This is a genomic window from Hominiventricola sp., from assembly GCF_057604405.1.
This window is the reverse complement of record NZ_DBLYVB010000004.1, coordinates 115,344-173,014: the sequence shown is the minus strand read 5'-3', so window position 1 is coordinate 173,014 and position 57,671 is coordinate 115,344. Positions and strand designations below refer to the sequence as shown.

At 47.0% G+C, this 57,671-nt stretch carries 48 protein-coding genes (2 of these 48 cut by a window edge); 46 read left to right on the top strand and 2 right to left on the bottom strand.

Features of this window, described 5'->3' with window-relative positions:
• The 37 genes from ACZMB2_RS04710 to ACZMB2_RS04530 form a co-directional block, all read left to right on the top strand.
• A protein-coding gene (locus tag ACZMB2_RS04710) for a SpaA isopeptide-forming pilin-related protein (RefSeq protein ID WP_487595755.1) crosses the window boundary here: on the top strand, positions 1 to 1,867 show its 3' end. Its footprint begins 2,564 nt before the window's first position; only the last 1,867 of its 4,431 coding nucleotides appear in the window; the start codon falls outside the window, past its left edge; it ends in the stop codon at positions 1,865 to 1,867.
• A 75-nt stretch (positions 1,868 to 1,942) separates the two neighbouring features.
• Positions 1,943 to 4,663: an MSCRAMM family protein gene (locus ACZMB2_RS04705; RefSeq protein WP_487595754.1), complete on the top strand. Its 2,721-nt coding sequence runs from the start codon at positions 1,943 to 1,945 to the stop codon at positions 4,661 to 4,663.
• Positions 4,664 to 4,701: 38 nt separating this feature from the next.
• Entirely contained in the window at positions 4,702 to 5,547 is an 846-nt protein-coding gene (locus ACZMB2_RS04700) for a TrmH family RNA methyltransferase (RefSeq protein ID WP_487595753.1), read from the top strand.
• A 59-nt stretch (positions 5,548 to 5,606) separates the two neighbouring features.
• On the top strand, positions 5,607 to 6,668 hold the full coding sequence (gene trpS / locus ACZMB2_RS04695) for a tryptophan--tRNA ligase (RefSeq protein WP_487595752.1): 1,062 nt from the start codon (positions 5,607 to 5,609) through the stop codon (positions 6,666 to 6,668).
• A 9-nt stretch (positions 6,669 to 6,677) separates the two neighbouring features.
• Positions 6,678 to 8,651: an SUV3 family DEAD/DEAH box RNA helicase gene (locus ACZMB2_RS04690; protein WP_487595751.1), complete on the top strand. Its 1,974-nt coding sequence runs from the start codon at positions 6,678 to 6,680 to the stop codon at positions 8,649 to 8,651.
• A gap of 11 nt (positions 8,652 to 8,662) precedes the next feature.
• Positions 8,663 to 10,354 carry a single-stranded-DNA-specific exonuclease RecJ gene (gene recJ, locus ACZMB2_RS04685; protein WP_487595750.1) on the top strand — a complete coding sequence of 564 codons (1,692 nt, stop codon included), beginning with the start codon at positions 8,663 to 8,665 and terminating at the stop codon, positions 10,352 to 10,354.
• Positions 10,355 to 10,460: 106 nt separating this feature from the next.
• Positions 10,461 to 10,985, top strand: coding sequence for an adenine phosphoribosyltransferase (locus ACZMB2_RS04680; RefSeq protein WP_487595749.1), 525 nt, complete (start codon positions 10,461 to 10,463; stop codon positions 10,983 to 10,985).
• 57 nt (positions 10,986 to 11,042) lie between these two features.
• Positions 11,043 to 13,340 (top strand): RelA/SpoT family protein, encoded by a 2,298-nt coding sequence (locus tag ACZMB2_RS04675; protein ID WP_487595748.1) that lies wholly within the window; start codon positions 11,043 to 11,045, stop codon positions 13,338 to 13,340.
• A gap of 10 nt (positions 13,341 to 13,350) precedes the next feature.
• Complete coding sequence (locus ACZMB2_RS04670; protein WP_487595747.1) at positions 13,351 to 13,983, top strand: MBL fold metallo-hydrolase; 633 nt, start codon at positions 13,351 to 13,353, stop codon at positions 13,981 to 13,983.
• Positions 13,984 to 13,998: 15 nt separating this feature from the next.
• A complete protein-coding gene (gene hemZ / locus ACZMB2_RS04665) occupies positions 13,999 to 15,474 on the top strand; it encodes a coproporphyrinogen dehydrogenase HemZ (RefSeq protein ID WP_487595746.1) in 1,476 nt (491 codons plus the stop codon).
• A gap of 109 nt (positions 15,475 to 15,583) precedes the next feature.
• On the top strand, positions 15,584 to 16,834 hold the full coding sequence (gene hisS / locus ACZMB2_RS04660; RefSeq protein WP_487595745.1) for a histidine--tRNA ligase: 1,251 nt from the start codon (positions 15,584 to 15,586) through the stop codon (positions 16,832 to 16,834).
• Between the two features lie 30 nt (positions 16,835 to 16,864).
• Complete coding sequence (aspS, locus tag ACZMB2_RS04655; protein WP_487595744.1) at positions 16,865 to 18,637, top strand: aspartate--tRNA ligase; 1,773 nt, start codon at positions 16,865 to 16,867, stop codon at positions 18,635 to 18,637.
• 118 nt (positions 18,638 to 18,755) lie between these two features.
• Positions 18,756 to 19,562 (top strand): TFIIB-type zinc ribbon-containing protein, encoded by an 807-nt coding sequence (locus ACZMB2_RS04650; protein ID WP_487595743.1) that lies wholly within the window; start codon positions 18,756 to 18,758, stop codon positions 19,560 to 19,562.
• A complete protein-coding gene (locus tag ACZMB2_RS04645; RefSeq protein WP_487595742.1) occupies positions 19,552 to 20,328 on the top strand; it encodes a hypothetical protein in 777 nt (258 codons plus the stop codon). The genes ACZMB2_RS04650 and ACZMB2_RS04645 overlap by 11 nt, the downstream gene beginning before the upstream one ends.
• Complete coding sequence (locus ACZMB2_RS04640) at positions 20,318 to 20,722, top strand: hypothetical protein (protein ID WP_487595741.1); 405 nt, start codon at positions 20,318 to 20,320, stop codon at positions 20,720 to 20,722. Before ACZMB2_RS04645 ends, ACZMB2_RS04640 begins: the two co-directional genes overlap by 11 nt.
• Before the next feature lie 19 nt (positions 20,723 to 20,741).
• Positions 20,742 to 21,779: a zinc-dependent alcohol dehydrogenase gene (locus ACZMB2_RS04635; protein WP_487595740.1), complete on the top strand. Its 1,038-nt coding sequence runs from the start codon at positions 20,742 to 20,744 to the stop codon at positions 21,777 to 21,779.
• Between the two features lie 213 nt (positions 21,780 to 21,992).
• Entirely contained in the window at positions 21,993 to 23,372 is a 1,380-nt protein-coding gene (locus ACZMB2_RS04630; RefSeq protein ID WP_487595739.1) for an ABC transporter substrate-binding protein, read from the top strand.
• Between the two features lie 78 nt (positions 23,373 to 23,450).
• A complete protein-coding gene (locus tag ACZMB2_RS04625) occupies positions 23,451 to 24,302 on the top strand; it encodes a carbohydrate ABC transporter permease (protein ID WP_487595738.1) in 852 nt (283 codons plus the stop codon).
• A 1-nt stretch (position 24,303) separates the two neighbouring features.
• Positions 24,304 to 25,146, top strand: coding sequence for a carbohydrate ABC transporter permease (locus tag ACZMB2_RS04620; protein WP_118770786.1), 843 nt, complete (start codon positions 24,304 to 24,306; stop codon positions 25,144 to 25,146).
• 10 nt (positions 25,147 to 25,156) lie between these two features.
• Positions 25,157 to 26,173, top strand: a complete 1,017-nt coding sequence (locus tag ACZMB2_RS04615) for a LacI family DNA-binding transcriptional regulator (RefSeq protein ID WP_487595737.1) — start codon at positions 25,157 to 25,159, stop codon at positions 26,171 to 26,173.
• A 22-nt stretch (positions 26,174 to 26,195) separates the two neighbouring features.
• Positions 26,196 to 27,293 (top strand): ABC transporter ATP-binding protein, encoded by a 1,098-nt coding sequence (locus ACZMB2_RS04610; protein ID WP_487595736.1) that lies wholly within the window; start codon positions 26,196 to 26,198, stop codon positions 27,291 to 27,293.
• Between the two features lie 23 nt (positions 27,294 to 27,316).
• Positions 27,317 to 28,810 (top strand): 4-alpha-glucanotransferase, encoded by a 1,494-nt coding sequence (gene malQ, locus ACZMB2_RS04605; RefSeq protein WP_487595735.1) that lies wholly within the window; start codon positions 27,317 to 27,319, stop codon positions 28,808 to 28,810.
• A 146-nt stretch (positions 28,811 to 28,956) separates the two neighbouring features.
• Complete coding sequence (locus ACZMB2_RS04600) at positions 28,957 to 29,799, top strand: aminotransferase class IV (protein WP_487595734.1); 843 nt, start codon at positions 28,957 to 28,959, stop codon at positions 29,797 to 29,799.
• Positions 29,800 to 29,829: 30 nt separating this feature from the next.
• Positions 29,830 to 30,543, top strand: a complete 714-nt coding sequence (pxpB, locus tag ACZMB2_RS04595; protein WP_487595733.1) for a 5-oxoprolinase subunit PxpB — start codon at positions 29,830 to 29,832, stop codon at positions 30,541 to 30,543.
• Between the two features lie 14 nt (positions 30,544 to 30,557).
• Positions 30,558 to 31,481 (top strand): 5-oxoprolinase subunit C family protein, encoded by a 924-nt coding sequence (locus ACZMB2_RS04590; protein WP_487595732.1) that lies wholly within the window; start codon positions 30,558 to 30,560, stop codon positions 31,479 to 31,481.
• Entirely contained in the window at positions 31,481 to 32,266 is a 786-nt protein-coding gene (locus ACZMB2_RS04585) for a putative hydro-lyase (RefSeq protein WP_487595731.1), read from the top strand. Before ACZMB2_RS04590 ends, ACZMB2_RS04585 begins: the two co-directional genes overlap by 1 nt.
• A 16-nt stretch (positions 32,267 to 32,282) precedes the next feature.
• The gene (locus ACZMB2_RS04580) at positions 32,283 to 33,062 is read left to right on the top strand and encodes a LamB/YcsF family protein (RefSeq protein WP_487595730.1); all 780 of its coding nucleotides are present in this window, start codon (positions 32,283 to 32,285) and stop codon (positions 33,060 to 33,062) included.
• Positions 33,062 to 33,892, top strand: coding sequence for a DUF4392 domain-containing protein (locus tag ACZMB2_RS04575; protein WP_487595729.1), 831 nt, complete (start codon positions 33,062 to 33,064; stop codon positions 33,890 to 33,892). Before ACZMB2_RS04580 ends, ACZMB2_RS04575 begins: the two co-directional genes overlap by 1 nt.
• Positions 33,889 to 34,503: a cytidylate kinase-like family protein gene (locus tag ACZMB2_RS04570; RefSeq protein ID WP_487595728.1), complete on the top strand. Its 615-nt coding sequence runs from the start codon at positions 33,889 to 33,891 to the stop codon at positions 34,501 to 34,503. The genes ACZMB2_RS04575 and ACZMB2_RS04570 overlap by 4 nt, the downstream gene beginning before the upstream one ends.
• Positions 34,504 to 34,583: 80 nt before the next feature.
• Positions 34,584 to 36,188, top strand: coding sequence for an ABC transporter substrate-binding protein (locus tag ACZMB2_RS04565; protein WP_487595727.1), 1,605 nt, complete (start codon positions 34,584 to 34,586; stop codon positions 36,186 to 36,188).
• Between the two features lie 85 nt (positions 36,189 to 36,273).
• Entirely contained in the window at positions 36,274 to 37,215 is a 942-nt protein-coding gene (locus ACZMB2_RS04560; RefSeq protein ID WP_487595726.1) for an ABC transporter permease, read from the top strand.
• Between the two features lie 16 nt (positions 37,216 to 37,231).
• Positions 37,232 to 38,050, top strand: coding sequence for an ABC transporter permease (locus tag ACZMB2_RS04555; RefSeq protein ID WP_487595725.1), 819 nt, complete (start codon positions 37,232 to 37,234; stop codon positions 38,048 to 38,050).
• A 28-nt stretch (positions 38,051 to 38,078) separates the two neighbouring features.
• Positions 38,079 to 39,092 carry an ABC transporter ATP-binding protein gene (locus ACZMB2_RS04550; RefSeq protein WP_487595724.1) on the top strand — a complete coding sequence of 338 codons (1,014 nt, stop codon included), beginning with the start codon at positions 38,079 to 38,081 and terminating at the stop codon, positions 39,090 to 39,092.
• Positions 39,089 to 40,120 carry an ABC transporter ATP-binding protein gene (locus ACZMB2_RS04545; RefSeq protein ID WP_487595723.1) on the top strand — a complete coding sequence of 344 codons (1,032 nt, stop codon included), beginning with the start codon at positions 39,089 to 39,091 and terminating at the stop codon, positions 40,118 to 40,120. The genes ACZMB2_RS04550 and ACZMB2_RS04545 overlap by 4 nt, the downstream gene beginning before the upstream one ends.
• 17 nt (positions 40,121 to 40,137) lie before the next feature.
• Positions 40,138 to 41,592, top strand: a complete 1,455-nt coding sequence (locus ACZMB2_RS04540) for a serine hydrolase (protein WP_487595722.1) — start codon at positions 40,138 to 40,140, stop codon at positions 41,590 to 41,592.
• 102 nt (positions 41,593 to 41,694) lie between these two features.
• On the top strand, positions 41,695 to 43,182 hold the full coding sequence (locus ACZMB2_RS04535) for a L,D-transpeptidase family protein (protein WP_487595721.1): 1,488 nt from the start codon (positions 41,695 to 41,697) through the stop codon (positions 43,180 to 43,182).
• A 136-nt stretch (positions 43,183 to 43,318) separates the two neighbouring features.
• The gene (locus ACZMB2_RS04530; RefSeq protein WP_487595720.1) at positions 43,319 to 44,434 is read left to right on the top strand and encodes a DUF3048 domain-containing protein; all 1,116 of its coding nucleotides are present in this window, start codon (positions 43,319 to 43,321) and stop codon (positions 44,432 to 44,434) included.
• Positions 44,435 to 44,493: 59 nt separating this feature from the next.
• On the opposite strand, the gene ACZMB2_RS04525 is transcribed toward ACZMB2_RS04530, so the two are convergent.
• Positions 44,494 to 45,846 (bottom strand): citrate/2-methylcitrate synthase, encoded by a 1,353-nt coding sequence (locus ACZMB2_RS04525; RefSeq protein WP_487595719.1) that lies wholly within the window; start codon positions 45,844 to 45,846, stop codon positions 44,494 to 44,496.
• A gap of 224 nt (positions 45,847 to 46,070) precedes the next feature.
• Between ACZMB2_RS04525 and ACZMB2_RS04520 the strand changes: the two genes are divergently transcribed.
• The 3 genes from ACZMB2_RS04520 (at position 46,071) to ACZMB2_RS04510 (ending at position 49,554) form a co-directional block, all read left to right on the top strand.
• The gene (locus tag ACZMB2_RS04520; RefSeq protein ID WP_487595718.1) at positions 46,071 to 47,498 is read left to right on the top strand and encodes a S1C family serine protease; all 1,428 of its coding nucleotides are present in this window, start codon (positions 46,071 to 46,073) and stop codon (positions 47,496 to 47,498) included.
• Between the two features lie 202 nt (positions 47,499 to 47,700).
• Positions 47,701 to 49,089, top strand: a complete 1,389-nt coding sequence (clpX, locus tag ACZMB2_RS04515) for an ATP-dependent Clp protease ATP-binding subunit ClpX (protein ID WP_487595770.1) — start codon at positions 47,701 to 47,703, stop codon at positions 49,087 to 49,089.
• Positions 49,090 to 49,554 carry a signal peptidase II gene (locus tag ACZMB2_RS04510; protein WP_487595717.1) on the top strand — a complete coding sequence of 155 codons (465 nt, stop codon included), beginning with the start codon at positions 49,090 to 49,092 and terminating at the stop codon, positions 49,552 to 49,554.
• Between the two features lie 23 nt (positions 49,555 to 49,577).
• Here ACZMB2_RS04510 and ACZMB2_RS04505 read toward each other — a convergent pair whose 3' ends face one another.
• A complete protein-coding gene (locus ACZMB2_RS04505; protein WP_487595716.1) occupies positions 49,578 to 50,012 on the bottom strand; it encodes a hypothetical protein in 435 nt (144 codons plus the stop codon).
• Positions 50,013 to 50,295: 283 nt separating this feature from the next.
• Here ACZMB2_RS04505 and ACZMB2_RS04500 point away from each other — a divergent pair, with 283 nt between their 5' ends.
• The 6 genes from ACZMB2_RS04500 to ACZMB2_RS04475 form a co-directional block, all read left to right on the top strand.
• A complete protein-coding gene (locus tag ACZMB2_RS04500) occupies positions 50,296 to 51,381 on the top strand; it encodes a PucR family transcriptional regulator (RefSeq protein WP_487595715.1) in 1,086 nt (361 codons plus the stop codon).
• A gap of 18 nt (positions 51,382 to 51,399) precedes the next feature.
• Positions 51,400 to 52,080 (top strand): cell division ATP-binding protein FtsE, encoded by a 681-nt coding sequence (gene ftsE, locus ACZMB2_RS04495; protein WP_487595714.1) that lies wholly within the window; start codon positions 51,400 to 51,402, stop codon positions 52,078 to 52,080.
• Positions 52,077 to 52,985, top strand: a complete 909-nt coding sequence (gene ftsX, locus ACZMB2_RS04490; protein ID WP_487595713.1) for a permease-like cell division protein FtsX — start codon at positions 52,077 to 52,079, stop codon at positions 52,983 to 52,985. The genes ftsE and ftsX overlap by 4 nt, the downstream gene beginning before the upstream one ends.
• A 12-nt stretch (positions 52,986 to 52,997) precedes the next feature.
• Positions 52,998 to 54,293 carry a murein hydrolase activator EnvC family protein gene (locus tag ACZMB2_RS04485; protein WP_487595712.1) on the top strand — a complete coding sequence of 432 codons (1,296 nt, stop codon included), beginning with the start codon at positions 52,998 to 53,000 and terminating at the stop codon, positions 54,291 to 54,293.
• A 43-nt stretch (positions 54,294 to 54,336) separates the two neighbouring features.
• Positions 54,337 to 55,530: a S41 family peptidase gene (locus ACZMB2_RS04480; protein WP_487595711.1), complete on the top strand. Its 1,194-nt coding sequence runs from the start codon at positions 54,337 to 54,339 to the stop codon at positions 55,528 to 55,530.
• Between the two features lie 61 nt (positions 55,531 to 55,591).
• Positions 55,592 to 57,671 carry the 5' portion of a transglycosylase domain-containing protein gene (locus ACZMB2_RS04475; RefSeq protein ID WP_487595710.1) on the top strand. 656 nt of this gene lie beyond the right edge of the window, so 2,080 of the gene's 2,736 nt are visible here — the first part of the coding sequence; it begins with the start codon at positions 55,592 to 55,594; its stop codon lies off the right edge, out of view.

Here is a 57,671-nt window from a genome sequence, read left to right as displayed (position 1 = left end):
CTCCAACCGGAAGGGGACGGTAACCAATGAGCGGACCAAAGGCCGGGTGACGGTCTTGAAATACGATACAGAATCCGAAATTGGGAAGCCGCAGGGAGATGCGGTGCTTGACGGAGCAGTTTATGAACTCCGGGCGGCAGCAGATATCATTCATGCGGATGGACATACGGGGATTCTCTATCGGAAGGGAGACCTGGTCAGAACCGGAACGGTGGGCGAGATTCCGGGCGGATTCGAGTTCCACGATCTAGAACTTGGCTCCTATGTGTTAAAGGAAGTGCAGGCGCCGGAAGGCTATATGTTGGATGAGACTACCTATCATCTTACCTTTACTTATGATGATGAGACTCAACGGGTGATTTTAAGAGATGAGGCATCCAGAGAGGATGCAAATACATTGACGGTGGACGATCAGGATATGGGAAATGAAATTGTGTATACGGGAGACCATGTACAGAAAAAAGCATTTTCCATCGTCAAGACTTCCGATAATCAGAGCCAGACGGAATTGAAGCCCATCAAAGGGGCCGGGTTCACGGTCTATCTGGTGTCGGAGTTGGCAGCAGTCCGCAAGGGGCAGATACAACCTGAAAATGGAATCGCCTGGAGCAGTGCGGACATCCGGAAATTCTATGATTATGATTTTACCGGTGAGCAGGCGGCAACGGTCTATAAGCGGAAGCTGGAAAGCTGGACAGACGGAGACCGCGCATGGCTGATACCGGTAGCAAACGGACAGAAGAATGGATATCAGGTAGCGGAAATGTTCACCGATGAAAAGGGAGCGCTGATTTCCCCGGAGCTGCCCTATGGAACCTATGTGGTGGTGGAGACGACCACGCCGGACAACCATGTGATGGCGCAGCCCTTCTTTGTTTATATCACAGATGACGGAGGCGTTGTTTACACAGACAGTACAAGGCAGCAGGTGAAAGAGACATTTGGGGAAGAGAAAGATATTCGTTTTGGAGACCATGCCAACAGCAGTGTTTATAAAGATGGGGAGATTTGCGATCCGTCAGCTGTGGAGGGTCGTGTTTCGCAGGATATTCGTTACATTTCCGATAACTGTACGGAGGCTTATTTAAGACTGGTTAAGGCAGATGCCGATAAACTGCCTGCTGATGGAACCATTTTAAAACCGGAAGAACTGGTCAGTGGAACCGTACTGAAAGAGGGGGCTGCCTATCGGCTGAAGGTGACGAAAATGGCCGGACGGGAACAGGAGACCATGGTGAAAACCGGATGGAAGCAGGATGCAAAAGGGTATCTCTGGTATTATGAGCCGTCCTCCAGAAAAGAATATGGAACGATCAAATGTCCTTTTGAACCTGCCGTTCTGAGAAATACAGAAGGAAAGATTGCAGACTGCTATCTGATACTTCCGGCAAAACTGCCTACCGGCTCTTACGAACTGACGGAAGTGAAAGCACCGGAAGGCTATGTGCTAAATGGTGCGGAAGAAGAACTGAAAGATACGGGCAGAGATCGGAATCATTCCTATGAAATAGTATCTTTACCGGAAATCCCGGTAAAATTTACTGTGGAAAATGCTTCGGTTTATCCGGACGGACAGATGGGCGGCAATAAATATACATTGGTGGATTCCTATGGAAATCTGATCTGCACGGTGGTACAGGGAAATCAGGAGCAGAAGGGAATTCTGGAACTTATCAAGCATGGAGAAAAACTTTATGATGCAAAGGCAGAAGGAACCAGTCTGAAAGAAAAGCTGGAGGAGCACTATTTCCGCCCCTTATGGAAACTGTCGGAATATCACAAAAAAGATCTGGTCTTTGATTATGAAGATGCGCCCATCGAAGGAGCAGTATTTGAAATCTATGCAGCGGAGGATATTTATACCTAGGAGCTGGATAAAGAAAAACTTTCCGAGTATGGGGTTTCGCTAGACGATTATCTGGTATGGCATAAGAATGATAAGGTGGGAACCATTACCACAGACCAGACGGGTTATGGATATCTGGCAGATCTCTATATTGGTTCTTACTATATCCGTGAAGTGACAGCAGGTGATGGATTCGTGCTGAATGATGAAATTCAGTATTTTGAGATCACACCCCAGGAGCAGAAAGTGAACTTTGAATGGGTGAGCAGCGATTATGAGAACCGCAGACAGAAAGTCCGCCTGGAAGTGAACAAAGAGGATGTAGAGACCGGGGAACCACTGGCAGGTGCTGTGTACGGACTTTACAATACAGAAGATATTTACAGTTACATTACGAAAAATACGGAAAAAACCGTGCCGGATTACCGCCATGTACAGACCATTTTTGATTACAAAAATGCGGATGAAGGAAGGCTGCTCATTCCGGCGGGAGCACTGGTGGCCACAGCAGTTACAGACGAAGAAGGAAAGGCTGTATTTTCAGAGGATCTTCCACTTGGAAAGTACGAAGTACGGGAGCTAGAAGGGCCCAAAGGCTATACCACATCGGATGAGCAGCTGCAGGTGGATGCTTCTTATGAAAGTGAGCAGGGAGGACAGCTGGTGGAAGTGCAGGATCATACGGATCTTTGTTATGAAAATCAGAAAATCAAGCATGTATTTACCAAATCAGACCTGACATCTGGTGTTCACATTGGAGGCGCTTATCTGGAAGTATGGGAAGTTCAGGTGGATGCTCACGGAAATCCGAGAAAAAATCCGGATGGTTCCTGGATGCTCATGGAGGAGCCGGTGGATCATTGGGTTTCAAAGAAAGCAGGAGAAGAGGTACACTATTTCTACGAAGAGCAGGGATTCTATAAAGAACTTGCTTCCCCGGAGGATTTGCCGGAAGGAGCCAGCCTGATCATAAAGGAGGGGCATCTCATTGAAAAGCTCATGGAAGGAAGAGAATATATCCTTCGGGAAACATTGGCACCGGAAAATTATGTAGGCTATGAGACATCGGATGATTATACCAAAGAGAGCAACCGGGAGGAAAATTCGATTACAGAGGAAGTGCGGTTCCATGTGGAGGGTACCAATCTGGTAGCTGAGCATGATCTGAAGGATCAGAGAACGGTGGGAAGCTTTGCCGTCACTAAGGAAGGAGAATTCCTGGTGGGAACAGAAAAGAGTATCACCGATCAGATCAGGGGATTCTTTACGACGTTGTTCCGGTACCTGCTTGGCAGAGTAGAACAGGCATCTTTTGAAGTCTATGTAAAAGAGGATATTCTACAGCCGGATGGCACTGGAAATTATGCGGTGTGGCTCAATGGGGCGGGAGAACTGCTGGAACTTCAAAAAGATACGAAAATCGAGACCATCATTACAGACTGGACAGGAACAGCGTCCATAAAGAATCTTCCGCTGGGTACTTATTATGTGAAAGAGGTAAAAGCGGGAAACGGAACTTTCCTGCTGAATCCGGAGGTCAAAGAGGTGGTATTATCCTATGAAAATCAGGATACGCCGATTGTATTTGCAAAAGATACTTCCTACATCAATGCCCGGCAGAAGGTTGAGATCCGAATCCACAAAAAGACCAATCATCCGGAAGGAGAGAATACACCAATAGAGGGAGCAGTATTTGGCCTTTATGCGGCAGAGAATCTTTACGGTTATGCGGTCAGCAATGACCGGGTGGTGACGCCCTATAGTGATCCCTATATCAAAAAAGATCAGCTGCTGGAAGTGTTGGCAAGTGATGAGCAGGGACTGGCGGTATTTCGCGCAGATGTGCCAAATGGCAGATATTATGTAAAGGAACTGCAGCCGGCACCCGGATATCTGGAAAATCCGGATGTCTATGAATTTGACGCATCTTATACGGGGGAGCAGGGAGATGCGGTACTTTTGTTTGAGCAGGAAGTGTTTAACACGGCTGCCCGGTTGCAGGTGAGCAAACAGGATTTGACGAATGGACAGGAAATCCCCGGTGCAACTCTCAGAATTGTGGAAAAAGAGACTGGAAAGATCGTGGACACGTGGATATCTGAAGAAATTCCACATACCGTATCAGGACTTCGTCTCTCTGGAACGGAAGAATACCGGTATCTTCTGCAGGAGACGATCCCGGCACTGGGGTTTGTGACGGCGGAAGAGATGGAATTTCGATTAATCCAGGATCGGGATGAGTCCGGTCGGTGGCTGAACCGCAGCAGTGTGCAGATGCTGGAACGACAGGGAGAAGTGGAAGTTTGGACGTCTCTGGAAGAAAATATGCTGGTTATGAAAGATGATATTACCCAGGTGGAGATTCAGAAACGGGACAAGGAGACCCAGGAACTGCTGGAAGGTGCGGAACTTACTTTGTATAACGCGGATGGACAGGAAGTCATGTCCTGGATGTCACAGAGCGACGAAGGATATTTAATGACGCGTCTCCCGATCGGGACTTACCGGCTGGAAGAAAAGAAGGCTCCCAAAGGCTATCTGACCGCGGAACCGCTGGTATTCGAAGTGCTGGATGAATCAGGCGTTCAGGTCATCGTGTTGGAGGATGAACGGATACCGGAGAAGAAGACCCATAAGAAGAAAGATAAGGGAGGATCCTCTGATGAGGAGACATCAGAGAACAGCCAGCCGGTAACGGCGGAAGCAGCCGGAACCGGAGATGCCACGGATTTCCTGCTGTGGATTGCCCTGCTTGCGGCAGCAATCGCCGGAACCGGGCTTGGAATTGCAGTTTATGACTGGAGAAAGAAGGTGTAATATGCTATAATCGGGCGGAAGATTAAAGGAGACATACGATGCCCAATATCATTGAAATTACAGATTTTGCTGCACCGGAGCTGGATGTCTATGCCAGACTCCGGGAAGTGCAGCTGTTAAACAGACAGGATCCGGAACAGGGAATTTTTATTGCGGAAAGTCCGCGGGTCATTGAACGTGCCCTGGATGCAGGCTGTGTGCCGCTTTCTTTTCTGGTAGAGAAGAAACATCTGGAACAGGAAGCAAGGACACTGATGGAGCGATGTCCGGAAAGCCCTTTTTATACAGCGGAGTTCGATGTGCTTACACAGATTACCGGATACAAACTGACCAGAGGTATGCTCTGCGCCATGCGGCGGCCAAAGCCGTTAAGTGTAGAGGAAGTCTGTGCTGGAACACATCGGATTGCTATATTGGAAAATGTGGTAAACCCCACCAATGTGGGAGCTATTTTCCGCTCTGCTGCTGCTCTTAATATGGATGCAGTACTGCTGACACCGGACTGCAGCGATCCTCTGTACCGGAGATCGATCCGCGTCAGCATGGGAACGGTATTCCAGATTCCATGGACCTATTTTCCGGAAGACGCATCATGGCCGGAGGAGGGAATGAAACTTCTGAAGGAGAGTGGATTTAAGACCGTTTCCATGGCCCTTCGAAATGACTCTGTGGAAATTAACGATCCAGTACTCCATGCAGAAGAACGACTGGCGGTGATTCTGGGAACCGAAGGGGAAGGACTTGCCTCCACTACCATTGCAGACAGTGATTATACGGTGAAAATTCCCATGTCCCATGGGGTGGATTCCCTCAATGTGGCAGCAGCCAGTGCCGTAGCTTTCTGGGAACTGGGAGGCAAGGGCATACGCAGCCATTCTCGTTGACTGGAATTGACGGGTGCGGTACAATAAAGGATAATGATATTTGATCCGAGGTAGAGAATATGAAAAAAGTAATATTAACAGGAGACCGCCCTACAGGACGTCTTCATGTGGGCCATTATGTTGGATCCCTGAAAGAGAGAGTGAAACTTCAGAATTCCGGAGATTATGATGAGATTTATATTATGATCGCAGATGCCCAGGCTCTGACGGATAATGCGGAGCATCCGGAGAAAGTACGCCAGAATATTATGCAGGTAGCCCTTGATTATCTGGCATGCGGCATTGATCCGGCAAAGTCCCATATTTTCATTCAGTCCATGGTACCGGAGCTGACGGAACTGACCTTTTATTATATGAACCTGGTAACCGTATCCCGTGTACAGCGGAATCCGACCGTAAAGGCCGAGATTCAGCAGCGGAATTTTGAGGCGAGCATTCCGGTAGGATTTTTCTGTTATCCCATCAGTCAGGCCGCAGATATTACCGCATTCCGTGCCACCGCTGTTCCCGTAGGAGAGGATCAGCTGCCGATGCTGGAGCAGTGTAAGGAGATTGTACATAAGTTCAACAGCGTGTATGGCGAGACCCTGACAGAGCCGGAGATTGTACTGCCGTCCAATAAAGCATGCCTGCGTCTTCCGGGTATCGACGGAAAGGCGAAGATGAGCAAGTCTCTTGGCAACTGCATTTACCTTTCTGATGAAGAGGCAGATGTAAAGAAAAAGATCATGTCCATGTTTACAGATCCCAATCACCTGAGAGTGGAGGATCCGGGACAGGTAGAGGGCAACCCGGTATTCTTGTATCTGGATGCATTCTGCAGGCCGGAGCATTTTGCAGAGTATCTGCCAGATTATCAGAATCTGGATGAGCTGAAAGACCATTATACCAGAGGCGGACTGGGGGATGTGAAGGTAAAGAAGTTCCTGAACAATGTTATGCAGGAAGAACTGGCACCTATCCGTGCAAGGAGAAAAGAGTGGGAGCAGCGTCTGCCGGATGTCTATGAGATCTTAAGAGAAGGCAGCAAAGTGGCAGAGGCCAAAGCAGCAGAAACCCTTCATGATGTGCGTGAGGCCATGAAGATCAACTACTTTGAGAACGAAAGTCTGATGAAATAAAGGAATTTTATGATACAAAAGAAGAAGCTGACAGAATTTTACGTGGAGCAGTACGCACATGCAGCGAAAAAGAGACCGAAGAAGATGACTGGAACAACGGAGATGCTCCGGAAGACGGACAATCTTTTCCGGGCTCTTAATTCAGCCAGATCTTCCGGAATGAATGTACGGACACTGGAAGATTATCACAGGCAGCTGAAGAATGCAGCGGTATTTGCCCATCGGAAGAAAAAAGAAGAAATGTCGCTTCGAATTAAGAAAGAAATGATTCCCCGCCTGGTGGACCTCGATCTGGGACTGCTTTTACAGGAACAGAAAGACGGCATCAACGGGGAATTCCTTTCTTATCTTCGAAGAACCATGCCGGGGGCCATTTGCCAGGAGACGTTGTTTACTCTGTATCCCCGTTTCCGGCAGCATAAAGTAAAGGATAAGATTCTGGAACTGGTTCCGGCCCGCCCGGAGCTGGAGTTCCCGGAAGTCCGCCAGATGCACCGGCATTTTATTCTGCATATCGGTCCCACCAACAGCGGAAAAACCTTCCGTTCTCTGGAACGGTTAAAGCTGGCAGCCAACGGCGTCTATCTGGGACCTTTGCGTCTGCTGGCTCTGGAAGTGTTTGAACAGATGCAGAAATACCATGTACCCTGTACCATGCGGACCGGTCAGGAATGTATCGAAGAAGATGGAAGCCGGGTGATGGCATCTACCATTGAGATGGCAGATTTTGATGAAAATTATGATATCGCGGTCATTGACGAGGCCCAGCTGGTGGCAGATCCGGACCGTGGTCATTCCTGGACGAAGGCTATTTTGGGACTGCGGGCCCCGGAAATACACATTTGTATGAGTCCGGCGGCAGAAGCAGTTATCTGCCATCTTATTGATCTCTGTGAGGATACCTATGAAGTGGAACGCTATGAGCGGAAGACAAAACTGCTCTGTGAAAACAAGGCGTTTGTTTTCCCTGATGATGTGCGGCAGGGAGATGCCCTCATTGCATTTTCCAAAAAATCAGTGCTGGATGTGGCGGGACGTCTGGAAGAAGTGGGGGTCAATGCCAGTGTAATTTATGGAAGCCTCCCACCGGAAATCCGCCGGCGGCAGATGCATTTGTTCCATAAGAAAAAGACGAAAGTGGTAGTGGCGACGGATGCGATCGGTATGGGACTGAATCTTCCGGTCAAACGAATTGTCTTTCTGCAGGCAGAAAAATTTGACGGAGTTACCAGAAGACTGCTGACCACTGCGGAAGTGAAGCAGATTGCTGGAAGAGCGGGAAGATTTGGACTTTATCCGAAAGGATACGTGACGGCAACGGAAGAACCGGATCTTGCTTATATCGAAGAACGGATGGCAGATATAGAGAAACCGTTGACCCAGGTAAATCTTGGATTTCCGCAGATCCTGTTGGATATTGACGCACCCCTGGATGAACTGTTGGAAATCTGGCATTCGGTTACGCCATCGGATCCTTTTGTGAAGGAGAATATTGATGAGGCACTGTTCCTCTATGACCAGGCGAAACTTTACAAAGAATGGATCGATGGATTTCAGGAAAAGAGAACGCTTTATAAAATGATCACCTGTCCCATTGATATCAAGGACAAGAAGGTAGTTGATCTGTGGCTTCATTATTGTAAAACTTACACGGCGGATGTCTCGTTGGAACGACCGGTGTTATGCCGGGATAAAAAGGCGGGAATCCAGCAGTATGAGACGTATTACAAACAGCTGGATCTGTATTATCAGTTTTCCCATCGGATGCAGAAGGTGATAGAGGAAGACTGGCTCCGGCGGGAACGGGAAAAGACGGAGATGAAGATCATGAGCTATCTCACCAAAGGCAAGCAGAATTATATTGCCCGGTGCAGATATTGCGGAAAACTGCTTCCGCTGGGTTCTACGTTCCAGGTGTGTGATGACTGCTTCCGGCAGGAACGCAGAAATTTTGCACAGGCACGGAGAATAAGGAAAGGATAGAGGAGAAACTTATGGCCAGATGGGTGGAAATCAGAAAAGGCGCGGATTTTCGTGCCATTGGAGAAAAATTTCAGATCAGCCCTCTGACGGCAAGGCTGATCCGTAATAAAGACATTACCGGTGAGCAGGAGATAAAAGAGTACCTGCATGGAACATTAGAAGATCTTCATCCGGCTTCTCTGATGAAAGGGATCCCGGAAGCAGTCGAGCTGCTCAGAAAGAAACTGAAGGAACACGCAGCCATCCGGATTATCGGTGACTATGACATTGATGGTGTGTGTTCCACCTATATTCTGCTCAGAGGATTCCGGGCGGCAGGCGCACAGGTAGATACGGATATTCCGGACCGGAAAAAGGACGGATACGGCCTCAATAAAGAACTGGTAAAACGGGCCTATGACGCAGGGGTGGATACCATAGTCACCTGCGATAATGGAATTGCTGCGGTACAGGAAATTGCCTATGCAGAGGGACTGGGAATGACGGTGATCGTGACGGATCATCATGAGGTGCAGGAGGAACTGCCGCCCGCTCAGGTCATTGTGAATCCCCGCCAGACAGACTGTCCCTATCCCTTCAAAAAGCTCTGCGGCGCGGCGGTAGCGTGGAAACTGGTGGGAGAACTATGGAAACAGATGAAACTTCCCATGGCGGCCCTTTATGATGACCTTCTGATGTTCGCAGGATTTGCCACCGTGGGCGATGTGATGGATTTAACTGGAGAAAACCGGATTCTGGTGCGGGAAGGGTTAAAACGGCTGCATATGACGACGCATCCGGGAATGTCAGCTCTCATCGAAGTTAATGAACTGGCAAGAGATACCTTATCGGCATTTCATATCGGGTTTGTGCTGGGTCCCTGCATCAATGCCAGCGGACGGCTCGCTACAGCAAAACGGGCGCTGGAGCTTCTGGATACGGAAGAACAGGATCTGGCGTTGGAACGGGCAGCAGAATTAAAACACCTGAACGACGAGCGAAAAGAACTGACAGAACAGGGCCTTACGCAAGCGGTAGACCTCATTGAGCACAGCAGTCTGACAGATGACCGGGTGCTGGTGGTCTATCTGCCGGACTGCCATGAGAGCCTGGCAGGAATTATTGCCGGAAGAATCCGGGAACGCTATTACCGGCCGGTCTTTGTGCTGACCAGGGCGGAGGATGGTGTCAAAGGATCAGGACGTTCTATCGAGACTTATTCCATGTTCGAGGAAATGAGTAAATGTAAGGAACTGTATACCAAGTATGGCGGTCATCCCATGGCAGCAGGCGTCTCCATGCCGGAAGAACATGTGGAGCTGTTCCGGCAGAGACTGAATGAACTGTGCACGCTGACAGAAGAAGAACTGACAGAGGTGATTCATATTGATATGGCGCTTCCCTTTTCTTATGTATCGGAGCGGCTGGTAGAAGAGTTATCCCTGTTGGAACCTTTCGGAAAAGGAAATACAAAACCCGTCTTTGCGGCGAGGAATGTGCAGGTGCTGGAATCCAGAGTGCTGGGAAAAAATCAGAATGTACTGCGGATGAAGCTGATGGATGAAAGCGGAATAACACTGGAAGGCATTTATTTCCATAACTGTATGCAGGAAGTTTTGAGAGATCTGCAGGGGAAAAAGGCGATCCATATTCTGTACTATCCGGAGATCAATGAATTCAGGGGACGGCGCTCCCTGCAGCTGCGGATTCAGGGATATTGCTGAAGAGTCAGGAAAATCAACCCATGATTGCGGATGCCATAAAAATGTGCTATATTTACCTTATTGTGGGCAAAATATACCCGTAGGGGTGTTTAAAGGAGAGATACACATGAAAAAATTAGAGGATTATGTGGTAAGTATACCGGATTATCCGGAACCAGGCATCATTTTCAGAGATGTCACCAGTATTCTGCAGGATGCAGACGGACTGAAACTGGCCATCGACGGACTGCAGAAGCAGCTGGAAGGCCTGGATTTTGATGTGATTGCAGGAACGGAGTCCAGAGGCTTTATTTTTGGAATGCCGATTGCATATAATCTCCACAAACCATTTGTGTTGGTACGGAAGAAAGGCAAACTGCCAAGAGAGACTGTCTCCGCCAAATATGATCTGGAGTACGGAAGTGCAGAGATTGAGATGCACAAAGATTCCATAAAGCCAGGGCAGAAAGTTGTCCTGATCGACGACCTGATTGCGACCGGAGGAACTATTGAGGCAGCCGCCAAACTGGTGGAAGAACTGGGCGGTGAGGTTGTGAGAATCATTTTCCTGATGGAGCTGGCAGGCCTGAAGGGAAGAGAGAAACTGAAAAAGTATGATGTAAGAAGCGTAATCTGCTACGAAGGAAACTAAACGTTTTTCGAAACAGCAGGAAATTAGACTTTTAGATAGAAAAGCGGTGATTGATATATGACGGAAGAACAGGCAAGGGAAGTTCAGGAGGATGACAGAAGTATTAAGAAAATGGAAGATTTTACCAGCCCGGATGAATTGTATCAGGAACTGGTAAAAAGTGTGAAGAAATATCATCCTTCCACAGATCTTACCATGATTGAAAAAGCATATCAGGTGGCGAAGGCCGCCCATAAAGATCAGGTTCGTAAATCCGGAGAACCTTATATCATTCATCCGCTTTGCGTTGGTATTATTCTGGCAGATCTGGAGCTTGATAAGGAGAGTATCGCAGCAGGCCTTCTCCATGATGTGGTGGAGGATACTCCCATGACTACGGAAGATGTGGCACGGGAATTCGGTGATGAGGTGGCCCTCCTGGTAGATGGCGTTACCAAGCTGGGTCAGTTGAGTTATTCTGCGGATAAGGTGGATGAACAGGCGGAGAACCTCCGTAAGATGTTCCTTGCCATGGCGAAGGATATCCGTGTCATTCTGATCAAGCTGGCTGACCGTCTGCATAACATGCGAACGCTGAAATACATGCGTCCGGAGAAGCAGAAGGAAAAGGCGCGGGAGACCATGGATATTTATGCTCCCATCGCCCAGCGGCTTGGTATTTCCAAAGTGAAGATCGAGCTGGATGACCTGGCACTGAAATATCTGGAGCCGGAAGTTTACTACGATCTGGTAGCACAGATTGCAGATAAGAAGAGCGTTCGTGAAAAGTACGTCAAGTCTATTGTGGCGGAAGTCAAGCAGCATATGGATAACGCCAACATTGAGGCGGACGTACAGGGACGTGTGAAACATTTCTTCAGTATTTATAAGAAAATGGTCAATCAGGATAAGACGCTGGATCAGATCTATGATCTGTTTGCCGTGCGCATTCTGGTGGAATCCGTAAAGGACTGTTATGCAGCGCTGGGCGTTATCCACGAAATGTACAAACCCATTCCGGGACGTTTCAAGGATTATATTGCCATGCCGAAGGCCAATATGTACCAGTCCCTTCATACGACGCTGATCGGACCAAAAGGACAGCCCTTTGAGATTCAGATCCGCACGTATGACATGCACCGTACCGCAGAGTACGGTATTGCTGCTCACTGGAAATATAAGGAGAGCGGCGGAAGTAATGAGCAGAATATCGAAGGCAAAAACAGTGCAGAGGCAAAGCTTACCTGGCTTCGTCAGATTCTGGAGTGGCAGCGTGATATGTCCGATAACCGGGAATTCATGAGCCTCTTAAAGAGTGATCTTGACCTGTTCTCTGAGAGCGTGTACTGTTTTACGCCGGGCGGTGACGTGAAGACTCTGCCCAACGGCTCCAACACCATTGACTTTGCCTACAGCATTCACAGTGCGGTTGGAAATAAAATGATTGGTGCCAGAGTTAACGGAAAACTGGTGCCGATTGACTATGTGATTAAAAATGGCGACCGGATTGAGGTCATTACGTCCCAGAACTCTAAGGGGCCGAGCCGCGACTGGCTGAACATTGTCAAGAGTACCCAGGCAAAGAATAAGATCAATCAGTGGTTTAAGACGGAATTCAAGGAAGAGAACATTGTGAAGGGCAAGGAAGTGATTGCCCAGTACTGTAAGATGAAGGGAATTCCGCAGGCACAGGTGGTCAAACCGGAATACCAGGAAAGTGTTCTCCGTAAATACGGCTTCCGCGACTGGGAGTCGGTTCTTGCAGCCATCGGACATGGCGGTCTGAAAGAGGGCCAGGTCGTGAACAAGATGCTGGAAGAGTATGAGAAGGCGAAGAAGAAAGCGGTCACTGATGCGAAGATCATGGAGACCGTCAGTGAGACGAAGGAACAGAAAATCCGCATCAGCAAATCCAAGAGCGGCATTGTGGTTAAGGGTATCGATGATGTGGCAGTACGTTTTTCCAAGTGCTGTAACCCGGTACCGGGAGATGAGATCGTTGGTTTTGTAACCAGAGGCCGTGGAGTGACCATTCACAGAACGGACTGTGTCAATATGTTGCATCTGGCAGAATCCGAGAGAGAGCGCCTGATTGATGCTGAGTGGCAGTCTGGTCTGAAAGCACCTGCAGGTGAAAAATATACAACGGAGATCAAGATCTACGGAAATAACCGTACGGGACTTCTGGTGGATATTTCAAAGACGCTGACGGAGCGGAATATCGATGTTACCGCCATGAATGTAAGAACGAGCAAGCAGGGTACAGCCACCATTACCATCAGCTTTGATATTTCCAGTGTGGAAGAGCTGAACCGGATTATTGACAGGCTGCGTCAGATCGAGAGTGTTCTTGATATTGAACGTTCTGCAAGTTAAGGAGGAAAAGATGCCGAAAGTACATGTTTCCAGAATTACGGTAGGTGAACTGGCGGTAAATTGCTGGTTCCTGGTAAATGAGGATTCAAAGGAAGCTCTGGTATTTGATCCGGGCGATCAGGCGGAGAAGATTGCCGGGTTCGCATCCGAACAGGGTGTCAAAGTGGCGGCCATTTTACTGACCCATGGCCATATTGATCACATGGGCGGCGCGGATGCACTCCGGAAACTGACGGGAGCAAAGGTTTATGCGCTGCAGGAAGAGGAAGACCTTCTTCTGGATGCAAAACAGAATCTGTCGGTTTATATTGCACGGAAAGTAGTAACCTTTGCGCCGGATGAATTTCTTCATGATGGCCAGGAACTGACGCTGGCGGGCATGAAACTGAAGGTATACCACACGCCGGGTCATACGCCGGGGGGAGCTTCTTACTACTGTGCAGAAGCAGGCTGCGTATTTTCCGGAGATACCCTGTTCCACGGATCGGTGGGAAGAACGGATTTCCCAGGAGGAAGTATGTCTGCGATCGTTCGCTCTCTGCGGGAAAAATTGTTCCTGCTTCCTAAGGAGACGGTAGTGTATCCGGGACACGGGGACGAAACAAGCATTGGATATGAAGAAAAATACAATCCATATGCATAAGAAAAAGGATAGAACATGATAGAAGTAATTGTAAACAGACCCAGCTTTGAATATGACATCCATTCTCTGGTAAAAGCATTCTTTCCGCGGGAAGATGTGCAGGTGAGAGTACAGGATACCTTTACGGATGAGACACCGGTTCAGATGACAGTGCACTTTACGGATGAACAGGTGTCATTTTCCGTGACAGAAGATGGATATCCCAAGGAAAGCGGCGAGCAGGTCATTGACTACAGCAACCGGAAAGAGACGAAGAACCATCTGAAGCGTCTGATCTATCGGAAACTTTCAGATTACACCGGGAAAGAGCTTCCCTGGGGAACCCTGACCGGCATCCGACCGACCAAGATTGCCATGGGACTTTTAGAGCAGGGAAAACGCAATGTGGAAATTGCGGAATATATGAGAAATACTTACCTGGCCAGCAAGGAAAAAGTGGCGTTAAGTGTTATGATTGCCAACCGGGAACAGTATGTATTGAGAAATATCGACTATAAGGACGGCTACAGCCTGTATGTGGGAATTCCTTTCTGCCCCAGCATCTGTCTGTACTGTTCTTTTTCTTCCTATCCGCTGGAAAGGTGGCGGAAACGGGTAGATGAGTATCTGGATGCGCTTTGTAAGGAACTGGATTATTTATCCAACCGGTTCCGTTATAAAAAATTAAATACCGTTTACATTGGAGGCGGCACACCTACCACACTGGAGCCGTATCAGTTGGATCGTCTGCTGACCAAGATCCAGAGCTGTTTCGACACAGAACACCTGCAGGAGTTTACGGTGGAAGCAGGCCGTCCGGACAGCATTACCAGAGAGAAGCTGCAGGTACTTCTTGATCATGGCATTGACCGGATTTCCATTAATCCCCAGACTATGAACCAGAAGACACTGGACATTATCGGCAGAAAACATACTGTAGAGCAGATGAAAGACGCTTTCTACCTGGCCCGTGAGATGGGATTTTCGCATATCAATATGGACTTAATCGTAGGACTGCCTGGCGAGACCTATGAGGATGTGGAACATACCATGCAGGAAGTGCAGCGGATGGCGCCGGATAGTGTGACGGTTCATTCTCTTGCCATCAAGCGTGCCGCAAGGCTTAGTCTCTTCAAAGATAAGTATGAAGAGATGGGTTTGAAAAACAACATGCAGATCATGGATATGACCGCCAAATACTGTGCCGAGATGGAATTATCCCCTTATTATCTCTACCGCCAGAAAAATATGGCAGGTAATTTTGAAAATGTTGGTTATGCGAAAGTGGATAAGGCAGGTATCTATAATATCCTGATCATGGAAGAGAAACAGACCATTCTGGCAGCAGGTGCAGGTGCATCCACTAAGGTGGTGCTTCCATCAGACCAGCCGGAAGTTATGGAAAGCCGGATTGAACGATGCGAAAATGTAAAAGACGTCAGCCAGTACATTGAGCGGATCGATGAGATGATCGAACGGAAAGAGAAATTCTTTATAGAGAATGGAATTTGAGAATTCTTGACAGTGACAAAACCGAAACGTATAATAGTCGGTAGGTGTGAGAAAAATCAGCAAAATACAGCTGTTTTCACAATACGTAATACAGAGAGGAACAAGATTTATGCCTTTAAAGAAGAAACCGGTCACCGGTATGAAAGACATTCTGCCCGCAGAGATGCAGGTCAGAGATTATGTTACCGGACTGATTAAAGAAACCTATAAAAGTTTTGGATTTTCTCCGATTGAGACTCCGTGTGTGGAGCATATCGAGAACCTGTGCAGCAAACAGGGCGGAGACAACGAGAAGCTGATCTTCAAGATCATGAAGAGAGGCGAGAAACTGAATCTGGAGACTGCCCAGAGTGAGGCAGATCTGACCGACAGCGGACTTCGGTATGACCTGACGGTGCCACTTTCCAGATTTTATTCCAACAATGCCAACGATCTGCCGACTCCGTTTAAAGCTCTGCAGATGGGCAGCGTATGGAGAGCTGACCGTCCCCAGAGAGGACGTTTCCGTCAGTTCGTTCAGTGTGATATCGATATCCTTGGTGAGCCGACCTGTCTGGCAGAGATCGAGCTGATCCTGGCTACCACCACACTGCTTGGAAAACTGAATTTTAAAGATTTCAAAGTACGTATCAATGAGCGCCGTATCTTAAAAGCAATGGCATCCTACAGTGGATTTACCGAGGATCAGTACGATCAGGTATTCATCATCCTTGACAAGATGGATAAGATCGGCTGGGATGGCGTGAAAGCAGAACTGATTGAGTCCGGCTATCCGGAAGCAAACGTAGAGAAATATGTCACCATGTTCGATGAGATGGAGAAGGCAGAAGATGCACTTGCGTACCTGTCAGAGAAGCTTTCCGGCGTTCTGGAAGAGGATGTGATTGAGAATCTCCGTACCATCCGCACCAGTGTGGAAGCAACCGCTGCTTCCCAGTTCCAGCTGGTATTTGACCCGACTCTGGTTCGTGGCATGTCTTACTACACCGGAACCATCTTTGAGATCGAGATGGCAGAGTTTGGAAGCTCCGTAGCAGGCGGCGGCCGCTATGACAAGATGATCGGAAAATTTACCGGAAAGGATACTCCGGCCTGCGGTTTCTCTATTGGATTTGAGAGAATTATCACGATTCTTATGGAGCAGAATTTCCAGGTACCGGGTACCTCCGGAAAGAAAGCATTCCTGATCGAGAAAAATATGCCTGCGGAGAAACTCTGTGAGGTATTAAAAGAGGCAAAGGCAGAGCGTGAAGCAGGTGCGCAGGTACTTGTGGCTCTGATGAATAAGAATAAAAAATTCCAGAAGGAACAGCTTTCCAAAGAAGGCTACACGGAATTCAAGGAATTTTTCTGCAGATAAGCTGCAGCGAGGAAGAGAGAGGTAAAAAACATGCAGGGAAGAACCCATAACTGCGGAGAGCTGCGTCTTGAGAATGCCGGACAGGAAGTACGTCTGGTAGGCTGGTACGAGAACATCCGTAAAGTAAGTAAGAATTTAGGATTCCTCATTTTAAGAGATTTCTACGGAACGACTCAGATCGTAGTAGAGACTGAGGAGATCATGGATCAGCTGTCTGAGCTGAATTATGAGTCTACCATTCAGGTAGATGGTGTCGTTCGTGAGAGAAGCAGCAAGAATGCAAAGCTTCCGACCGGAGACATTGAAGTAGTGCCGACGAAGATTGAAGTGCTGGGTAAATGCCGTTACAACGAACTGCCCTTCCAGATCAACCATTCCAAAGAGGCTGACGAGAATATCCGTCTGAAATACCGTTATCTGGATCTCCGCAATCCGGAGGTAAAAAGCAAAATCGTTCTGAGAAGCAAGATCGTGGCTGACCTTCGTCAGAGCATGACTGCTCATGATTTCATGGAGATCACCACCCCGATTCTGACCTGCTCTTCTCCGGAGGGAGCAAGAGATTATCTGGTACCCTCCAGAAATCATCCGGGCAAGTTCTATGCACTGCCCCAGGCTCCGCAGCAGTTCAAACAGCTTCTGATGGCTTCCGGATTTGACCGTTATTTCCAGATTGCTCCGTGTTTCCGTGATGAGGATGCCAGAGCAGACCGTTCTCCGGGAGAGTTCTATCAGCTGGATATGGAGATGGCATTCGCAAGCCAGGAGGATGTATTTGCAGTCCTTGAGGATGTACTGCCGCCGATCTTCTCCAAATACGGCATTTACAAAGAGGCTTCCAAACCGCCATTCAAGAGAATTCCGTATCTGGAAGCAATGGATAAATACGGTTCCGATAAACCGGACCTTCGTATCAGCCTGTTAGTGCAGGATGCAACCGAGGTACTGGCTGACTGTGGATTTGGACCTTTTGAAGGAAAGACGGTAAAAGCAATCGTAGCTCCTGAGTTCAAGGGTACGAGAAAAGTCATTGATAAACTGTGTGCAGATGTAGAAGTACAGAGCGGACAGAAAGCATACTGGTTCCGACTGGATGAAAAGATGGAACTGGTAGGCGGCATCTCCAAGTTCCTGCAGGATAAGAAAGATGCAGTAGTAGCAGCTCTCGGACTGAAGGCAGGAGATTTCGTAGGTCTGACTGCAGGCGACTTAAAGACTGCTCAGAAGACTGCCGGCGTGCTCAGAAAGATGCTGGGTGCATCTTCCGATGCTTATATGAAGAAGGATTGCTATGAGTTCTGCTGGATCGTAGACTTCCCGATGTACGAGATCGGTGAGGAGTCCGGCGAGCTGGAGTTCTGCCATAATCCGTTCTCTATGCCTCAGGGTGGACTTGACGCTCTGGAAAACCAGAATCCGCTGGATATTCTGGCATATCAGTATGATCTGGTATGTAACGGCGTTGAGCTTTCTTCCGGTGCTGTTCGTAACCACGATCCGGAGATTATGGTCAAAGCATTTAACATCGTTGGTCTTGGCGAGGAGGATGTGAAAGCAAAATTCCCGGCTATGTACAATGCATTCTGCTACGGAGCACCGCCCCACGCTGGTATCGCTCCTGGTGTAGACCGTATGGTGATGCTCATTGCAGGAGAGGAAAGCATCCGTGAGATCATTCCGTTCCCGATGAACAAGAATGCACAGGATGTTATGATGGGAGCACCGGCAGAAGTTGAGGAAAGACAGCTTCGCGACGTGCATATCCAGATTGTCAAAGAAGAAAAAGAAAAAACAGAAGAGTAATTCTAAAAAAATCCGCAGAACCGGACATCCGGGGCTGCGGATTTTTATTGTGTTCCCACTTGTTGTAACGTATAATAAAACTATCGTAATGACATAAAATCGGGGGAGGATACAAAAGGTGATCAAATGTCAGAACTGTGGTGCCGACATCGAAGAACTGGTGCCGCGCTGTCCCTACTGCGGGGCTATGAATGAACCGGGTGCAGAGCATAAATATATGCAGGATTTATATAAACTGAAGGATGACCTTGAAGATCTGGGAGAGATGCCTCAGGAGGAGATTTCCGACGAAGTAAAAACCCATGCAAAATTTACCGGAAAAGCATTTGGGATGATTGTACTGATTGCTCTGTTGCTGGTGGGAATTTTCCTTTTCTTACAGTTTTCTGGTGATCTGATCTGGAAAGCGCATGAAGTCATTACCCATACGAGATCCGCAGATATGAGGGAGCAGATGCAATGGGAGCGTAAATATTTCCCACAGCTGGATGCCTGGTATGAAGAAGAAAATTATGAGGCAATTCAGAATTTCTTCAATGAAACGGATGAGGCGGCAGATGGAATCCAGTACAATTACTCCAACTGGGAACACTGGGGACTCATGGCCTTCTATGACCCCTGGCGAGAATGCATGGATCTGTGGGAACGGACAAAAAATGGAGGAGAAACCTATTTCTATGAGTTTCAGAGTGCCCTTTATGATGCGCTGACCATGAGCTATGACCGGGAACTTTTTCCGCTGAAGGATGAGAAGGACCGTGAGCAGGCAGATGCCTGGATCGCAGATGCGGATGCATTTGTAAAAGAGGTATATGACATGGATGAGCAGGAAATTCAGGATCTGAAAGCAAAAGCAGAGAAAGAGGGATTCCTGAATTATAAAGTAATCTATCAGTACGTGGAGGAAAATAAGAGTGAAATGTAATTACTGTGGGGCGGATCTGACGATGGAAGATGAGGTATGTCCTTTTTGTCATAATCCGAATCCGTATTATGTAAAGCACCGGGAAGACATGCACCGGTATGAGCAGGATTATCAGGAGACCAAGAGTGACGTCTATGAGACAGCGGGAAAGACCAGCCGGAAAGCGACACAGATTGCGATTCTGGCAGTGCTGGGAGGGCTTTTCCTTGGGACAGTTGTGCTGAATACCAATATCTGGACTGTGGAGCGAATGATTCAGCGTCATAAAATCCGAAATAATATTTCCACCCATCTTGCGAAGCTTGACCAGTATCTTGCGGAAGAGGACTGGGCTTCCTTCACCGATTATATCGACATGAATCAGCTGTATTATTCCGGCATCGATGAACTGGAAGATTATCGGTATTTCCGACAGCTGGCAGACGATTATAATTACATTTATGAATCCTGCATGCATCTGGTGGATTATGAAAACCTGGATGAAGATGAATATTATTACTATACACCGGATTATTCCCTGGAACAGATTGCAGACAGCCTGAAACATATGTATGACTTTGTGAAAAAAGATGAATATTCTACCTATTATGAAGTTTATCAGGCCCATCGGGACTGGTGTGATCCTATCCTTACAGAGGCGGAGGAATTAGTACAGGCTTATGTAGGTGTAGACAGTGAAGTGATCGAGTCCGGACAGATCCGAGAGATGTCCAGGACCAAGCTGGTGGTATTACTGGAAAGGAGCTACAACAAGGATGAATCGTAAACTATTTCGGGTGATTACCGTAGTACTGGCGGTACTGATTGTAGGGCAGCTTCTGAATCTGGCACTTCAGATTCACAGCGATGTATATCATTACAGTTATGATGAAGATACCTTTCTCTATACGATCCAGGATGGCAGGTATTCGGAACTGCCTGAGAAGAAGCGCAGGAATGAGATGGAACACGTAAAAGCAGATGCGCAGCTTCAGGAGTGCTATGCAGTGGCAGATTATTATGAGGCGGCATCTATATACTATATGTACCTGCAGAATGGTGATGCGGAAAAGAGCCGGAAAGCACAGACCGATATGAAAACTGCACAGTCCGCCATGGGTGAGCTGGAATATTGTGCGGCAGAGATTGATTCTTATTTTGTAAACTATTTTAATCATTAATAAAATCAGGAGGGTTGCAATGATGAAGGGTTTAGTAATCTGGAAGGATGGACATGCAAGTCTGGAGGAAATGAAAAAGCCGGAAATTAGTGAATACCAGGCACTGGTCCGGGTGACAGCCGGAGCTTTATGCGGTACCGACAAGGAAATCATACATGATGTCCTGAAGGGATTTCATAATTATCCCACGGTGCTTGGCCATGAAGGAGTGGGGATTGTAGAGACAGTCGGAAGCAAAGTGAAAAATTTTGCTGTAGGCGATAAAATCGTTCTTCCATTTCTGGATGATGGGGAAGATTTCTATTCCACCTGGGGAGCTTTTGCAGAATACGCAGTTATTGGCGACGCTGAGGCTATGATGGAAGATGGACATACGGTTGGTGACGGTGTCCTGACAGAAGGTAATCTGGCACAAAAGAAAATCCCGCAGGAATTTGATGATGTGGAAGCAGCCATGATCGTGACTTATCGGGAAGTGTATTCTACCATGAAACGTCTGGGGTTCCGAAAAGGAAAAAGCCTGGTAATCTATGGTGCAGGACCGGTGGGTCTGGTATTTATTACCCTGGCTAAATATATGGGACTTTCTCCGATCATCAGTGTGGACCATACAGAGAAAAAACTGGAATCAGCCAGAACATGTGGTGCGGATTATACGCTGAATTTTGATCAGTGCAATGTAATGGAAGAGGTACTGAAAATCCTTCCGGATAAAGCAGATATGATTCTGGATGCAGCCGGTATTCCCTCATTGATCAATCAGAATCTGAAGCTGGTAAAGAACTTTGGTGATGTATGTATTTATGGGGAAACTGCAAAGGGCGAGCATCTCATTAACTGGGAAGAAGCACCCTTCTGCTTTAATCTGCGCTTTGCCCAGTGGCCGTCAAAGGCAGAAGAAGCATCGGTGCATGATGAGATTATAGAGCTTATGAAGCAGGGCGTACTGAAAGGCTCCAATTATATATCTGATGTGTTTGACTTTAAAGACAGCGTAGAGGCAATTGAATATTTCAAAGCAAAGAAAAATAAAGGAAAAATTGCCATTCGTTTCTAAAATTCACCTGTCAGATGATGAATCCACCGGTCATTTCCATTGATATTTGCTGCTTATATAGTAATATCGCACAAAAACAAGAGACTAAAATATGCACTTATGACGAAAATATCAATGACCGACAGAATTTACTTGCATTTATTGCAGAAAAGATCTATTATAGATGCATAAGAACTGGAAACGTTTCCAGAAAATAAACGGGAGGATTTCAATATGAAGAGAAAATTAGTAGCAATGACTATGGCATGCACACTGGCAGCTACCGCACTGACTGGATGCGGCGGTTCCTCAGACGGAGGAAGCAGCGCAGCAGACACCAAGACTGACAGTGCAGCAGCTGAGACCACAACTGACAGTGCAGCAGCTGAGACCACAGCATCTGATGCAGAAGGCTCTGTTTATTACCTGAACTTCAAACCGGAGCAGGATCAGCAGTGGCAGGATCTGGCAAAAGCTTACACCGAAGAGACCGGCGTACCGGTAACCGTTGTAACAGCAGCTTCCGGAAACTATGAGACAACCCTGATGAGTGAGATGGGCAAGAGCGGTGCTCCGACTCTGTTCCAGGTAAACGGACCTGTTGGACTGGCAAACTGGAAAGATTACTGCTACGATCTGGCAGGATCTGATATTTACAGCCAGCTGACCAGCGACAGCTACGCATTAAAAGAAGGCGACACCGTATACGGAATCGCATATGTAATCGAGTCCTACGGACTGATCGTAAATAAAACCTTACTTCAGACTGCAGGCTACACCATCGACGACATTCAGTCCTTCGATGATCTGAAGAAAGTAGCAGAGGATATCACCGCAAGATCTTCTGAGCTTGGCTTCGCAGCATTTACTTCCGCTGGTATGGATGGATCTTCTGACTGGAGATTCAAGACCCATCTGGCAAACCTGCCGATCTACTTTGAGTATCAGGCAGATGGCATTGACAGTACAGATGCAATCAAAGGAACCTATCTTGATAACTACCGCAATATCTGGGATCTGTACATCAACAACAGCACCTGTGATCCGTCCGAGCTTTCTGCAAAGACCGGTGATGACTCCAGAAACGAATTCCTTGCAGGCGAGGCAGTATTCTTCCAGAATGGTTCCTGGGAGTATGGAAACCTGACAGCAGATGGAGCTCTTACAGATGATGATCTCGCTATGATCCCGATCTATATCGGAGTTGGCGATGAGGCTAATCAGGGACTGTGTACCGGTACTGAGAACTACTGGTGTGTAAACAATCAGGCAGACGAGGCTGACATTCAGGCAACTCTGGACTTCATGAACTGGTGTGTAACCTCTGATCTTGGAACCAAGACCATGGCAGATGATATGGGATTTGTAATTCCGTTCAAGGGTGCTCAGGAATCTCAGAACCTGTTCGTAAAACAGGATACAGAGTACACTGCAGCAGGCAAGACTCCGGTATCATGGAACTTCACTACCATGCCGTCTGAAGAGTGGAAGAACGGCTTAGGCCAGGCACTTACCGCTTACGCAGCAGATGAAACTGATGCAAACTGGGACGCTGTTGTATCTGCATTCGTAGATGGATGGGCAACAGAGTATCAGCTGGCAAACGGACAGTAAGACCACACATCATATGATAAAAAGGGGCGGGCAAGAGACTTGCCTGCCCTTTTTACGCCTTGAAAGGAGAGTGGCTTTATGGAAAAAGCAATCAAACGGTATTCGCCGGTCTTCGTATTGCCTACATTACTGGCATTTATGATCGGCTTTATCATTCCGTTTATTCAGGGACTGTATCTGTCCTTCTGTCAGTTTACGACAGTAAATAATGCAACGTTTACGGGTCTGTCAAACTATCAGGGCGCGCTGGCAGATAGTTCTTTTCTTTCATCTTTTAAATTTACCGTAATGTTTGCGGTGGCATCCATTGTACTTATCAATGTAATTGCATTTGCTCTGGCATTGCTTCTGACCAGACAGTTGAAAGGAACCAATGTGTTCCGTACTATTTTCTTTATGCCGAATCTGATCGGTGGAATCGTGCTGGGCTATATCTGGCAGATTCTGATTAATTGTATTCTGTCCATCGTAGGACAGCCGCTTCTGGCACTGAACAGTTCCGCGGGATACTGGGGACTGATTATTCTTATGTGCTGGCAGCAGATCGGTTATATGATGATCATTTATATCGCCGGTCTTCAGAATGTATCCGATGATCTCATCGAGGCAGCAGCCATTGACGGAGCGTCTCCCTGGGAGACCTTATGGAAGGTAAAACTTCCTATGGTTATGCCGTCTATCACGATCTGTGTATTCCTGACACTGACCAACTCCTTCAAACTCTTTGACCAGAACCTGGCGTTGACCGGTGGTGATCCGAACCACATGACGGAGATGATGGCGCTGAATATTTATCAGACGTTTTATGCAAGGGCCGGAGCCCAGTGGAAGGGACTTGGACAGTCCAAGGCAGTATTGTTCTGCCTGCTGGTCATTGTCATTTCCATGATTCAGCTGAAAGCAACGCGTTCAAAGGAGGTGCAGCAGTAAGATGGGAAAAAAGAAAAAAATTGCAGACCGCATCTGGACTGTTGTATTAACCATCCTGGCGCTTCTGTATGTATATCCGATCATTATGATCCTTTTTAACTCGCTGAAAAAAGAGACGACCATCACTACGGCAGGTGCATTTACTTTGCCGACGGCGGATGGGTTTGCAGGACTTGAAAACTATGTAAATGCCATTGCATCCAAAGGATTTTTACAGAGCCTTGGATACAGCCTTCTGATTACCCTTACATCCGTTGTGGCAATTCTCATTTGTTGCTCCATGTGTGCCTGGTATATCACGAGGGTGAAGGGTGTGATCTCCCAGGGACTTTACTTCCTGTTTGTATTTTCCATGGTTGTACCCTTCCAGATGGTTATGTTTACCCTTTCCCAGACAGCAGATCGGCTGAAGCTCAATACGCCGTGGAATATCTGGGTCATCTATCTGGGGTTTGGTGCAGGACTTGCGGTCTTCATGTTTGCGGGATTCATGAAATCCATTCCGTTGGAAATTGAAGAGGCAGCTATGATTGACGGCTGCAATCCGATCCAGACCTTCTTCCTGATTGTGCTTCCGATTCTGAAGCCGACCATGGTTTCTGTAGGAATTCTGGAGGCTATGTGGGTATGGAATGATTACCTCCTGCCGACGCTGGTACTGGATATTAAGAGTTATAAGACCATCCCGATGTTGATCCAGTATTTCCGTGGAAGCTACGGAAAGGTTGAGATGGGACCGATGATGGCCAGCATTATGTTAACTGTCATCCCGATCGTTATTGTTTATCTGGTTGGCCAGAAACATATTATTAAAGGAGTAGCCGCAGGAGCTGTAAAAGGCTAAACAAGTACCTATGACAATCAAAGATATTGCAAAAGAATCCGGATATGCGGTGGGAACCGTATCCCGTGTACTTAACAATCATCCGGATGTGTCAGAAAAAGCACGGAAGACCATTATGGAGGTGGTGGAGAAACACCACTTCAAACTGAATAACAATGCCAAGCATCTGAAGCAGCAGGCCAGCAGCGGAATTGCCATTATTGTCAAAGGTTCCCAGAATATGCTGTTTGCTTCCATTGTGGAGCGGCTGCAGGGACTGATTGAGGAAAAAGATTTTGCCTGCTTCATCTATTACATTGGTGAGGAAGAAAATGAGGTCGAACAGGCGGAAAGTGTCTGTCTGGAACGGCATCCGAAAGGGATCCTGTTTCTGGGAAGTAATCTGAAGTTCTTTCAGGAGCGGTTTGCACGAATTGACGTTCCCTGCGTTCTGGTTACCAACTCAGCGGAGCAGCTTCATTTTCGGAATCTCTCCAGTGTCAGCACGGATGATGCGAAGGGAGCCGAAGCAGCGGTGGAGTACCTGATGAATCTGGGCCATAAGAATATCGGCATCTTAGGAGGCCGTATGGAAAAATCCCATGCCGCTTACACCAGATGTGTAGGATGTGCGGATGCATTCCAGAAGCACAAAATGGCATTTGACCGGAAAAAACAGTATGAACCAGCACTCTTTTCCATGGAAGAAGGGTACCGCGCCATGAATGCACTGCTTGATCGGATGCCGGATTTGACAGCGGTATTTGCCATGGCGGATGTACTGGCTATGGGAGCAATCCGGGCAATCTGTGACAGAGGCCTGAAAGTGCCGGAAGACATTTCAGTCATAGGATTTGATGGAATTGAACTTGGAAATTATCTCACTCCCAGGCTGACCACGATTCGTCAGGACAGAGAACGGATCGCAGACAGGAGCATGGAGATTCTGCTCTCCTGCATGGACGAGGAACAGGAGGAAGAACTGGCGGCAGTGCATGAGCTGCTTCCATTTGATCTTGTGATGAGAGAAAGTGCAGTAAAGGTTTGAGCAGAATAAGGAGGAAAAAAAGATGGCAGATATTACATTTAAGCATGTAAAGAAAGTATATGATAAAGGTAATGTGGTAGTTCCGGATCTTAATCTGGAAATTAAAGATAAAGAGTTTATTGTGCTGGTAGGACCGTCCGGATGTGGAAAATCTACCACGCTTCGTATGATTGCCGGTCTGGAGGAAGTATCCGATGGAGAGCTTTACATTGGCGACCGTCTGGTAAATAATGTGGCACCCAAGGACAGGGACATTGCCATGGTATTCCAGAGCTATGCTCTGTATCCGCATATGACCGTGTATAAAAATATGGCGTTTGCACTGGAATTAAGAAAAACGCCGAAGGATGAAATCGATAAAAAGGTACATGAAGCAGCAAAGATTCTTGGACTGGAAGAGTATCTGGACCGGAAACCGAAGGCACTCTCCGGTGGGCAGAGACAGCGTGTGGCACTGGGACGTGCCATGGTAAGAAATCCTTCCGTATTCCTTCTCGATGAGCCGCTGTCCAACCTGGATGCGAAGCTCCGTACTGAGATGAGAAGCCAGATCGCAGCGCTTCACAAACGTCTCCAGACGACCTTTGTCTATGTTACCCATGACCAGACGGAAGCTATGACCATGGGCGACCGCATTGTGGTTATGAAAGACGGAATTATCCAGCAGGTGGATACACCGCAGGCACTTTATAACTATCCGTGCAATAAGTTTGTAGCAGGATTTATCGGTTCTCCGCAGATGAACTTCCTGAACGCAAAAGTGGAGAAAAACGGCGATAGCTATGCACTTGCTTTTGGTGAGCACCGGATTCCGCTTAAGAAGCCGGAGCTGGAAGCTTACGTAGGCAAAGAAGTAATTCTTGGTATCCGGCCGGAAGATATTCATGCAGAAGAATCCTTCTTAAGCATTTCTGAGGCATCCAACATTGAGGCCAATGTAGATCTGGCAGAGATGATGGGCTCGGAGATTTATCTTTATCTGACCTGCGCCGGACAGAATCTGGTGGCAAGAGTGCCGTCCCGCACGGGCATCAAAGCAGAGGATCATGTAAAACTGGCGTTGGATACAAATAAGATCCATGTATTTGATGCAGAGACAGAAGAGATTATCTGTCATTAATAAAAAATTCAGAGGAGGAAATCATGATGAAGGAAAAAAGCAGTGGGGTCCTGATGCATATTTCTTCGCTGCCTTCTGAATATGGAATTGGTACGATGGGCGTGGAAGCCAGAAAGTTTGTGGACTTTCTGGAAGCTGCCGGTCAGAGTTACTGGCAGATGCTGCCCATCTGCCCCACCAGTTACGGAGATTCCCCTTATCAGTCTTTCTCTACTTACGCAGGAAATCTGTATTTTATTGATCTTGATCTGCTGTGTGAGCAGGGACTGCTGTTCCCGGAAGAATATAAGGAGCGGGACTGGGGAAATGATCCGAAGCAGGTGGATTATGGAAAGATCTATGAGAGCCGGTATCCGGTGCTCCGAAAAGCGGCAGAACGATTTGCTGAGCAGATACCGGAAAGCTATGAGACATTCTGCCGGAATAACGCATACTGGCTTGATGACTATGCTCTGTTTATGGCGCTGAAGGAAGTACATGACGGTAAACCATGGCAGGAATGGGAGCCGGAACTGCGAAACAGAGATAAAAAAGTGCTGGACCTGGTGCTCCTGCAGTACATGAAGAAAATACAGTTCTGGAAGATCATGCAGTATCTGTTTTTTGAACAGTGGAAAGCACTCAGAACCTATGCAAATGAGCATGGAGTGAAGATCATTGGAGACCTTCCCATCTATGTGTCATTGGACAGCGTAGATGTGTGGGCACATCCGGAACTGTTTCAGCTGGACGGAGATAAAGTGCCAAGAGAAGTGGCAGGATGTCCGCCGGATGGATTTTCCGCAGACGGACAGCTGTGGGGCAATCCCCTTTTTGACTGGGATTATATGGAAAAGGACGGATACAGCTGGTGGGTAGCCAGAATTCAGTATCTGTGCAATGTTTACGATATGCTGCGGATTGATCATTTCCGTGGATTTGATTCCTATTTTGCTATTCCTTATGGCGATGCCAACGCCCAGAGAGGACATTGGAAACAGGGACCCGGAATGGATTTGTTTTCTACCGTGGAGCAGAAGATCGGCAAGCAGAACATTATGGCAGAAGATCTCGGCTATATGACAGATTCGGTAAAAAAATTATTGTCAGACAGTGGTTTCCCTGGTATCAAGCTGCTTCAGTTCGCATTTGATAGCCGGGATGGCGGCGGAGATATGTACCTGCCGGAAAATTACCCGGAAAATTGCGTGGCTTATACAGGAACCCATGATAATGACACATCCGTAGGCTGGGTGACTTCCGCAGAACCGGAAGATGTGAAACAAGCGTTTCGTTACCTGCATACAGACACCGCGGAAGAGATCAACTGGAAGATGATGCGGGCCATCTGGGAGAGCGCTGCAGGACTTACCATTGTGCAGGCCCAGGATCTTCTGGGACTAGGAAGCTGGTCACGGATGAATACTCCATCTACAGTAGGAAAAAACTGGAAATGGAGGGCACTGAAAGGCAGTTTCACGTCGGAATTGTCTGAAAAAATCCAAAATGAGATTAAAATTTACGGAAGATGCAGGTAAATGCTATAAATTTTACATTGACTTTTGAATGAAAGATCGTATAATTAGTTCCATCAATATAAGAACAAGCGAAAAACGATGGCGTTTTCCCGAAGAGGAAACTGCCATCGTTTTTTATTTGTTCGAAAACGATGGAGGAGATAGCTATGAAAACACTAGGTTATTACAATGGAAAATTTGGTGAACTGGATGAGATGACAGTCCCGATGAATGACAGAGTATGCTGGTTCGGTGATGGTGTGTATGATGCAGGTCCTGCACGAAATTATAAAATTTTTGCCATTGATGAGCATATCGACCGATTCTTTAACAGCGCCGGACTTCTGGATATGAAGATGCCGGTAACCAAGCAGGAATTAAAAGATCTCCTTCAGGAAATGGTAAATAAGATGGATACGGGCAATCTGTTTGTATATTATCAGCTGACCAGAGGAACCGGGATCCGGAATCACGTATTTACAGAAGGTCCTGGAAATCTCTGGATCATGCTGAAACCGGCTGAGATTTCCGATGGAATGAAACCCATCAAACTGATCAGCACGGAAGATACCAGATTCTTCCACTGTAATATTAAAACCCTGAACCTGATCCCATCTGTTATGGCAGCTGAGAAGGCTAAGAAAGCCGGAGCAGATGAAACAGTATTCTACAGACCGGGCGGAAGGGTTACAGAATGCGCCCACAGCAACTGCCATATTATAAAAGATGGCAAGCTGATTACCGCACCGACCGATAATCTGATTCTTCCGGGTATTGCAAGAGCTCATCTGATCCGGATGTGTAAGAAACTGGAGATTCCGGTAAGTGAAACTCCATACACGCTGGATGAAATGTACAATGCAGATGAGGTTCTGGTGACCAGTTCCAGTAACCTGTGTCTCCATGCAAATGAACTGGACGGCAGACCGGTAGGCGGAAAGGCACCGGAACTTCTGGAAAAGATCCGGGCCGCACTGATCGACGAATTTACAGAGGCTACAGCAATATAAAAGCAGGCCGTGGAAAGGAGTTCTTTCATCATGAAACTTATGGCAGCAGGTGATCAGGTTCTGGTAGCGGAGTTTGGTGACCGGATTGATGAGGCAGTCAATGATCAGGTACATGCGTTGGCTGCAAAAATAGAAGAACAGCAGATTCCGGGAATTGGAGAGGTGGTTCCTACCTTCCGGTCGCTTCTGATCTATTATGATTCTTATCAGCTGTCGTATCGGGAAGCTGCAGATAAAATCGAGGAACTGGCCCGGAATCTGAAGACAGAACAGAAGACGAAAAAGCGGATTTTGGAAATTCCATGCTGTTATGGGGCGCGGTTTGGTCCGGATCTGGCAGACATGGAACAGTTGACAGGGCTGGATCGAAAAGAGATGATTGACATTCACAGTTCTGTGGATTATAAAGTCTATATGCTTGGATTTCTTCCGGGATTTGCTTATCTTGGAGGACTGGATGAGAGAATTCATGTGCCGCGTCTGAAGTCGCCGAGACTGAAGATCAGCAGGGGAGCTGTAGGGATTGGCGGAAGCCAGACAGGCATTTATCCTATGGATTCACCGGGCGGCTGGCGGCTTATGGGAGAGACCCCGATTGACATGTATGACCCGAACCGGGAACAGCCAATTCTGGTACAGGCGGGAGATTATATTCGTTTTGTACCCATTACAATTATGGATTACTACGATATCCGTCGGGCAGTGCTGGACGGCAAGTATCAGATAGAAGTCACAGAGGAGTAAAGGAGGAAAGCACTATGAAGACAATGAAAGTTGTGATTCCGGGTGTGCTGACCACCGTGCAGGATCTGGGACGTTTCGGGTACCAGAAATCCGGCATGACCTGTTCCGGAGTGATGGATACGGCGGCTTATCGGAAAGCAAACTATCTGGTCGGAAATGAAGAGGGAGCAGCGGTGCTGGAGATGACCCTTTATGGCGGAAGCTGCAGATTTGAAGAGGATACGGTTATCGCGCTGACCGGTGCAGATATGCAGCCGACGGTGAATCAGAAACCAATTGCCATGAACCAGGCGGTGAAGGTACCTGCAGGCGGGGTACTGAACCTTGGCATGGCAAAGACCGGATGCCGTACCTATCTGGCTGTGGCAGGCGGATTTGAAGTGCCGAAAGTGATGGGCAGTTATTCCACGAACCTGAAATGCGGTATCGGAGGGCATGAAGGACGTGCACTGCAGATGGGAGACGAACTTCCCATTGGAGAAGCATTACATAGCTGGGATGAAGTGAAAGACCGGAAAGTATCGGTGCCGGATTACCCGAAGGAAGTGTTGGTATCTGTGGTGCCGGGACCGCAGGAAGAATATTTTACAGAAGCAGGCATTCATCATTTTTATTCGGAAAGCTATGAAGTGACGGAGTCCTGCGATCGGATGGGGTATCGGCTGGAAGGACCGGAAGTGGAAAGTAAAAACGGAACGGATATTGTATCAGACGGCATTGTCTTTGGCTCTATTCAGATTCCATCCAGCGGAAAACCGATTATCCTGATGGCAGACCATCAGACTACCGGTGGATATGCCAAAATCGGAACTGTCACCCAGGCAGATCTTCCGAAAGTGGCCCAGTGTAAGCCGGGAGACCGGATCCGATTTCGGAAAGTGTCGGTGGAGGAAGCCCAGGAGATCAGCAGAAAAGAACGGAAAAAGGAGTGCTTTTAATGGATTATTATCATATGAAACCACAGGAGATCCGGAAGCTGATCTCAGAAGGAAAAATTACCGGACCCACGGCAGGCATGAGCGGCGGATATGCACAGGCGAATCTGGTTATTATTCCGAAAAAATATGCTTATGATTTTTTACTCTTTACCCAGAGAAATCCCAGGTCCTGTCCGATTCTGGAAGTAGGAGATGTGGGAGACCGCTACCTGAAAACCATTGCTCCGGGATGTGATATTGCAAAAGAAATTCCGAAATACCGGCTCTATGAACATGGCGAGCTGAAAGGAGAATTTCAGGATGTGTCGGACCTCTGGCGAGAGGATCTGGTCAGCTTTCTGATCGGCTGCAGCTTCTCTTTTGAAGCTGATCTTCTGGAAGCAGGAGTTCCGGTTCGCCATATTGAGGAGGGCTGCAACGTTCCCATGTATAAGACCAATATCCCATGCGCACCGGCAGGTGTTTTCCATGGGAATATGGTGGTGAGCATGCGTCCGATTCCTCATGATCTGATTCCGAAAGCGGTACTGATCACCGGGGATATGCCGAAGGTTCACGGAGCACCGATTCATATCGGAGCACCGGAAGTGATCGGAATTACCGATCTGATGCATCCTGATTTCGGTGATATGGTGACGATTCATGAAGGGGAGGTTCCCGTATTCTGGCCCTGTGGAGTGACACCGCAGAATGTGATTATGGATTCCAAACCGGATTTCTGTATTACCCATGCACCGGGTCATATGTTGGTGACCGATGTGAAAAATATCAATTTGAAATACTGAGCAGGAAGTGAGCAGGATGAAAAAAGTAGATTTAAACTGTGACCTTGGTGAAAGCTTTGGAAATTATAAACTAGGGATGGATGAGCAGATTCTTCCGCTCATTACATCTGCAAATATTGCCTGCGGATTCCACGCATCTGACCCGGTGGTCATGAGCAGAACGGTGAAGATGGCAGCAGAGAGCGGTGTGGCAGCAGGTGCTCATCCGGGTTATCAGGATCTGGTAGGATTCGGGCGGAGAAACATGAAGGTTGCGCCTGCAGAAGTGACAGACATTGTTATGTATCAGATCGGTGCGCTGGAAGCATTCTGCCGGGCGAATGGAATTGCCATGCAGCATGTAAAACCCCATGGAGCCATGTATAATATGGCAGAGAAGGATGATAAACTGGCAGAGGGCATCTGCAGAGGAATCAAGGCTGTGAATCCGGATCTCATTCTTCTGGGACCTGGAAGCGGCAAAATGGTGAAAGCTGCAAAGGCACTGGGACTGAAGACTGCCGGTGAGGTATTTGCAGACCGTGCTTACATGGAAGATGGAACCTTAGTACCAAGATCTCAGGAAGGTGCCATGATTACCGATGAAGAGGAAGCGGTAGCAAGAGTACTGGAGATGGTACAAAAGGGAACGGTTACTGCGATTACCGGTAAAAAGATAGAGGTACAGGCAGATTCCATCTGTGTTCACGGAGACGGACAGAAGGCACTCCTGTTTGTTCAGAAGATCCGTTCGGAACTGGAAAAAGCAGGTGTAGTGATTGCACCGATGAAAGAAGTTATTGTGGGAGAGTCATGATGAGTAAATTAACACCGGAAGACGTAGTGCTTCGTTATTCTAAAAGAGGAATGAATATTCTGAAAAAGTATCTGAAAGATGGCTATTGCAGGACCGCAGCAGAAAAGCTTCTTCACGCAGAGCGTGGAACCGTTCTTCTGACCACTGGATTCTATGTGGCTGGTTATGCAGAAACGGATGGCCCTCTTGGCACCGTTGCCGTAGCGGAGGCCCTTAACCAGCTAGGATTTCATTCGGTCGTTGTCACGGATAAATACTGCAAGGGATTTTTTGAACTGAAACAGCTGGATGTAGAGTATGTGGACATTGCGGCAGATGAGCAGGTCTATGAAGATATTCTGGAGAAATATCATCCAGTGTATATGATTTCTATTGAACGCTGCGGTGAGAACGCTGAGCATGAATATGCCAATATGCGTGGTGTCAGCATTACCAGCGAGACAGCAGCCATTGACCATCTCTTTGAACTGGCACCGGAAAAACACATTCCGACCATTGGTGTGGGAGACGGTGGTAATGAGATCGGCATGGGCAATGTAAAAGATATTATTTCCGAGAAACTGGAGCTGAATCCCTGCGTAGTACCGGTGGATGACCTGATCATTGCAACCACGTCCAATTGGGGCGCTTATGCACTGACTGCATGGCTTCAGAAACTGTCAGGGGAAGAAGTACTCTTTACCTATGAAGAAGCAGAGCCTTATCTGGCAGCTACACTGGAGATTGGCAGTGTGGACGGCGTTCTCAAAGAGAAGAAGATGGGCGTGGACGGATTTGACATGACAGTGGAAAAAGAAATTCTTGATTCTTTGGCGGAGGCCATTGCATGAGTGAAAAATTTATTGTGACGATTACCCGTGAATTTGGAAGCATGGGACGTCCGATTGCAAGACGGCTGTCGGAGCTTCTGAATGTGGAATTCTATGACAGGGATATTGTAGAGGAGACGGCACGGCAGATGGAACTGCCGCTTTCCGTAATCAGTAAAAATGAGGAAAGTAAAGGCGGCATTTATGCCAGAATGAAGTCTCCCCTTGGAAAATTTTCTTCTGAAAAGCAGGATGAGATTTTTCGTGTACAATCCGAGATTATCAGAAAACTGGCGGCAAAAGAGTCCTGTGTGATTGTAGGACGATGTGCAGAATATGTGTTAAGTGATTTTAAGAATTGTTTCAATATTTATATCTATGCCCCCTTTGAAAAACGAATCGAGAACTGTGTGACACAGCTTGGCATGGAAGAGGATGTGGCTATAAAAATGATCATGGAGGTCGATAAGGCCAGACGGAAGTATCATAAGAAATATACCAATTACTATCCGTCTGATCTGAACAATCGGAATCTGATGATCGACAGCAGTTTCTTCGGAGTAGAAGGAACGGCACAGATGGTAGCGGATATCGTAAGAAAGCATTTCGGAGAGTCCGAGACAACTGCATAATTTATCTGAGAGAAACGATGGTGTTTTCATAAAAGAAAATACTGTCGTTTTTTTATAACAAAAAGACGAGGAGGAATATTATGAGAAGAAAGACAAGATGGATGGCGCTGTTCATGGCAGCAGCAATGATGATGACCGGATGTGGAAGCTCAGGAAGCACAGAAAGTACGGATGCATCAGCTGACACTGCAAGCGCTGCGGAATCTGTGTCAACAGACACCGCTTCCGCCGGTGGAAAAGTTGTCACCATGGCAAGAGATCTGGACTCCAGCAATCTTGACCCGGTTATGACCGCAGACAACTGCGACATCTGGATTCTGAACATGATTGTGGAAGGTCTGGTAGGTACTTCCGATGATGGAAAAGAGATTATTCCGGCGGTGGCAGATACCTGGACCGTTTCCGATGATGGTCTGGAATATGTATTCCATATCCGTGACGGCATTAAATTCTCCAATGGCGAGGATGTGACCATAGAAGACTGTATTTACAGCCTGACCCGTGCAAAAGATACGGACGGACCGTGGATCGGTATGCTGGATATGATTGCATCCATGGAAGATGCAGGAGACAATCAGCTGAAGATCACACTGACAGAAGCTTCTCCTTCTTTCCTTTCCGTTCTGGCTATGTTCAGTTCTGGAATTATGCCGGAAGCATACTGTGAAGAGGTTGGAGAGGAAGGCATTTCATCAGCTCCTGTCGGAACAGGTCCTTATGTATTATCCGAGTGGGACAAGGGTGAGAAGATGGTCTTCACGAAAAATGATTATTATTGGGAAGAGGGGTGCCCGAAGGTAGATGAGGTCGATATGACCGTAGTCGCAGACGACAATACCAGAATCATGCAGCTGGAGAGTGGACAGATCGATATTGCAACTCAGATTCCATACAGCAGGATCGATGAGCTGAAAGCGGTCGGTGGCCTGAATGTATCTCTGTTTGATTCTACAGATGTAAAATTTGTCATTCTGAACTGCCAGAGTGAGAAACTTTCTGATAAGAGAGTAAGACAGGCTCTGGAGCTGGCAACAGATAAAGATGCCATTAACAAAGCCGTATACTTCGGTTATGGTGAGCCGGCCAATACCTTCCTTTCTCCGTCTGCACCGCATTATGCAGCAGATCTGTCGACCACCAGTCTTGATGTAGAGACTGCAAAGGGACTGATGGCGGAAGCCGGATATGCAGATGGCATGGATCTGACGGTTGAAGTAGGAAGCGGTGACAGTGCATTCCTGCAGGTGGCAACCATGCTGCAGACCGAATGGGCAGAGATTGGTGTTACCCTTGATATCCAGCAGATTGACCTTGCAACTGCAAGACAGAACTGGAAAGACGGAAATTATGATGTATTTATCAGTTACATGACCAGTGATATGACCGATACCTCTGAGCTGGCAGGGTTGTGGTGTATCAAAGACCAGGCAAACTGCTGGAGAAGCTACTGGAATGATGAAGACCAGGCAAAAGCTGAGGAATACTGCAAGAAAGCAAATTCTGAGATGGACGAAGCTGCAAGACTTGCAGATTATGGTGAGATGCAGAAGATCGTGGCAGATGCCGTTCCGGTTATTCCGCTGATCTATGCACCCTACACTTTTGTAGCAACTGATAAGATCACCGGAGCAGCACAGACTCCTCTTGGAATCTACAATTTCAAGAATCTTGATAAAGCAGAGTAAGCTTTTAAAAAGAGGAAAAGACAGGGGGAGGGAGTGAATTCTCTCCCTTCTGTTAACGAAATGACAGGAAGGAACCGCAGATAGTATGGAAGAGCTAACTTATATTATTAAGAGAATACTGCAGATGATTCCGGTTCTGCTGATTATCACACTGATTATTTTCTTCGGTATGCGGCTGATTCCGGGTGATCCGGCACTGCTGCTGGTAGGAAATCGTGCCAGTGATGAAGTCATTGAAGCCATGAGAACGAAGCTTGGTCTTTCAGAACCGCTTTATGTGCAGTATTTTCTGTTTTTGAAGCAATGTCTTACCTTTAATTTTGGAAATTCACTGACCCTGAAAAGTCCGGTGTCAGATTTGTTTCGGCAGAAAGCAGTGATTACTGTTTCTCTGACATTGATGACGGCACTGTTTTCTGTTCTGATCAGTTTCCCTCTGGGTTATATTTCCGGTGTCAAACACAACAGCAAGATCGGAAGCTTTATTGATTCCTGTTCCCTGACCTTTATTTCGGTACCGGAATTTCTCATCGGCCTTCTGCTGCTTCTGGTATTCGGAATGAAGCTGGCATGGTTCCCGGTAGGCGGCTGGGGAAATACGGTGCCGGAGCATATTCGTTCCCTTGTACTTCCGGCTTTCACAGGAGCCCTTGGAACCTCGGCACTGGTTCTTCGTAACATCCGCGGAAATGTGATCGAAGTTCTGAAGATGGATTATGTGGATTTTGCATACAGCAAAGGACTCTCTCCAAGCCGGATCCGGAACAGCTATATTATCCGGAATGTACTGGTCTCAACGGTTACATTGTTAGCAATGAGGATGACCTATATGCTGGCAGGAAGTATTGTCATTGAGAGCGTCTTCGTCCTTCCGGGACTGGGTCAGCTTCTCCTGAATGCGATTCTGTCCAGAGACTATACCGTAGTTCAGGGAACTGTATTTTTATTCAGCATTATTGTGCTGGTTATGAACCTGATTACAGATATTTCCTACTCTCTGCTGGATCCGAGAGTCAAACTGGATTAGAAAAGGGGTGCCGAAGATGAAAGAATTATTAAAAAAGCAGTCGGCGCTGTTCTGGATTGCAGCAGTATTTCTGGGAGTAATTCTGCTGATGGCGCTGGTGCCGCAGCTGTTTACCCATTATGATCCTATCGGGCAGAATATGAATGAACTTCTTCAAAAGCCGTCCACATTACACTGGTTTGGTACCGACAACCTGGGAAGAGATGTATTCTCCAGAGTAGTATACAGTGCAAGACTGGATCTGGAAATTGGCATTTTCGCTATGCTGATTCCTGCTGTATGCGGCACCATGATAGGATTGTTCTCCGGTTATTTCGGAGGAAAAATCGATGCGTTGATTATGAGAATCCTTGATATTTTTACTGCCTTTCCGCTGATGGTCCTGGTTATTGCCATTGTGGCAATCTTAGGATCCGGTGTAAAGAATCTGTTTATTGCCATCTGGCTGGTAGGCTGGAGGGAATATGCCAAGCTGGTGCGAAGTGAAGTGCTGGTGGTAAAAAACAGTGAGTATGTATCAGCAGCAAAGACACTGGGTTATTCCAACCGGAGAGTTATTTTCCGGCATATTCTTCCGAATGTCGTAAACAGTGCGTTTGTTTATGCGATCTCCGATATTATGCTCTGTATGCTGATGGGAGCGTCTTTGAGTTTTTTAGGACTTGGAGTTCCTACCCCGACACCGGAATGGGGAGCCATCATATCAGAAGGAAAATCCTTCATCATGACGGCATGGTGGATTGCAGCATTTCCTGGTATCATGCTGGCGCTGACCGGTATTTCCATCAGTCTGGTAGGAGAGGGCGTTTCCAGAAGACTGCAGAAATCTGTATAACAGGATGACGGAAAAGGAGTGCAAATGTATGGACGAAAATATTTTGGAAGTCAGACATCTTCATACAGATTTTGTGACCGACGAAAAGACGGTACAGGCGGTAAATGATGTCAGCTTCGAGATTAAACGTGGAGAGACCTTTGGACTGATCGGCGAGAGCGGCTGCGGCAAAAGTGTGACATGCCGTTCTCTTATGCGGCTTTTGAAGGAGCCAGGACAGATTACCGGAGGTGAAATCCTATATAAAGGAAAGAACGTACTGGATTTTAATAAAAAAGAATTACAGGCATTTCGGGGCAGAGAGATTGACATGATCTTCCAGGATCCCATGACGACTCTGAATCCGGTACTGACCATGGAAACCCAGCTGGTGGAATCCATGAAAGATGAACACATGACGAAGAAACAGAAAAAGGAATATGCGGAGGAACTGTTCCGGCTGGTAGGTATTCCTTCCCCAAAAGAACGTCTGAAATGTTATGCGCATCAGTTCTCAGGCGGTATGAGGCAGCGTGCTATGATTGCCATTGCGCTGGCATCAAAGCCCCATCTTCTGCTGGCAGATGAACCGACCACAGCCTTGGACGTCACCATTCAGGATCAGATCATCAAGCTTCTGAAACGGCTGAAAAAGGAACTGGATATGAGCCTGGTGCTGGTAACTCACGATCTGGGTGTGGCTTCCCAGATGTGTGATCATATCGCGGTGATGTACGCAGGACGGATTATGGAGATGGCCAGTGCGGATGAGATTTTTGAACGTCCACAGAATCCGTATACCTATGGGCTGATGCGCGCCATTCCTTCTCTGCAGAGAAAGGGACAGAAGCTCTACTCCATCGACGGCATGCCGCCCAACTTAAACGATATGCCGTCTGGATGTGCATTTTCACCCAGATGTGAATTCTGTGAGGAAATCTGTAAACAGAAGGTACCGGAACTGAAGGAAATTACACCAGGTCATTACAGCAGATGCCATTGCATAGAAAAACTTCAGAAAGCAATGAAAGAAGCGAAAGAGACAGGAGGGAATGGGGAATGATGCAGCAGGAAGCTACCCCGATATTGAATGTATCTCATTTATCGAAAACATTTCCAATTAAAAGAAATATCGCGGAGATTGCCAGAAAGAAAGAACAGAAATATGTCCGGGCTGTGGAAGATGTGACTTTTTCCATCCGCAAAGGAGAGACATTAGGTCTGGTAGGCGAGAGTGGCTGTGGAAAGAGTACTCTTTCCAAGACACTGATCCGTCTCTATAAACCGGATGATGGTAAGATCATGTTTGACCAGTATGGAGATCTGGCGCTGAAAGAGGGTGCAGCCCTTACCAAAGCAAGAAGAGACATCCAGATGGTCTATCAGGATCCCTATTCTTCCCTGAATCCCAAGATGACCATCCGGCAGATGTTCTATGAGATATTGTCAGTCCATCATATCTGTCCGAAGGAAGAATTTGAGAAGAAAACCATTGAGATTCTGGATATGGTAGGCATGCCGTCCTACGCGCTGGACCGTTATCCCTCTGCTTTCTCCGGTGGTCAGCGGCAGAGAATTGGAATTGCCAGAGCACTGATCTTAAATCCGGCACTGCTCATTGCCGATGAGCCGGTATCTGCACTGGATATGTCCATTCAGGCACAGATCATCAACCTTTTGATGGATTTGAAAGCAAAGCTGAATCTGACCATGCTGTTTATTTCCCACGACCTTCGGGTGGTACAGTATCTGTCTGACCGGGTTATGGTCATGTATCTGGGAAGAGTGGTGGAGATGGGATCGGCAGAAGAGCTGTTCCAACATCCTGCTCATCCATATATGCAGATTCTGATACAGGCAGCACCTGTGATTGACACAAAACATAAAGAACGGGAATATGAGATCCGTGGAGAGACACCAAGTCCCATTGATATACCCAAAGGATGTGCATTTCATCCTCGCTGCCCCTTTGCCACGGAGAAATGCCGGACGGCAGAGCCGGTCATGACAGAAGATGCCAATGGCAGGATGGTGAAATGTCATTATCCACTGGTAGATGGATTTTCCATGAAGGCGGTACAAATCCCGTAGGCAGGAGTGATGACACGATGAAAGAGATACTGAATGATGCATTTGTAAAATGTGAAATGGAATACTGGAATATCCCCGGACTGGCAGTAGGAGTTATAAAAGATGGGAACATTCTGCTGGAAAAAGGATATGGTTACCGGAATCTGGAGACGAAAGAGCCCATGACACCCTATACATTGCAGGGCATTGCCTCCTGTTCCAAGTCTTTTACCTCGGCGGTGCTGGCTTCTCTGGTAGATGAAGGAATTCTTGATTATGACCAGCCGGTAAGTGAATATATTCCGGATTTTGCCCTGATGGATCCGGTGGCCACAAAAGAAGCGACGATTCGTGATATGCTGTATCACAGAACCGGACTGGCGGGTCATGACGGCATGTGGCCGTTAAAAGGCGTAAGCCGGGAAGAATACATGCACAGGCTTCGTTATCTGCAGCCGAATAAACCTTTCCGGAGTACGACCCAGTACAGCAATGTAATTTATAATCTGTTGGGATGCATCGCAGAGCGGGTGACCCAAAAGACCTGGGAGGAACTGGTGGAAGAACGGATTTTCAAACCGTTAGGCATGGAACGAAGCTGTCTGACCGTAAAGGAGATGCGGCAGGATCCGGATTATGCCACCGGATATTTTGAACGGGAACGGGGGAAGAAACTGTTAGAGATGCCGCCTTGGGAGATGGGTGTCGGAGCTCCGGCAGCAGCGGTCAATACCTGCGCCCATGAGATGCTGAAATGGCTGAAGCTTCATCTGGATATGGGAATCTATGAAGGCAGGCGGCTTTTTTCTGAGCAGGTCATGTATGAGATGCATAAAGGTGCTGTGCCCATGAACCTTTTTCCGTGGAAGTGTGAGGAAATCCCGGAGAGCGGTATGTACGGTATGGCATGGAAGAGCTTTATTTACCGGGGAATGCCCTTCGTTTTCCATACAGGGGAGATTGAAGGCTACTGTACCATGCAGGCCATGATTCCTGGAAAGAAGGTCGGAATTATTCTGCTGGCAAACCGGCATAAACCATGTTCACCATTTCTCAGTACGATAGCATATACGATTATCGATCATCTGCTGAATTTGCCGGAGATCGACTGGGCAGAGCGGCTCCATGCTTATGACGGCGTTTTCGGCGGTACTCACTATGACTGGAAAGTGGATCTGATGCCGGGAGAGCTGGTGGAACACACAGAGCTGTCCCATAAGCCGGAAGAATACGCAGGGGTGTATGAAAATCCTGCCTATGGGGAACTGGGGGTGGAGCTGGCGAAGAATGGCCTGTATCTCCACTTTAAAGACTGGCTGCTTCCTATGGAACATTTTCATTATGATACTTTTCGGGTGCGCGGGGTAAAAGAAGATACGATTTTTATTACCATGCCCATGACTTATCACTATGAGGAGCTGACAGGAAAGCTGGATGGATTTTCTCTGAAGCTGGAGCCGGAAGTGGATCCGGTCTGGTTTAAAAAGCAGTAATATCCTTTCTTTTCCTTCTATTTCGGGATTGTTTTTTGAACAGAGTTGGAATATACTGATACGACAAGAGACAACAGGCCGAGAGAAAGGATGGAAGGTATTATGGGAGGAAAGAAGCAGGCAAAAAAGAAATTTCCTGTACTGCCGGTTGTATTCGGCATCGTGATATTATGTCTTGCATTTGTTTATGCCGGCGGGGTAATTTACTATCAGAATCATTTTGTAAATGGAACGGTCATTGACCGGGTCGATGTATCAGGAATGACCATTGAGGAGTTAAGCCATCAGATACAGGATTATATGCTGCAGATTACAGAAAGAAAGAGTGATGGGGGCACTCTGGATGAGGATATTCAGGGAAGCACCATCGGACTTTCTTATTCGTCGACGGAACCCCTGGAGCAGATCCTGAAAAACCAGAATGTGTGGGAGTGGTTTCTGCGTCAGGATCAGGAGTATGAACTGCAGGATGTGATTACGTATGATCAGGCAGCCCTTACAAAGGCGATTGAAAATCTGAAAGGCTTTGATACGGATTTTGCGGCAGCGCCGACGGATGCCTACATCAGCGATTATGTGGAAGGAACCGGATTTTCCATTGTACCGGAGACCCAGGGAAATCAGCTGAAAAAGGAGCAGACCATAGAGGCAATCCGGGCAGCGGTAGAAAGCCTGCATGAGAAGATTAATCTGGATGAAGAAGGCTGCTATGAGGAACCGCAGGTAACTGCGGACAATGAGAAGCTTCAGGCAACTCTTCAAAAAATGCAGAAGTATGCGGATCTTACAATTACCTACACCTTCGGAGAGCAGAAGGAAGTACTGGACGGAGCAACGGTCAGTTCCTGGCTGCATGTGGATGGGTTTGAAGTAAAACTGGATACTTCCCAGGTGGAAAATTATGTAGCCGCGCTTCGAAAAAAATATGATACGATTTTCCGTTCCAGAACCTTTATGACCAGCTATGGAAAAGAGATTACCATTGACGGCGGAGATTACGGCTGGTGGATGAATTATGACCAGGAAGCCAAAGAACTGGAAGAAATGATTGAAAATGGCGAGAGCGGAGAGCGGACGCCGGTTTACTATCAGACAGCAGCTTCTTATGGTACACCGGATTATGGCAATACCTATGTAGAGATTAATCTGACTGCACAACACCTGTTCTTCTATCAGGATGGCCAGCTCATGATGGAATCAGATTTTGTATCCGGTAATTCAGCAAAAGGTTATGATACACCGGCTGGTGTGTACAGCATTACATATAAACAGCGTGACGCAACTCTGAAGGGCGAGAATTATGAAACGCCGGTTTCTTATTGGATGCCGTTCAACAGGAATATTGGTATGCATGATGCCAGCTGGAGATCCGACTTTGGCGGAACCATTTACAAGACAAAAGGCTCCCACGGCTGTATCAATATGCCGCCCGCAAAAGCACAGGAAATGTATGGTTATGTGCAGAAAGGGACACCGGTCATCTGCTATCATCTGGCAGGCACGGAACGGTCTTCCGAGCAGGAGAAGGGGGCACCCAGCGAGGGCAGTGAAGCAGCGGATACTTCTGCTGAGACAGATACAGCGCAATAATAACAATATCTTCAGTTTTCTTAAATATCTGTTAAGATGCTTTCAAAACGAAGCAAAATAGTGTATACTGTATAGGTGCCGGAAAGAGAATTTCCAGGCACCTATTTTCGAATATAAGGAGAAAGGATTTAGTTGCATGAAGAAAAAAACATTACTTCTTTTCCTGTCCGCAGTACTGGCATATTCCATGCTGACCGGATGCGGTGAAAGCTCTGATGATACAGCAGCGCCGACCGTTACTGATGTTTCAGAGGGAGAGAATTCAGCAGAAGCATCGGAGGAGGACACAGAAGAAGCACCTGTAGAGGAAGAGACACGTGAGGGAATGTACCGCAGTGAGCTGACCAATGAATGGATTGATGAGAGCCTTCAGAACCAGCGTCCGGTTGCCATTATGGTAGATAATGAGAAGACCGCTCTTCCCCATTACGGACTGAACGATGCTGATATTGTTTATGAGATGATGAACAGTACCGCAAATGGCGAGATTACCCGTTTTATGGCTCTTTTTAAAGACTGGGGCAGCATCAAACAGGTAGGAAGCATCCGAAGTGTACGTCCGACGAACTTTATGATTGCACCGGAGTACAATGCAGTTGTGATTCATGACGGAGGTCCTTTCTATATTGACGCATATCTGAAGAATCCGTGGGTAGAGCACTTAAGCGGCGGATTTGCACGTATCAAGAATGGAAAGCCGAGAGAGTTTACCGAGTACGTAACCACCGGTGAGGTTGAAAAACGTATGAAGGCAGCAGGATACTCTACTGAATACAATGATTACGCTCAGGGAAATCACTGGCTGTTTGCAAGTGAATCCAATCCGGTAGATCTGTCTGAAGCAGCAGACTCCAAGGACTGCACCCTGGTAGATCTGCCCTTTGATCACAACGGATCCCAGCTTGATTATGATGCAGCAAGCAATACATATCTTTATTCTGAGTATGGAATGAAACATGTAGATCCGCTGGATGATAACAAGCAGATGGCATTCACCAATGTCATTCTGCAGTGTGCGCCGGTAACCCAGTATGACAGCAACGGTTACATGCAGTTTAACATTCTGAATTCCACGGGAGAGGGCTACTATATCACCGGAGGAAAAGCAATTCCGGTGACCTGGTCCAAAGGTCATGACATGTCCCCGACCAAGTTCTACGAGGAAGATGGTACTGAGATCACCCTGAACACAGGTAAGACCTATATCGCACTGGTAAGAGACAGCAGATGGAGTGAGCTGGTGCTTAAATAAAAGCAATCATAAAATCCGGAGCGGAATTTTCCGCATCCGGATTTTTGTTGTACAAATAGTTATAAAATATCCCGCGGCAGCTCCCGTTCTGCCATCACACTCTTATAAGCAGGACGGATAATCTTGTTCATGCCAACGATCTCTTCCAACCGGTGAGCGCTCCAGCCGACGATTCTTGCGATGGCGAAGATCGGTGTGTAAAGCTCTACCGGAATATCCAGCATGTCATAGACAAATCCGCTGTAGAAGTCTACATTGGGACTGACGCCTTTGTAGATCTTTCTTTTTTCTGCAATTAGTTCGGGAGCCAGGGTCTCGATATTGTTGTAGAGAAGCATATCCTCTTCCCGGTGCTTGGCTTTCGCCAGCTGTTCCACAAAACCTTTGAATACCCGTTCTCTTGGGTCGGACAGAGAATAAACTGCATGCCCCATACCGTAGATCAGACCTTTGTTGTCAAATGCCTCGCCAGCCAGAATCTTGCTTAAATATTGGCTGATTTCTTCTTTGTCGGAATAGTCACGGACATGACTCCGGATATCATCCATCATCTCCATGACTTTGATATTGGCGCCGCCGTGTTTGGGACCTTTCAAAGAAGACATGGCTGCCGCAATGGCAGAATAAGTATCAGATCCGGAAGAGGTAACTACACGGGTGGTGAAGGTGGAGTTATTACCTCCGCCGTGTTCCATATGAAGGATCAGGGCGACATCCAGTACTTTTGCCTCCAGAAAAGTATACTTTTTATCCGGACGAAGCATCATGAGCAGATTTTCCGCAGTGGAAAGATTCGGGTCCGGACGGTGAATATACATGCTTTCGTTTCTGTCATAATGATTGTATGCGTGATAACCATAGACAGCCAGCATGGGAAATACACTGATCAGATTCAGACACTGCAGGATGACATTGGAGATTTCCGTGGAATTCAGATTGTCATCGTAGGAGGCAAGGGTCAGAATACTCCGGGTCATGGAGTTCATAATATCTTTACTGGAAGCCTTCATAATGACATCTCTCGTAAAGTTGGTGGGAAGTTCCCGTCCGGCAGCCAGAAGTTCGGAAAAATCTTTTGCTTCCTCTGCAGATGGCAGTTCGCCAAAGAGCAGCAGATAGGCTATTTTTTCAAATCCAAAGGAATCCTTTGGAATATGCTGTACCAGATCGGTGACATTGTAACCACGATACCAGAGTTTTCCATCGCAGGGCTCTTTTTGGCCATTCTCCATACGGAAGGAATCAATTCGTGAAATGTTGGTGAGACCGGTCAGAACACCGTTTCCGTTAATGTCACGGAGCCCCCGGTTGACGCCGTATTCTTTGAACAGACTGTCAGGTATGACATCGTGCCCCGTACATAAATTTTTATATTTTTCTGAAAAAAGCTCCCATTTATCGTTATATCCCATATCGTGTCTCCTTTCTTCTGCAAATTCACGAAAACCGGGAAAGTTTTCGATCTATATTATCATAGCATAAAGTCGATGCATTCCTCAATCCTTTTTTGCGGGAACCGGAAAAACAAACTTTTTTAAAGGTTTTATCACACTTCCATCACAATTGCCTGCTATAGTATGCTCATAAAGAAAAGAGAAAACGAATCCATTGTAAGAGATGGAAAGGAGCGATAGATATGTATGATGATGAAATGAGAAACAACGATACCGCGGAAAATACCACGGAGCAGACGACTGAACAGAAGGAAGACAACTATTACGATACCGGAAGTGCTTACACCCATTATGATTCTTCTGAGGCCATGAATCAGAAAGCACCGAAGAAGAAACGGGAAAGAAAAGCAGGCGGCTTCGGAAGAACCGTTGCAAAATGCCTGGTGCTGGCACTGGTATTCGGAAGCGTTTCCAGCGCAGCTTTCATGGGTGTGAATTATGTAGGAAACAAAGCCCTTGGCGATTCTGTCAATACCAAGGTCAGCCTGAATAAAGCAAATACGACAGTTCCGGCTACGAGTACCGCTTCTGCTTCCTCTGATGTGTATGATGTGTCTTCCATCGTGGAAAACTGTATGCCGTCTGTAGTATCCATTACTAATGTGGGTACGCAGGAGTTTAGAACCATCTTTGGAAACTATGAGCAGGAGAGCCAGTCCAGTGGTTCCGGTATTATCATTGGACAGAACGATACGGAGCTTCTGATTGTGACTAACAACCATGTAGTATCCGGTGCCAAGGAGCTGAGCGTTTACTTTAACTCCGACGGACAGGATGCGGATGAAGACAATGTTATTTCTGCAAAGATCAAAGGAACTGATGCCAACAAAGATCTGGCAGTGATTGCTGTCCAGTTAAGTGATATTCCGCAAGAGACCATGAGCAGCATTAAGACTGCTACTGTTGGTGATTCTTCTGCAATGAAAGTCGGAGAGCCGGTCGTTGCCATTGGTAATGCCTATGGTTATGGCCTTTCCGTAACCTCTGGTATTGTCAGTGCCCTGAATCGTGAAGTAACCGTTCAGTCTGATGGACAGGACATTACCAACAAACTGATTCAGACGGATGCAGCCATCAATCCGGGCAACAGTGGAGGAGCTCTTCTGAACAGCAAAGGCGAACTGATTGGTATCAACTCTGTGAAATTTATTTCTGAGGATGTAGAAGGTATGGGTTACGCCATCCCGATTTCCGATGTGGAATCTATTATCGGTGATCTGATGAACAAGACGACCAGAGATAAGGTAGAAGATGGGGCGCAGGGGTATTTAGGTGTATCCAACTGCGTAGATGTAACAGATGAAGTATCCAAGAACTATAATATGCCAGTTGGTGTCTATGTAAGGAAAGTCATGGACGGACTGGGAGCTGCCAATGCAGGTATGCAGGACGGAGATATTATTACCAAAGTAGACGGAACCACCATTACCGGATATGCTCAGCTGAAAGATCTTATGAGTTATTATTCCGCAGGGGAGACCATCGAGGTAGTAGTTCAGAGAATGAGCGGTTCTGCATATACGGAGCAGACGTTGAATGTAACGCTCAGCACTGCAGATGAGGCAAATGCACAGAGTCAGAAGCAGAGTCAGGATGACAGCAGCAAATAAATAACCGTTAAAACATAAGAAATCAGGGTCTGCCGCATTGCGGCAGGCCCTTTTTGAATCCGGCAGTTTTATGAAAAGTTTACTTGCTCTTCCATGGGCAAGCCGATATAATTGAAACCATAGCAATGGATAGAGAAAGAGGATTTATATGGAGCAGGATAAAGAATTTAATAAAGATACAGAAGTAGAACAGGATCAGGTGATGGAGACCGCAAAAGAAGAGCATCAGGAAGAAGAGTATGATGATGTGTGCTTTGTCTGCCACCGGCCCTCCAGCAAGGCAGGAAAAATGATTCACCTGACACCGGAGATCCATATCTGCGCAGAATGTATGCAGCGGACGATGGATATGATGAACAATGGAAATATTGACTACAGTAAGATGGATTTTTCGCGTATGCCGAATATCAGCATGGTTAATTTGTCAGATCTGCAGAACATGATTCCGAAGCGTCAGAAAGTGAAGAAAAAAGCACCGGAGCAGAAGACAGAGGCGCAAAAAGCAATGGATATCCGTTCCATTCCGGCACCACATAAGATCAAGGCCAGCTTGGACGAGTATGTGGTAGGTCAGGAGAAGGCTAAAAAAGTAATCTCCGTGGCAGTTTATAACCATTATAAGAGAGTGGCAGCCGGCTCCGATGCAGACGGTATTGAAATTGAAAAATCCAATATGCTGATGATCGGACCAACCGGAAGCGGGAAGACTTATCTGGTCAAAACGCTGGCAAAGCTTCTGGATGTACCGCTGGCCATTGCAGATGCTACATCTCTGACAGAAGCCGGATATATCGGTGATGATATCGAGAGTGTTTTATCCAAACTGCTGGCAGCAGCGGACAATGATGTGGAGAAAGCAGAGAGAGGTATCGTTTTTATTGATGAGATCGATAAAATTGCCAAAAAGAGAAATACCAACCAGAGGGACGTGAGCGGAGAATCCGTACAGCAGGGGCTGTTGAAACTGCTGGAAGGAGCGGATGTAGAAGTGCCGGTAGGCGCTAACAGTAAGAATGCCATGGTTCCGCTGGAGACCGTTAATACGAAGAACATTCTGTTTATCTGCGGCGGTGCGTTCCCGGATCTGGAGGAAATTATTAAAGAACGTCTGAACAAACAGTCCTCCATCGGTTTCCGGGCGGATTTGAAGGATAAATATGATAATGATAAGAATCTGATCCGTAAAGTGACGGTGGAGGATCTTCGGAATTTCGGTATGATTCCGGAGTTTCTGGGAAGACTTCCGGTGATCTTTACTTTGGATGCTCTGAGCGAAAGCATGATGGTGAGAATTCTGCGGGAGCCGAAGAATGCAATCCTCAAACAGTATCAGAAGCTTCTGGCACTTGACGAGGTAAAGCTTGATTTTACGGATGATGCGCTGGCCGCCATTGCCAGAAAGGCCATGGAAAAAGATACCGGAGCCAGAGCACTGCGGGCAATCATTGAAGAATTTATGCTGGATATTATGTATGAGATTCCGAAAGATGATAATATTGGTCAGGTAACCATTACCGGAGATTATATTGAACATAAGGGAGGCCCGCTCATCACCATGCGGGGTGTCCCGTCGGTAGAAATGAGGGGATAAATGAAATTCATGAGATTTCTTTTCGTGCAGCTGGCACTGGCATTGTTTCAGATTGATCTGGCAGTAAAGCAGGAAATAGAACAGCTTCCGGAGCAGGAAGAGGAGCATCTTATTCCGGGCGGTGTTGTGGGAATCAAGCGTCTCCACAATCATGGGATGGCTGGCGGCAAGGCCGTGGGACATATGGGGTCGATCATTAAAGTCAGCGGCATCATAACTCTGGGATGTATCGGTGCGTTTGCACGGTCCCTCATAAAGCCTGCGGGAAATGTGGAGCGGACCGGGTGGGCAATCCTTACGGGGGGAGCTCTGTCAAATCTTTATGAAAGGTGCCGGAAGGGATATGTGGTGGATTATATCCGGTTTCACAGTCCCTGGAAATGGCTGAACCATCTGGTATTTAATTTGGCAGACTTCTTTATTTTTATCGGATCGGTATTGATTGTACTTGGAAAAAAAGAGTAAGAACTACTTCAAAGGCAGAGAGCTTAGTTCTCTGCCTTTGTTAATGCAGTCCGGATGGCACTCATCAGCATGAGCGAGGTATACTGACTATCTTCCGAATAGGAGAGCTGATCCAGTGACTGCTTTTCGCAGATCTGTGCAGAAAGAGATTCCAGTGCCGGCTCCATCAGCGGATACATGGCAGAAACGGCTTCGTCCAGCTGGCGGAAACGGATAGAGGAGATGTAATCTTCGTCGACTGTGACGGCAATTTCCACCGGATTGCCTTCCAGAGTCATGGAAGCGGTATAGATGCCGGCTGTGTACTGATGAGAGTCCGCTTCCGCAAGGGGTGTCTCCCCACTGGGCATGAACATGAAAATGAACAGCAGTAAAAAGAGAACACCAAGGACAATGAAGACTGCCGTGTAGATAAGCTCCTTCATATGAAAGACCCAGATTCTGGTTCGAGTGCTCATGCAGGCCTCCTGTGTCAACAATTCTTGTTATACTTTATGAGGAAAAGGGCATCTTTATGCATGGCCTGCTTTTGTGAACAATGTCTAATATCCGAAAATGGAAAAAAAGGAGAAAAAGAGGACGCTATGCATAAAAAAAAACAAATTCCCTCTTCCTTTTTACGTCATTTTGCATTAGTATATATCGTAGGTATTTAGTATCTGCAAAATAAGTTGGGAATTTTGCCGGTACTTTTTTATGGGAGTTTGCACAAATGTATTTTTGTAAAGGAGAGAGAGTATTATGATTTCAAACCAGATTCTTCAAAATACGATTGACGGACTAAAGGGGATTACTAGGGTAGATCTTTGCGTAATGGACATGGAAGGACAGGTTCTGGCATCCACGGAAAAACAGCCGGAAGGCCTGGGAGCAGAAGTGACGGCATTTATCACTTCACCGGCGGACAGCCAGGTAGTGCATGGTTATCAGTTTTTTAAGGTATTTGACGACAATCAGTTGGAGTATATTCTGCTGGCAAAGGGATCCAACGATGACGTTTATATGGTAGGAAAGCTGGCTGCTTTCCAGTTGGGAAGTCTGCTGACTGCTTATAAAGAGCGGTTTGACAAGGATAATTTCATCAAGAACCTTCTGCTGGACAACCTGCTTCTGGTAGATATTTACAACCGTGCCAAGAAGCTCCATATTGCAACAGAAGTGCGCCGCGTGGTATTTATTATTGAGAGCAGCCGGGAACGCGTGAACACAGCCCTGGATAATGTACGGAATCAGTGCGGCTCCAAGTCCAAGGACTTTATTACCGCAGTAGATGAGAAAAACGTCATCGTGGTCAAGGAACTATCCCCTGGTGAAGGCTATGACGAGATGTACACGGCGGCAAAGATCATGAAGGAAGCAGCCTGCGTGGACGGAGAAGAGGTGCATGTGGCACTTGGTACCATTGTTGGTGAGATCAAGGAAGTGTCCCGTTCCTACAAAGAGGCGAGAATGGCATTGGATGTGGGGAAGATCTTCTTCGATGACCGGGATGTGATTGCCTATAGTTCCCTTGGAATCGGTCGTCTGATTTATCAGCTTCCCATTCCCCTTTGTAAGATGTTTATCCGGGAGATTTTTGATGGACGGTCACCGGATGATTTTGATGAGGAAACTCTGACCACCATTAATAAATTTTTCGAGAACAGCCTGAATGTATCTGAGACTTCCAGACAGCTGTATATCCACAGGAATACGCTGGTATACCGTCTGGACAAGCTGCAGAAATCCACAGGCCTTGATATCCGTGTCTTCGAAGACGCCATTACCTTCAAGATTGCACTGATGGTAGTGAAGTATATGAAATATATGGAGACTCTGGATTACTAGAATGTTAGGAGATTTTCAATGATTACACTGGAAAATGTTGTAAAGTCTTATCCCAATGGAGTAGGCGCTATCAACGGGATCAGTCTGCATATTGAGAGAGGCGAGTTTGTATTTGTGGTAGGAGACAGCGGCTCCGGTAAATCCACGCTGATTAAACTGCTTTTAAAGGAACTGGAGCCGACGGAAGGAACCATTCGGGTAAACGGTGTTCTTCTGAACCGTATGAAAAAACGGAACATCCCCAAATACCGCAGAAAAATCGGATGTGTTTTCCAGGATTTCCGCCTGCTGAAAGACCGGAATGTTTATGAAAATGTGGCATTCGCCCAGAGGGTGATTGTAACCCCTACCAAAGAGATTAAAAAAAATGTACCGGCCATGCTGTCCCTGGTAGGCCTGGCAGAAAAGTATAAATCATTTCCGAGACAGCTTTCCGGTGGAGAGCAGCAGCGAGTGGCGCTGGCAAGGGCGCTGGTTAACAGTCCGGATATTCTGCTGGCAGACGAGCCGACCGGTAATCTGGATCCGAAGACTTCCATGGAGATTATGAAACTTCTGGAAGAGATCAATGCCCGTGGAACAACCGTGCTGGTAGTTACTCATGATCAGGATATCGTAAATACCATGAAGAAACGTGTTATCCGTATGCAGAAAGGTATTATTACAGGAGACGAGAAAGAAAGCGGGTATATCGGATGAGATTCAGTACAATAGGATATTGCATAAAACAGGGTTTTAAAAATATATGGAGAAATAAGCTCTTCTCCCTTGCGTCCATGGCTACCATGTCCGCATGTATTTTTATGTTTGGTATTTTCTTCTGCATTGTGCAGAATTTTCAGTATTTTGTAAAGTCGGCAGAGGAAGGTGTAGCAATTACGGTTCTTTTTGATGAGGGCACCACGGAAGACCAGATTATGGAGATCGGAAAAGACCTGACGAAAAGGGAAGGGGTTTCCGAAGTGGTTTATGTGTCGGCAGATGAGGCATGGAAGAGCTATCAGAAAACCTATTTCCAGGGAGATGAATCCATGGCTGATGCCTTTGTCAATGACAATCCTCTGGCTAACAGCGCCAATCTGGAGATTTATATGAAGGATATTTCTCTTCAGGATAGTCTGGTAACATACATAGAGTCCATTGATGGTGTGCGGAAGGTGAATCGCTCTGATCAGGTGGCCGACATGCTTTCCGGTTTTAACCGTCTGGTCAGCTATGTATCCATTGCAGTGATTGGTCTTTTGCTGGCGGTATCTGTTTTCCTGATCAGTAATACGGTTGCAACCGGTATTGCCGTCCGGAAAGAGGAGATTGCAATCATGCGTCTGATTGGCGCAAAGAATATCTTTATCGAAGCGCCGTTCCTGATTGAAGGTGTGATCATCGGTCTGGTGGGGGCAGCGCTTCCGCTGGTGGTTTTGTATTACCTGTATCATAAAGTGATATTGTATGTTGCTGGAGAATTTAATATGTTGACCAGTGTCATGAAGTTTCTTCCGGTCAATGAGCTGTTTAGTACACTGCTCCCGGTAGGTATGCTTCTTGGAGTGGGAATTGGATTCTTCGGAAGTATTGTAACCAGTCGTCGTCATCTTCGGGTATAGAGGAGAGAAAAAATGAAGCAGCGCCTGGTAAAGGGATTTCTGGTGCTTGCTCTGTTGTGTTTTCTGCCGGGAATGATGTTCTGTAAAGGACAGCCCGTTCAGGCGAATCCGGGTGATTCCGAGGAGGAACAGGAAGAGGAGAAGTCGGAGGATACGGATACAGGGGAGCTGGAGCAGAAGCGTCAGAATGCCCTGGATCAGATTAAATCCATTAAGTCGGATATCAGTACCGTGGAAGACCAGATTAAGGATCTGAAGAACAGTAAAAGTGATCTTCAGACCTATATCAATAAACTGGATCAGGAAGTAAACACCCTGTCGGCAAAGATCAGGACGCTTCAGGAGCAGGTCAGTACCCAGGAAGCGAAAATAGGCGATAAAAAAGAAGAAATTGAACAAAAAAAGGAAGAACTGGCAGCTGCGGAAAGCGATATGGAGGAGCAGTATGATCTGATGAAAAAGAGGATTCAGTACATGTATGAGAATGCCAATCAGTCATGGCTGGAGATTCTGCTGGAATCAGAGAGTTTTTCCGATATGGTGAACCGGGCAGAATATGCAACAGAGATGTTTCGGTATGACCGGGACATGATGCAGGAGTTAAAAGAAGCCCGCGATGCGGTGGAACAGCAGAAAAAAGACCTGGAAGAAGAAAAAGTGAATCTGGAGACGGCCAGACAGGAGCTGAAGAATATGCTGTCTCAGGTGGAGGAACAGAAAAAAGCAGTAAATACGGCTATGGCGGCCAAAACCAGAGAAATTGCAGATTATCAGAGCCAGATTGCTTCTGCTTCCGGAAAGCAGGATGAATATGAAAAACAGCTGGATGAACAGGAAAAATTGCTGGCGCAGGTAGAAAATCAGATTGCGGCAGCAGCTGCGGCCAAAGCAGCGAAGGATGATGGGGATGGAGGAAGTTCTGGATTCCGTTGGCCCTGTCCTGCCAGCCACCGGATCACCAGTGGATTTGGAAGCCGCTCTGCCCCGGTTCCTGGTGCATCGACCTATCATAAGGGAATTGATATCGGTGCAGCCAGCGGTTCGGCTATTGTGGCAGCGGCATCAGGACGTGTGACCACGGCAGCCTACAGCAGTTCAGCAGGAAACTATGTGGTTATTTCCCATGGTAACGGAGTATCAACCGTATATATGCATGCGTCTGCATTGTATGTAGCGGAAGGTGCAGCTGTTTCTGCGGGAGATACCATTGCGGCGGTGGGATCTACCGGATTTTCCACTGGTCCTCATCTTCACTTTGGAGTAATTGTAAATGGAAGTTATGTGAACCCCTCTGGTTATGTGAACTAGAGGGGCTTCATAGAATAGAAGGAAGAAAAAAGGAGAGACGCGCATGGAAGAGAAACAGAAGAATCATTCCTTCAGAAAAGGCCTGGTATGCGGAATTCTGGTATGCGTGCTGGGAATCACAGTTTGTGGCTGTGGAGCGGCCTGGATGCTGGGAAGACTTGGTCTGGCCGGCTTAAACGGACTGGCATCGGGATCCGACCAGTCAGAAGTCAGCAGTAAAATGCAGGAACTTCAGAGCTATATAGACCGTTATTTCCTGTTTGACTATGCGAAGGAAGACGAGGAGAGCGGAATTTATAAAGGAATGATGGCTGGTCTGGGAGACGTATATACGACCTATTACACGCCGGATGAATACGCAAGCTTTATGGAAAGCTCCAATGGAAGCTACAGCGGAATCGGTGCCATGTTAAGCCAGGATTATAATACGGGAATCATTACCGTTGTAAAAGTATTTGATGGTTCTCCGGCAGCAGAAGCAGGTATTCAGCCAGATGATATTCTCTATAAGGTAAAAGGTGAAGAGGTAACTGGACAGGACTTAAGCTTGGTAGTAACGGATCTGAAAGGTGAAGAAGGGACGGATGTAGAGATCAGCATGATGCGGGATACGGAAGTGCTGGACTTTACCCTGACCCGCAGGAGTATTGAAGTCCCCACCGTAGAATATAAGATGTTGGATGAAAATATCGGGTATATCGCCATTAGCGAATTCGATGATGTAACCGATGAACAGTTTATTGCAGCACTGGACGACCTGAAAACCCAGGGCATGAAAAATCTGACCATTGATCTGAGAAATAACGGAGGCGGACTGGTGGATGTGACCTGTAATATTCTGGATCAGCTGCTTCCGGAAGGCCTGATTGTCTATACGGAAGATAAAAACGGTGAACGTCAGGAAGAATATTCCGATGCAGAACATTATTTTGATGGAAAGATGGCAGTCCTGGTCAATGGAAACAGTGCCAGTGCGTCAGAGATTTTTGCAGGTGCCATCAAAGATTATGGTGTAGGAACCTTGATTGGAACCCAGACCTTTGGAAAAGGAATTGTACAGAGTTTGTTCCCGTTAAGTGATGGTTCTGCGATTAAGATTACCGTGTCCAGATATTACACTCCGGCTGGAAATAATATCCATGGGGTAGGCATTACACCAAACATTATTCTGGAGAGGGATACGGAAAGCGAAGAGGATAATCAGCTTCAGAAAGCCATGGAAGTATTAAGCGAATAAGATTCCCCTTTATTTGAACGGTCAACTTTGCTATAATAGACAGAATAAAGGAGGATGACCAATGAATTACAGTAAAAAAAGCACCTCCAGAAAGCAGAAAGCGCTCAAGTCCAAGAAGCGTAAGATGGGCAAAAAGCTGAGCGTTGTCTTTCTGAAGACGCTGTTAGTGCTGTGTATAGCATTAGGAGTTGCCGGCGTGTGCGGCGGAATTGGAATTGTCAAGGGAGTCATTGAAAATGCTCCGGACATTACCAGTGCCAGTGTATTGCCGAGAGGATATAAATCTACGGTATATGATGCGGATGGCAACAAGACGGCGGAGTTGGTTGCGGAAGGAACCAACCGTACTTATGTGAAACTGGAAAATATCCCGAAACAGGTGCAGGAGGCGTTTATTGCCATTGAGGATGAACGTTTCTATGAGCACAACGGCATTGACCTGCAGGGAATTGTCCGTGCAGGGGTCAAATTTGTCACCAGCGGGTTTAAGAAAACCCAGGGTGCCAGTACCATTACCCAGCAGCTGCTGAAAAATAACGTGTTCGACTTTATGTCAGAGGATACCATGCTGGATAAGATCGAACGAAAGCTGCAGGAACAGTATCTGGCCGTCAAGCTGGAAGACATCATGAGTAAGGATGAGATTCTGGAGAGTTATCTGAATACCATTAATCTGGGACAGAATACCCTGGGTGTTCAGGCAGCAGCAAACCGGTATTTTGGAAAGAGTGTCAGTGAACTGGATATCTCTGAGGCGGCGGTTCTGGCAGCCATTACCAAGAGTCCGACAGAATACAATCCTATCAAACATCCGGATAAGAACAAGGAACGCCGTGCTTTGGTGCTTCAAAATATGCTGGATCAGGGATGTATTAGTCAGAGTCAGTATGAGAGTGCTCTTGCAGATGATGTGTATGCAAGAATCAGCGAACACAATGAAGAGTCGCAGTCTGCTAATTCTGTATATTCCTATTTTGTAGATGCAGCCATCAATCAGGTGCAGAAGGATCTGGTGGAGAAGGCAGGATATTCCGAGACTCAGGCCTTTAACGCACTGTACAGCAGTGGTCTGAAGATTTACACGACCCAGAATCCGGACATACAGACAGCTTTGGATGAAGAATTTTCCAATGCGGAAAATTTCCCGGCAAATTCTAAAGTGGCCATCGAATGGGCTATGAGTGTGGTAACCCCAGATGGAGAGACCACCAACTACAGCCAGGAAATGATGTTCAAGTATTATAAAGAACAGACTTCCTCATATGAACCACTGTATAATTCTGAAGAAGAGGCCCAGGCAGCCATTGACGGTTATGTGGCAACGCTGAATATTTCCGATGATGATACTGTATATGAGAAAACCTCCATGATTATCCAGCCCCAGGCTTCCATGGTGATTATGGATCAGTCCACGGGAGACGTGGTGGCAATGATCGGCGGCCGCGGAGAGAAAACAGCGAACAAGACTCTGAATCGTGTAACAGATGCTCTGCGAAATCCAGGTTCCACATTTAAGATCGTAGCAGCTTATGCACCGGCCTTTGAGGAACTAGGATATGGTCCGGGAACCGTTCAGTATGATGGTCCCTTTGCTTATACAGAAGGAGGGAAAGTCGGCAGACTGGTAAATAACTGGGATAAGAAAAACCAGTACCGTGGATGGACCACATTAAGAGAAGCAATTGCCCGTTCCATGAACATTGTGGCAGTCAAGACGATCACGGATGTAACTCCGACCGTTGCCATTGATTATCTTCTGCGGTTTGGGTTTACCAGCCTGCAGCTGGAAGGTGCCAACTCCGACTATGGTCAGGCACTGGCACTGGGCGGATTGACGAATGGTGTTTCCAATCTGGAATTGACGGCAGCTTATGCGGGAATTGCCAACGGCGGAGCTTATAATAGTCCGAAGATGTACAGTAAAGTTGTAGATAATGATGGAAATGTAATTCTGGATAATACCGTATCAGAACCGACCCAGGTTATTTCCGAACAGAATGCATGGCTTCTTATTGATTGTATGAAAGATGTAGTCACCGGTGCAGGCGGAACGTCCAGTGCGGCGAAGATCAGCAACATGACCACTGCCGGTAAATCCGGTACCACTTCCGAGAACCGTGACGTATGGTTTGTCGGCATGT

Coding starts and splice junctions, on each gene's coding strand:
- ACZMB2_RS04700 (WP_487595753.1), top strand. CDS start 4,702: ATGCCCAATATCATTGAAATTACAGATTTTGCTGCACCGGAGCTGGAT.
- trpS (WP_487595752.1), top strand. CDS start 5,607: ATGAAAAAAGTAATATTAACAGGAGACCGCCCTACAGGACGTCTTCAT.
- ACZMB2_RS04690 (WP_487595751.1), top strand. CDS start 6,678: ATGATACAAAAGAAGAAGCTGACAGAATTTTACGTGGAGCAGTACGCA.
- recJ (WP_487595750.1), top strand. CDS start 8,663: ATGGCCAGATGGGTGGAAATCAGAAAAGGCGCGGATTTTCGTGCCATT.
- ACZMB2_RS04680 (WP_487595749.1), top strand. CDS start 10,461: ATGAAAAAATTAGAGGATTATGTGGTAAGTATACCGGATTATCCGGAA.
- ACZMB2_RS04675 (WP_487595748.1), top strand. CDS start 11,043: ATGACGGAAGAACAGGCAAGGGAAGTTCAGGAGGATGACAGAAGTATT.
- ACZMB2_RS04670 (WP_487595747.1), top strand. CDS start 13,351: ATGCCGAAAGTACATGTTTCCAGAATTACGGTAGGTGAACTGGCGGTA.
- hemZ (WP_487595746.1), top strand. CDS start 13,999: ATGATAGAAGTAATTGTAAACAGACCCAGCTTTGAATATGACATCCAT.
- hisS (WP_487595745.1), top strand. CDS start 15,584: ATGCCTTTAAAGAAGAAACCGGTCACCGGTATGAAAGACATTCTGCCC.
- aspS (WP_487595744.1), top strand. CDS start 16,865: ATGCAGGGAAGAACCCATAACTGCGGAGAGCTGCGTCTTGAGAATGCC.
- ACZMB2_RS04640 (WP_487595741.1), top strand. CDS start 20,318: ATGAATCGTAAACTATTTCGGGTGATTACCGTAGTACTGGCGGTACTG.
- ACZMB2_RS04635 (WP_487595740.1), top strand. CDS start 20,742: ATGATGAAGGGTTTAGTAATCTGGAAGGATGGACATGCAAGTCTGGAG.
- ACZMB2_RS04630 (WP_487595739.1), top strand. CDS start 21,993: ATGAAGAGAAAATTAGTAGCAATGACTATGGCATGCACACTGGCAGCT.
- ACZMB2_RS04625 (WP_487595738.1), top strand. CDS start 23,451: ATGGAAAAAGCAATCAAACGGTATTCGCCGGTCTTCGTATTGCCTACA.
- ACZMB2_RS04620 (WP_118770786.1), top strand. CDS start 24,304: ATGGGAAAAAAGAAAAAAATTGCAGACCGCATCTGGACTGTTGTATTA.
- ACZMB2_RS04615 (WP_487595737.1), top strand. CDS start 25,157: ATGACAATCAAAGATATTGCAAAAGAATCCGGATATGCGGTGGGAACC.
- ACZMB2_RS04610 (WP_487595736.1), top strand. CDS start 26,196: ATGGCAGATATTACATTTAAGCATGTAAAGAAAGTATATGATAAAGGT.
- malQ (WP_487595735.1), top strand. CDS start 27,317: ATGATGAAGGAAAAAAGCAGTGGGGTCCTGATGCATATTTCTTCGCTG.
- ACZMB2_RS04600 (WP_487595734.1), top strand. CDS start 28,957: ATGAAAACACTAGGTTATTACAATGGAAAATTTGGTGAACTGGATGAG.
- pxpB (WP_487595733.1), top strand. CDS start 29,830: ATGAAACTTATGGCAGCAGGTGATCAGGTTCTGGTAGCGGAGTTTGGT.
- ACZMB2_RS04590 (WP_487595732.1), top strand. CDS start 30,558: ATGAAGACAATGAAAGTTGTGATTCCGGGTGTGCTGACCACCGTGCAG.
- ACZMB2_RS04585 (WP_487595731.1), top strand. CDS start 31,481: ATGGATTATTATCATATGAAACCACAGGAGATCCGGAAGCTGATCTCA.
- ACZMB2_RS04580 (WP_487595730.1), top strand. CDS start 32,283: ATGAAAAAAGTAGATTTAAACTGTGACCTTGGTGAAAGCTTTGGAAAT.
- ACZMB2_RS04575 (WP_487595729.1), top strand. CDS start 33,062: ATGAGTAAATTAACACCGGAAGACGTAGTGCTTCGTTATTCTAAAAGA.
- ACZMB2_RS04570 (WP_487595728.1), top strand. CDS start 33,889: ATGAGTGAAAAATTTATTGTGACGATTACCCGTGAATTTGGAAGCATG.
- ACZMB2_RS04565 (WP_487595727.1), top strand. CDS start 34,584: ATGAGAAGAAAGACAAGATGGATGGCGCTGTTCATGGCAGCAGCAATG.
- ACZMB2_RS04560 (WP_487595726.1), top strand. CDS start 36,274: ATGGAAGAGCTAACTTATATTATTAAGAGAATACTGCAGATGATTCCG.
- ACZMB2_RS04555 (WP_487595725.1), top strand. CDS start 37,232: ATGAAAGAATTATTAAAAAAGCAGTCGGCGCTGTTCTGGATTGCAGCA.
- ACZMB2_RS04550 (WP_487595724.1), top strand. CDS start 38,079: ATGGACGAAAATATTTTGGAAGTCAGACATCTTCATACAGATTTTGTG.
- ACZMB2_RS04545 (WP_487595723.1), top strand. CDS start 39,089: ATGATGCAGCAGGAAGCTACCCCGATATTGAATGTATCTCATTTATCG.
- ACZMB2_RS04540 (WP_487595722.1), top strand. CDS start 40,138: ATGAAAGAGATACTGAATGATGCATTTGTAAAATGTGAAATGGAATAC.
- ACZMB2_RS04535 (WP_487595721.1), top strand. CDS start 41,695: ATGGGAGGAAAGAAGCAGGCAAAAAAGAAATTTCCTGTACTGCCGGTT.
- ACZMB2_RS04530 (WP_487595720.1), top strand. CDS start 43,319: ATGAAGAAAAAAACATTACTTCTTTTCCTGTCCGCAGTACTGGCATAT.
- ACZMB2_RS04525 (WP_487595719.1), bottom strand. CDS start 45,846: ATGGGATATAACGATAAATGGGAGCTTTTTTCAGAAAAATATAAAAAT.
- ACZMB2_RS04520 (WP_487595718.1), top strand. CDS start 46,071: ATGTATGATGATGAAATGAGAAACAACGATACCGCGGAAAATACCACG.
- clpX (WP_487595770.1), top strand. CDS start 47,701: ATGGAGACCGCAAAAGAAGAGCATCAGGAAGAAGAGTATGATGATGTG.
- ACZMB2_RS04510 (WP_487595717.1), top strand. CDS start 49,090: ATGAAATTCATGAGATTTCTTTTCGTGCAGCTGGCACTGGCATTGTTT.
- ACZMB2_RS04505 (WP_487595716.1), bottom strand. CDS start 50,012: ATGAGCACTCGAACCAGAATCTGGGTCTTTCATATGAAGGAGCTTATC.
- ACZMB2_RS04500 (WP_487595715.1), top strand. CDS start 50,296: ATGATTTCAAACCAGATTCTTCAAAATACGATTGACGGACTAAAGGGG.
- ftsE (WP_487595714.1), top strand. CDS start 51,400: ATGATTACACTGGAAAATGTTGTAAAGTCTTATCCCAATGGAGTAGGC.
- ftsX (WP_487595713.1), top strand. CDS start 52,077: ATGAGATTCAGTACAATAGGATATTGCATAAAACAGGGTTTTAAAAAT.
- ACZMB2_RS04485 (WP_487595712.1), top strand. CDS start 52,998: ATGAAGCAGCGCCTGGTAAAGGGATTTCTGGTGCTTGCTCTGTTGTGT.
- ACZMB2_RS04480 (WP_487595711.1), top strand. CDS start 54,337: ATGGAAGAGAAACAGAAGAATCATTCCTTCAGAAAAGGCCTGGTATGC.